Here is a 51,285-nt window from a genome sequence, read left to right as displayed (position 1 = left end):
TTAAACCAATCAATCAATGATAATATTTCGATCAATCAACCAGTAAAAATCCACACAAGTTGTTCTTCATAATCTCTTAATGATCTTCTTACTGCTTCGTCAGCAGCAAGCTAGGTCGGCTATGTTACGCTTTCTTTGTAGAAAGTCAACCAGTAAATCCAATTATTTTTAAACTCATTCAAGACACTTAAATTTAACACCTTGTGCTAAACCCTTGTTTCTTAACAAGTTTTAATCTTCATCACTGCCGATGGATGTGCATTCTACAGCATTTCAGGGAGCTTGCAACACTCTTTTTGAATTTTTCTTAAAATAACATCTCAACTGGTTGTTTATTCCACAAAAACCCCTTTTTTTTCTATTTCTTGATTAAAAAAGGCACAGGATTAGCCAGATTAGCTAATAGTTTTTCTGCCTTATCTTTTTCCTGAAAGCGTAAAGGTCGGCAATCCACATACTCTATATAGCCGCTATCGCCTTTTTCAGTCTGCTCATTTATTTTTACCTGATAATGAAAACTACCCACATAGCCCGCTGCCATGCCAAATTTAAAATCACCACGACTTTGGCCCTGCACCCAGATCTGGTTTCCCCGATCATCTTCATAGCACCACTCAAACTCTCGTGGCAAATACATCTTTTGCCCATTTGGCGTTTTGACACTCGGGTAGACACGATGCACTTTAAAATAAACCTTTTGGTCAAACAGCCAGGTTTGCATACGATTCAAATCACGTAGATAGATTCTCGACTGTACAATCTGATTCAGGCTATTACGGATCTGAGCCAGCAATAGCTGCCGATTATTACTTAGATTAATCATCTGATAGCTAAAAAAAGCCAGAGGAAGATAAGGAAAATTAAAACTGCGGGCGTATTCAAAACTTCCGAGACTTTCAATTGTATATTTCTGATCTTTATAGGTCACAGTACCCTGACAATGACACATTAATGACCAATGATCTGCCAGAGAGAATCGCATCTGGGTAAAGTGGGACACCAGATCAGTGGTATGAATGCTGAGATCAAAACTCAGTTCGGCATCAGAGCGTTGGAGTTGAAAGTGTGGAAAGTGTCCGGTCAACTTTTCCCGATCCAAAAATTGAAACATGCCGGATGAAAATTTACAGTCCTGTTGAATTGAATAGCTCTGTAACTGTCCCACCATGTGAGGACTTGAACTGCAAATGACTGTCGCAGTATCTAGCGCAGTGGTCTGGATCGCACTGGGATTCGCCAGCATCGGTGCATTGGGCTGTCCGATAATGCTGAGAAAATTGAGATAATGCAGGGGGGCGGGTAGCCCAGGAATTATCAATCCCTGATGAATGATTTTGTATCTTGAGGTTGGGCCATGATAAGCCAGATGCTTCGACGAAACAGTCGGAGTCTGATTCAGCTGTTTCGAACGATCTAAAAAATCTTGAAGAAACTGCATATCAGACTCCTTAATCTTTTTATAATACGTGCTGTCTTTTTGCCATGAAAGTGGTAACAAAGCCAGATAAGGCATAGATGATAGAAATCACTAAAATGCCAACCGGAATATTATAAGTCATCGCAGCAAAGATAAAGACGGCGATTGGTAACACAAAGAATGGGACACGTTTACGCTCTACAGTCTTAAATGAATAGTATTTGATATTGGAAATCATCAATAAACCGCTACCAATAATCACTATTGCATTTAATATTTGTATGGATAGCTCTCGGGTATCGAAGATTTCAGGAAAATCCAGCCCGACCCAAACCATTGAAACAATCATGATCGCTGCCAAAGGACTGGCCACACCAATAAAGTAACGTTTATCGACCACGCCAATCTGCACATTAAAACGCGCTAAACGAAAAGCCGCGCAGGCCGTATAAACAAAACAGGCTGCCAGACCGATGCGACCAAGATCACTCAGTCCCCAGCTATACATTAAAATGGCTGGTGCCACTCCAAAGGCCAGCATATCTGACAGTGAGTCAAACTGTTCACCAAACGGACTTTGCGCGCCGATTGCACGTGCAACACGCCCATCCAGACCATCAAATAAAGCGGCCAGAAAAATGGCATAAATGGCTTGCTGAAACTCACCATTCATACTGGCAATAATGGAATAAAAGCCTGATAACAACGCAGCGGTTGTAATCAGATTTGGCCACAGATAGATCCCTCGACGCTTAACTTTCTGCCCTTCCTGGGTATGCTCTTCTTCCTCTACCTCGAAGGTAATCCCATCAAAAGGCAAGTCTAATGAAGAATCGCTTTCCGGTTTGCTTGTATTTGTCATATTTGTCGATCCTAACTATGACCATTTTATGAAAAAATTATTCACCGACCAACCAGCGTACCGCAGCATGGCCGCCATTTTCCTGCATACGTAAATGCGGAAATAACCACTGTAATGCTTCATCTGCATCTTCAGAGAATTTCCAAGGCGGGTTAATGACCAAGAGACCACAACCATTCAGGCCAACTGGAGTATCGTCTGGCCAGACACAGAGTTCGCAAATTAACTGACGGCGAATACCGGTCTTAAACATTTTCTTTTCAAAACGTTCAATCATGGCACGGTCTTTAATTGGATACCAAACCGCCAACACACCTGTCGGCCATTTTTTATAAGCCGCTGCAATCAGTTCAACCAATTGCGGGAAATCTTTACGCTCTTGTTCATAAGGCGGGTCAATCATGACCAGACCGCGTTTTTCTTTCGGTGGAATGACCGCAAGTAACCCTTCATAGGCATCCCGTTCATGCAAGCCTGCGCGTTTGTCAAAAATATTCTGACGAAGCTGCTGAAATACATCACGCTGCATTTCAAAAATAGTGGCTTTATCAATTTCGCGCATGCCTTCCAGAGCAAACCACGGCGAACCCGGATACGCTCCTTTGCCAAAGTTTTCACGCATTTTTTCAACAACTTTTAAATATTGCTGAACCCCTTGCGGTGCATTACGCTTGATTGAATCGTCCAGCTTGACCAGACGATGAATACCGTTTAAGAACTCACCTGATTTTTGTGCCTCAGAGGTCGATAAATCATACTTACCCGCACCACCATGTGTATCTACATAGCGATATGGTTTATCTTTTGCATTCAGTCGAGCCAACAGCTGAAGCAGTAGTACGTGCTTCATGACATCGGCAAAGTTACCCGCGTGGTAATGGTGACGGTAATTCATGTTTCATTATTTCCTCATATCAACAACCATTTTAACATGAAAAATAGTTTCGTTCAGATCGGATTCTTCCCCTAGAATAACTGAACATTTTTTCCCCTTTTCACAGGTTTATTTTATGGATGCTGCTCATTTCCCAAAGTCCTGGTCTATTGACCAAATTCTTGATGATTTGAATCAACAGGGTTTTAGTCTGATCGATCATGCTTATGATGCAAGCTATATTAAACAGTTGATGGCTGAGTGTCGTAGCAATCTGGCTTATTTCCGTGATGCTGCCATTCAAAATGGGGTGGTCAGCAACATTCGTAGTGACCGGATTTTATGGCTGAATGAAAATCTTAGTATTTCTCACCAGCATGTACAAAACCTGCTGGCTTTGGGCCAGATTTTCAACCGGGTCTTTTATTTGGGAATCAAGGAAGTGGAAGCACATTTTTCCTGTTATGAAGCAGGAGAATTTTATGCCTTACATCGCGATAATCCAAAAGGCAAAAATAGCAGAATGATTTCCGCAGTGTATTATTTGCATGACCAATGGCAAGAGGATTGGGGCGGAGAATTACGCTTGCAGGATAAACACGAGGTATGGCATACCATTCGTCCTGAACCAAATCGTCTTGCCCTGTTTCAGAGTGATATTTTGCATGAGGTTTTAGAGGCCAAACATCAGCGTCTATCCATTACAGCCTGGCTACGTAGTGATGCGGCCGTGCTTTAAATTTTAAGTTCTGGCCTCATATCAGCATTATTGAGAATTAAGGATGGCATGCATGCGATTAAACAGCCAGCAGATTATTGAACGTCTAGGTGAAACTGACCAGTTGTATTTACAAGGCAATACGCCGGAATTAGCGCTTGAACGTGCCGATCTTCGCTTGCAACTGGTGAGCTTAAGCCAGTTCTATCAGGAACAGGTTCATTTTCTGCAAGAAGCGGTTGTACTGCTCGAACAAGGACGAGTTGAATTTGAGGAGATGCCGCTACGCCTGTATATCAATCTCTCTTTACATCTGGCCAAGGCGTATATGATTTTCTTTGAACTCACCAAAGAGCCCCGTTATGCCCTGATTACCCAGCAAATCCTAAAACCCATGACCCATTATGAGCATGGTGAGATTTATTTCTTCCTGGCTTATGCCTCTGTCAGTAAAAATGAGCCGGCATTAACCCGGCACTGGTTAAAAAAATACAGCACGAGCTCCGAATTTGATCTGGAATTATTACAGCAGCATCCCGCCTTTGAAGCGTACCGATCCCTAGAATGGTTCGAAAAATTGCTCAAAAGTAAAATGCACTAAACTCGCTTTAACCTGCCTTATAGAAAAAAGCGCCTGAGATCAGGCGCTTTTTCATTGAATCCTAAATGCTTTTAAAGCCTGTATCAGGCAAGTTGACGGCGATAAGCATCCATGTGCAACTGCTGGTTGAGCTCATCCACCCAAATCGCCCAGTCATCATCCTGCACCAGATGACTAATTAATAAAGAGCGCTGTGATTTATTCCAAAACGGCGCATCATGCAGAGAAATATGTGCAGGCAGTTGATGCGTACGTATATACAATTCGATAGCAGCCGGACTATTGGCCAGGCCGAGTTGTGAAAACAACAACTCTAAAGATGGGGTCCTTCCGAGCATCTCGTCCTCCTTATATTTATCAGAGAAACTGTCATTAATTATAGATCTAACTTATAAGACAATCGAAAAAAAACCTAGTCAATTGACTAGGTTTGTTGTGTCTTTTTGTACGTTATGGGGCTTATTCTGCTGCTTTGTCACTTTCCACATGAAGCAACTGATTTAACTTGTCAATAATGACAATCCATTCATCATCCTGATGCCAGTGTTCACGTAAAAAGGCACTCTGTCCTTCGCTCCAGAATTCGGCATCTGGCAAAGCCACTTTAGCATCTAACTGATGATCTTTAACAAATTGCTCAATTGAAGCTTCATCTGACGGTAAACCAAGTTGTTCAAAAAGTAGTTCCAGAGTAACCTGTTGTTCCATAAGCATAAACAAACTCCATTATTCAACTTATCAGTAAGTTAGATGATTAAAATATTAATATCAAAAACTTTAGTTTGATTTGCCACTGGGCAAGCTACAGGAGCCTGAGCCCACGGCTTCAGTATGTAACTGCTCATTTAGCACATCCACCCATATGGCCCAGTCATCATCTTTCTTCCAGTGACTGATTAAAAAGTCATGTTGTGACTTACTCCAAAATGGTGCTTTGTGTAGCGGTACATCCATACCAATTTGATGGGTATTAATAAATTCATCTATCGCTTCAGGACTGGAGTCCAGTCCCAATTGCTCAAAAAAAAGTTCGAAGGTTGAGCGTTGTTCTAACATCTGTATGACCTCCCCCTTTTGAATTATGATCTTGTATCTACCTTAGCCTGCCTATACAACAAACTCAGTTGTCTCTCCTTCACAGGATGTTATTTTTTGTTCAATAAAAAAGGCACCCTAACCAGAGTGCCTTTCTTTTAATTTAATTAAAAAATTAAATTATTTAAGCATGTCAGCCACTGCTGCGCGCTCTTCTTCAAGCTCGTTCAGTGTAACGTTGATACGCTCACGGCTGAACTCGTCGATTTCAAGACCTTGAACGATTTTGTATTCACCGTTTTCAGTGGTTACAGGGAAACCGAACATTACACCTTCAGGGATACCGTAAGAACCGTCAGAAGGGATACCCATAGTTACCCATTTGCCGTTAGTGCCAAGCGCCCAGTCACGCATATGGTCGATTGCAGCATTTGCAGCAGAAGCAGCAGAAGACAGACCACGTGCTTCGATGATCGCAGCACCACGTTTACCAACAGTTGGAAGGAATACGTCTTTGTTCCACTCAGCATCGTTGATTTTGTCTTTTAAGCTTTCACCGTTTACATTTGCAAAACGGTAGTCAGCATACATTGTTGGAGAGTGGTTACCCCAAACCGTCATGTTTTCGATGTCAGAAACTGCAACACCCGCTTTTTGAGCAAGTTGAGTCAAGGCACGGTTGTGATCAAGACGTAACATTGCTGTGAAGTTTTTCGCTGGAAGGTCTGGAGCAGATTTCATAGCGATATAAGCATTCGTGTTCGCAGGGTTACCTACAACCAGAACTTTAACGTCACGGCTTGCAACTTCGTTTAGTGCTTGACCTTGACCAATGAAGATTTCGCCGTTGACTTTAAGCAAGTCAGCACGTTCCATACCAGGACCACGTGGACGAGAACCTACCAACAATGCATAGTCAGCATCTTTGAATGCAACTTTAGGATCATCAGTACCGATCATGCCTGCCAATAATGGGAAAGCACAGTCATCAAGTTCCATCATTACGCCTTTCAGCGCTTGTTGAGCTTTCTCAACAGGAATTTCTAATAATTGAAGAATAACTGGTTGGTCTTTACCCAACATTTCACCGCTAGCGATACGGAATAAAAGGCTGTAACCAATTTGACCAGCAGCGCCAGTAACGGCAACGCGAACAGGTTGCTTCATGTAATTATCTCCAGTTGAGAGGATAGTTAATGCGATTAAATAGCTGTTCTATCTAATCTTAATAATCATAAACGGCAAAGATTGTACTCCAATCCTTGTCCAGATGCATGTAAAAGGGAATGGATTTCAACAAAAGTCTGATAGGAAATATAAATTAAATCGGCAGAAAAGCTCAGTATATACCTTTAATTGTCACCACAGCTGGGCATGTATTCAACAGATTGGCCGGACAAGCCTTATAACTGCCCCTGCTGTTATAACAGACTTTAAGTGAAGTCAGCATACTGTTAGGGCGCGTAGAAACACAGTGAAACCGGATAGCCGTCGACGGCAATTGTGGATTGATTTTCAGAAACTTTCTGCGCAGCGCATCCAGAGCAATTGTCTGGCTTTCCTGCTCAGTCAGCTCTTCAGGTACTTTCAGACGGTCAGCATAATTAATGATGGTCCGAAAGTACTGACTGGCATTCATCGGTACGCAGCCCCCAATACTGCGCCACAAGCCAGCCCGGGTACTTTCATCAGGCATAATTCGTGCTACCACCTTGGCCTGTAAGGGCGAAAGTGTGGCAGAACTGTTGGTATTACACGAGATACTGGTGGTTTGCGGATAAAGACCCGAAATATTCAACGAATAGCCTTCTAGGCATTTTCTTTTTTTTGAATACTCCGGATACAAATAACACATCGCCGGTACCATTTGCACTTCCATGATATAGCCGGTGGGCTCTGCAAGGGCAAGGGGACTCGTGGCTAAACCGAGTAGTACCACCCCTCCACCACAAATTCGGGCATCCATTTTTCCTTTTTTGAACACAATTACTTTATCCCTTCAGATATTTTGAATTATTGAGTACTTCGTAAAGGTATCGCCTGCATTCTTTTTCCGATCGACTGTGCACCCTGCCCTAATAGAATGCCGTAATACGTCGCATTCGTCATAACATGTTTCACATAATCTCGTGTTTCAAGCAAAGGAATAGACTCCGTATATTGATCTGCTGCAATACTCTGAAATTCCGGCTGCCAGCGGCGTGCACGGTTTGGACCGGCATTATAGCCTGCAGTTGCCAGCACTGGACTTTGGCTTAATTGACGCTGAATTGTTGATAAATAGAAGGTTCCATAACGGATATTGGTATTCATATCGGTTAACGCAGCCGGATTATATGCTTCTCCCATTTGGCGCGCGACCAGCTTGGCCGTATCTGGCATGATCTGCATTAAGCCGCCTGCCCCGACATGGGAACGTGCAACTGTATTGAAACGACTTTCCTGACGCATCAGGCCATAAGCCCAGGCTGGATCCAGACTCACTGTACGACTATGGCTCACCACATAGTTCTGGTACGGCATTGGATAGCGATAGGTATAATTATGCTTCTTGACAGTACGATCGGCGGCATAAATGGCACGATCATGCCACCCCATGTCATGCGCACGTTTTGCTGCGGCCAAAAGCAGGTCATCATCATGCTTGAGATAAGCCTGGCGCACTGCCCAGTTCCATTCACGGTTAATATAATTTGCTGGTGCATCAATATCGCGCAAGGCAAAAGCACGACGGAAATGCACATCCTGATTTAAGCGCTGCATGGCCTGATTCGACGGTTGGGTAGCGTTTGGCGCGCCTGCTACGACTTGCCCCAAACGATCCCGTGCCAGCAAATTATGATAGTCCTCACCATTGGCCAGTTTCCGGTAAATATTTTCTGCTGTCTTTTTCGATGCGCGGTCTGAACGCTGCTCGCTGGCACGCGCCAGCCAGTACTGCCAGCGGTCCTCCTGCTTCTGGTTCACGTTCATGGCGTCAATCGCACGAATCAGACTCTCCCAGGCGCCAAAACGAATCGACTGACGGGCATAGATTTCAGCTTCTTCCGAGCTAAATGGCAACCCATAACTGGCATCCAGCGCATTCAGCACTTCACGGTTATAGTTATTTTTCATGACAGTCGTGCCGCCGATATAACCTACTGTCCGAAACAGGGCTTTTTGTACTTCTGCTGGAGTTCCTTCAGCAGTCCGCTTGACTATTGATAAGGCCGAATTCAGATCAGTATCTGCCAAGCGACCTAAGGCATATACCAGATAAGCATGGTCAACAGTCGTGCTTTTTGGTGCCGACCATAAATAAGCGGTTGGATTGGCCTGAATGCTATTTAGCTGGGCCAGAGACAGATTCAGACCTAAATCTTGCGCCGTCGCGATGGCTTGTCCAGACTGACCGGCACGCAACTGCACCCACAGGCGCTGCTGACGGTCTTCCGTAGTCATAAGTGGACTGGATAACATCATGCGACCCAAGCCATTGCATGAATCTGGCTGGGAATTTGTTGTCAGCCAAACATCCTTAAATTCGGCATAGACCAAGGGATCACCACTTTTGGCACGCACTTGTGCGATTGCACAGGCTTCAGCCCGGTCAGCATTGGTCACATATTGTAAAACCGGTTGGGCTGCAGCAAAGTCAGCGATTTTAACTTTTTCTTCGACATAATCGGCTGCCAGCTTTTCAGCCATGGCGGAGTGTGGATAGCGCTGTACAAAGTTGATGATCTGGTTGGCCGGCTGCAAAGCAAGATTCTGGTTCAGAATCCAGTATTCCGGATAGTAGCCCAGCACGTCATTTTGCATAGCAAGTCGATATTGTTGTAAGAATTGAGTATTTCCTGCATTTGCAGCACGTAAGGCATCATTAAACTGTGCTTCGGCAGCCTGGGTATTTGCCGCACAGATACAGGCGAAACTTAAGGTCATTAACTTATAGTATTTGCGTATGTTTTGAGTACCTTTTAACATCCAGCTGCCTTCTATCATCAATTTTGTGCCGAGCATATGCTGCTTATCATAAGAGCTTGCTAGCAGATTATAACCAATTGTATTGTTCAGTTATGTAACCTAATAATTCAGCAATTTTAATCTTCAGATTATTTTTGTCTGTAAATGAATATTTTTCTACCCCTAATTTAGGCTATAAGTTTAAGCCACTTTCCTGCTAAAATATGCGCCATTTAAAGATTTCAATCTGTGAACTGAATCCTTCTTGAGCTGCGTGTTCATCAACTGCCAGTTCATTCACATTCGAGCTATTATTTTGTAGGAGCCTTCATGACGGTTCAAACCTTCATTCCGAATGGTGCCCCAGCTGCCTCAGAAAACACTGTTACCCAGCCAGCGCACACCCTAGCCAGCGATCCTTCAGTCAAAAAGCTGTATATCGAAACGCAAGGGTGTCAGATGAATGAGTATGACAGTCATCGTATGGCAGACCTGTTGGGCGACTCACATGGTTATGTCCTGACCAGCAATCCCAAAGAAGCCGATGTACTGCTTATGAACACCTGCTCAATCCGTGAAAAGGCACAGGAAAAAGTCTTTTCTGAACTGGGCCGCTGGCGCAAGCTCAAAGAACAGAATCCTGATCTGATTATCGGGGTCGGTGGTTGCGTGGCCTCTCAGGAAGGCGACAATATTCAAAAACGTGCCAATTATGTGGATATGATTTTTGGTCCACAAACCCTGCACCGTTTACCGCAAATGCTCGATCAGCATTTTGAACAGGTCGAAAAACCTAAAAAAGAAAAAATCAAATTGGTGGACATTTCCTTTCCAGATATTGAAAAATTCGACTTCCTGCCTGAACCGCGTGTGGAAGGCTATAAGGCCTTTGTGTCGATTATGGAAGGCTGTTCAAAATATTGCTCATTCTGTGTCGTACCTTATACGCGTGGTGAAGAAGTTTCTCGCCCGCTGGATGATGTGCTGGCAGAAATTGCAGGTCTGGCTGAAAAAGGCGTACGTGAGATTTCTCTGCTCGGTCAAAACGTCAATGGCTACCGTGGGGAAACTTTTGACGGCAACATCTGTACCTTTGCCGACTTGTTACGTTTAGTTGCAGAAATTCCGGGTATTGGCCGCATCCGTTATACCACTTCGCATCCACTGGAATTCAATGATGATCTGATCCAATGCTATCGCGATCTGCCACAGATGGTGTCACACCTGCATTTGCCGGTCCAAAGCGGCTCCAATGATGTTCTGCAAGCGATGAAGCGCAACCACACCATTGATGTCTATATCGAAAAGATTGCCAAGCTGCGTAAAGTCCGTCCCGATATGCACCTGTCGTCAGACTTTATCATTGGCTTCCCGGGTGAAACTGATGAAAACTTTGCAGAAACCTATCAGTTTATCCAAGACCTGGATTTTGATCACTCTTATAGCTTTATCTATTCAAAACGCCCTGGTACACCGGCGGCAGAGCTTGAAGACACCACACCTGAAGTCGTAAAAAAAGAACGCCTGGCTAAAGTTCAGCAATGGATCAAACATTCAAGTATTGAGAAAACTGATGCCATGCTCGGCAGCATTCAGCGTGTGCTGATTGAGAAAGTATCCGATAAAGATCCAAACCTGCTTATAGGCACGGCTGATAATACCCGTTTGGTCTCATTTATTGGCGATCCAGCTTGGGTTGGACGTTTTGCCGAAATTGAAATTACCGAAATTAAAACTTTAAATTTTGTTTACGGTGAACTCTTGAATCTTGAGCCTGACGTGGCGTAATGTAGGGGATATACCGACACTTGTATAAGGAACACTCTTGACTGCAACGATTCGACGTACAGTAGCTTTCCCTGGAATTTCAATTGACCGTTTACAAGCCGTTTTGGGCACTTATAACGGTCATTTGAAGCAAATTGAACAACGTTTAGATGTCAAAATTTCCCATCGAGGTGAAAGTTTCTTTATCGATGGTGGAATCGCTGCTGTGGAAAGAGCGGAAACGCTCTTACAGCGCCTGCACGAAGAATCTGAACATAGCCAGCAAATCAGTGCCGACACCCTGCATATGATGATTCAAGGCAGTCAGACTGACCTCGAGCTTCAGGAAGATATTGAAGATCAGGAACATACTGGTCTGGATGCCGTTTGGTTACAAACCCGTAAAGGACGCATTAATCCGCGTGGTGCCAACCAGAAGCGTTATGTTCAGCGCATTTTGCAAAGTGATATTTCGTTTGGTATTGGCCCTGCCGGTACGGGTAAAACCTATCTTGCAGTAGCAGCTGCTGTCGACATGCTGGAACGTAATGAAATCCAGCGTATTCTACTGGTGCGTCCCGCGGTTGAAGCCGGTGAAAAACTCGGCTTTTTGCCAGGTGACTTGAGCCAAAAAATTGATCCCTACCTGCGTCCTCTTTACGATGCCCTGTATGAAATGCTGGGCTTTGAAAAAGTGGCCAAGCTGATTGAACGTCAAATTATCGAAGTGGCACCGCTGGCTTATATGCGTGGTCGGACTTTAAACCACTCCTTTGTCATTTTAGATGAAGCACAAAACACCACACCAGAACAGATGAAGATGTTCCTGACCCGTTTAGGTTTTGGTTCGCGTGCGGTTATCACCGGTGACATCACACAGGTAGATTTACCGCGTGGTCAACAATCTGGGTTGGCGCATGCCTTACGTGTCATTGACAAGATCAAAGAAATTCATATTACTCGCTTCCACTCACGCGACGTGGTACGTCATCAATTGGTGCAGAAAATTGTTGAAGCCTATGAAGGCTGGGATAGCGAACAGCAACGTCTAACGGCAGAACAGCGTGCGGAACGCAAAGCCCGTCAAGAAGCTTTAGTTGCGGACAATGATGCAAAAGCGGATGAGCAACATCAAGACTAAATTATTTAAGGATTCATTTTGAAACTCAATCTTTCCTTGCAGCAAAACTTTCAGTCACCTGAGCTGGTGCTGAAACGTGCCTATATTAAAAAAGTCGCAGAAACTGTGTTACGCCATATCAGCACCCAAAGTGATTGCGAAATGGGGATTGCCTGTGTCGATCATGATGAAAGTCATAAGCTCAACCTGGAATATCGTGGCAAAGATAAACCGACCAATGTCTTGTCCTTTCCCAGTGATATTCCAGATGAAATGGCACAATTTCTGGATGCCTTTCCGATTGGCGATCTGGTGATTTGTATTCCAGTGGTCTTACAGGAAGCCACTGAGCAAGACAAAGCTCCTCTGACACATTTCACCCATATGCTGGTGCATGGCATATTACATTTAATGGGTTATGATCACGAAACTTCAGATGAAGATGCCGAAGAAATGGAAGGTATTGAAATCGACATTCTGGCTAAACTTGGTATTGACAATCCTTATCTGGAACAAAATTAAGATTTCACTATTAAGAATAGCGGGCTTAGGCTCGCTTTTTTATGCCTGTAAATAGCAATCAAGTCAATGCTACTTAATTCAACCAAAGCTATAAAATACAGCTCATAACAATAAAGCTGATTAGCTAAAGTTCAGGATAAAAGTGAAAAAGATTCTTCTGGTATTGCTACTCGTGGGTACTTCCCTTCTATCTTCAACGCTTTATGCAAGTTCAAAGACGGTATGTAAAGAAACCCCGTTTCAAAAAGCAGATGAAGTCTGGACAGGTCATTATTATTTAAATGGCGTCATGGAAACAGGCTCTGAAATGCTGTTATTGCCTGAAGGTAAATTTAAATGGTATCTGGCTTATGGAGCCCTAGAGCAATATGCTGAAGGTAGATGGTGGAAAAATGGCAACTGCATCGGTTTAAAACCTGAGCGTAAATATAAAAAGCATCTGAGGATTTTTCCAAAGCATCTAAAAATTGAAGGCAAATTTTTAAATGTGATTTGGAACAGTTCTGGAGAACACGATTATTATCATCGTGTGGAAGAATAATTTCAGCATTATGAAAGTTTAACTGAAGGAATAACTGAGGTTGCACTTTCCTACTGGAGCAGCCTGCAGGATATTCATGCCTGGCATCAGGACGCTGAACACCAGGCCGTGCAACAATTCGGTAAAGAGAACTGGTATTGCTATTTCAGCATGGATGTCTGCAAGACACTACGCCATTATGAAACAGCGCCGGATTAACGTACTTCAAATTCTGCCTCTGCCGGATCAAAGCGCCAGGTTCGGATAATACGCAGTTCAGAAATATCTTTCATCTTGCTGTCAAAAGCCCCAAAAGGTGCAGCCTTACGCACTGATGCTTTGGCTGCTTCATCCAGCAAATGATGTCCCGAACTGTCAATCAGGCGAATCGCCCGAATTCCACCGTTCTGGTTTAAAATGACCATCAGGCGCACTTCACCAGCCAGATTTTGCTGTCGGGCGGCATCCGGATAATAGCGGTTACCATAAAACTCCACTTTTTGACGGAATTTTTCCAAATAAGCCGCTGACACATCCTGCTTGGCCTGAATACCATCCACTGTTTTAATCTTTTGCTGACGACTAAAGTTTTGCTGTCGCTGTAAATATTGCGCTTCCAGACTTGCGACCATGGCGGCTTTGGCTTGGAACTGGCTATTGAGCTGTTCCTGCATTTTCTTCCGCTGATTTTCTTCCGCCTGTTTTTGCCAGCTTAAAGTCGTCATCAGGACTTTTTCTTCAAAGCTCAGCTCACGCTGCTGTTGCAGCATATCCGGGCTGTCCTGCTGCTCTTCCCCGGCCTTTTGTTCCGCAAAAGGCGATGGCTGATCGCTCGACATACGATGTACTTCGCGAAACTTGCCTGAACCCTGCTGATCGGTCTGCCCCAGAAAATCTGCCTGCTCAACTTTATTTTCACTTTGACGCAGGCTCACGGCAATTTCCTTGGTCGAGGTTTTCTCATCCTGCGGCATTGCAAATTCCAGAGTCAGCACCACCAGATGCAAGACCACTGCTGCCAGCACGGCACTGCTAAAAACTGGATCTTTCCACCAGACTTTAACCAGAGGCATTAATATCATGATTCATCACATTTGCCGAACTCAGGCCGAGTTCATTCCCCAAAAAAAATATTCACAGCGCCATTTAAGCAAAATGACATCACATTTTATTTTTAAAAATGCCAATTGCATCAAACCATTAACGCTACATAACCAAAACCCTAAAAATGGTGCAATTTATTTTGCTAAACTTCAAGCGTGAACTCTTGTATTTTTTATATAATTCGACAAGATAACTTCCGAATCAAAAAATATAACCGCCAGGATGCTTCAGTATGCAAACGCTTATTTCCAATATTTCTCAACGACTCCGTCAAGCCTATCAAAAGGCCGAGGGATTTATTGAGGATGAGCGTGAATTTCCATTATCACAAGTTTTCCTGAATGCCACCTTCCAGCGCTTTGTCACTGACAACGTTGCTGCTCTTAAAGATCTGCATGCCGATCTGCATGATGACTGGTTACGCCTGTATGCCACACTGGACTACAAGGGACTAGTAGTAACTTTATCAGTAGACCTGAAGCTGGTGCAGATGGAGCTAAATAAGGCAACCCAACTGATTGTATTTGAGCAGATCAGTGATACCCAACTGATTGATGCCAAATATCCAAATATTTTCTATAAATTGGGGGTTCGCTTTGCGCTGTTTTTCTATCAGCGTGTTTTAAACAAAGATCCGCTCGGCATGATTTTGGAAAAACTAGGCGTAATTAAAGTAATCGATGACTTATTGTATTTAGATCTGAATCGCTGGCTAGGCAAGAACCGCTCTGTAATCGACACGCTGGCCAAAGTTCATGTCAATCACGCCGTATTACGTGAAGCGGAGCTGGTGGTCATCGGCAACGTCAACCTCACAGCTCTGTTCAGCAAGCTTTCCCAAGCAAGAAGTAATGACATGGATAATGACGAGGTGGATGACGATAAAGTTACGCCCATCAGACAAAAAGATCCTGCTTAAAATAAAAAGCATGTTATTTTTTTATCCAAAATCGAAAAAGACTACATGAAATATACAGTTTTGAGGCGCGTCTCCCTTCAATTTCCATATTTCACCCAAATAATAAAGCGTAAACTTAACAATAGATGCGCTGTTTAAATAACACAGGAAACTTAGGTATGGCAAAAACGGTATTCAAGACTTTAGGAATAACTGCCGGTTTAAGCACTGTACTGTTATTCACTGGAATGAGCCAGGCTTTTGCTATTGCGCCCTTTCAGGCCAGTTATCAATTTAATTATAATGGCAAAAATCTGGGTTCTGCGACTCGTACCCTCAGCAAATCTGGCAACAACTGGACTTATGTCTTTGCCGCCAAAGCCGGAGGAATTGCGTCTGTTACAGAAACCAGCCGTTTTTCCTTTAATAATGGCAAGATTGGTTCAAGCAGTTTCAAGCGTAACAGTAAAATTCTAGTACATAACAACACCTTGACTATGAATTTCAACCCTTCCAGTAAAACAGTTCAGACTCAGAAAGACGAGGAAAAGCGCTCTTTTGCCTGGAAAGCAGATGTACTGGATGAACTGAATGCCGAGTTGCAGATTCGTGAGGATTTGAAAGGATCAGGTTTAAAATCCAACTATTATATTGCGGATGCTAAAGAAATCGAGCCTCGCAAATTTGTCAAACAGGGTACAGAAAATATTACGACTAAATACGGCACTTTTAATACTGTCAAGGTGGTGATGAAACACAGCAAGGCAGGTCGTGAAACTATTTTCTGGCTTGCCCCTAAACTTGACTATCTTCCAGTCAAAGTGACGCATGTTGACAAGAAAACCTCCTATGGTTTACTCCTCACCGACTATAAAGGGGCAAGCAACTAAGGTTTTTGTTGAATTTAGCTTGATTTTTTCCGGGTGCTTTTTACAATACGCTTTTGCTTGAAAAAGCACCTGCTTTTGAGGATTCTCCCCGTGCATGCACTAGAACAGAAAATCTTGGCTGAAGGTATCGTTCTGTCTGAAGAAGTTCTGAAAGTTGATTCTTTCTTAAATCACCAAATCGATCCTGTAATGATGCAACAAATTGGTCAAGAATTTGCGCGTCTGTTTAAAGATAGCGGTATTACCAAAATTATTACTATTGAAGCCTCGGGTATTGCCCCTGCTGTAATGGCAGGTTTGGAACTGGGTGTTCCCGTGATTTTTGCACGTAAATATCAGTCTTTAACACTAAAAGAGGATTTATACCGTTCTAAGGTATTCTCGTTTACCAAGCAGACTGAAAGTACGATTGCCATTTCTAACAAACACATCAGCTCAACCGATAAAGTTCTGGTCATTGATGACTTTCTGGCAAATGGTCAGGCTGCGCTAGGTCTGGCTGACCTGATTCATCAAGCGAAGGCTGAAGTTGTCGGTATTGGTATTGTGATTGAAAAATCCTTCCAGCCAGGCCGTGAACTGTTACTTGAAAAAGGCTATCGTGTTGAATCATTGGCACGTGTAAAGTCGCTGACCAATGGTACGGTTAATTTCGTACGTGACTAAGTCCTAGCATTTCATTTAAAAGCGCCAGATCTGGCGCTTTTTTTAAACATTTTTATAGTCTTAATATCCTCTGTTCTAAGATGCTTATTTCGTTTTATCCAACTTATACCCAATACATCTAACAGGAATTAAATCACATAATAAAAAAACTCTAAAAAAACAGGCGCTATTATTCTTTTTATTTTTAAAGATAAGATAAATTATGTTTCTATTTAAACATCTACTTAATAAGTATAAATATCACATTCTATTGAAAATATAGTTAATCAGTCACTATCCAGCTTATTTACAGCCAGATTAACGCAATATACACCTCAGGCTTTGCAGGTTTAGACTTAGATCAATATCTTCCATCTTGAGTCAATCCTTTAAGTCCGACATAAGGATCAGCAGCAATCATTTAAGCACTCTCAGCTTTCAGTCGGATGCTTCATCAAAATCAGTGTTGTGGTTTGATACCGTGTCACCCTTTATTTTTGATATGCAGGGGGGTTACTTGATTGAAATATGAGTTTATTTACAGCTAAGATACAGTGCCTTAGCCTGAATTCATCTAGAATCAAATCAATATAGCAGCTTTCCGATAGAGCATTTATCATGCTTCGCTATACCATTAGCTATAATGAATAATTGATTCATGTGCTTCATAACAGTCATCTACTCTAGATAAACCAATACCAATTGTTGATGGAAAAACCTATGCAATGTCCTAAATGTAGTTCGGCCGACATCGAAAAACGAGACCATGAGCAATTATTAAAAAAAACCGGTGGTGTATTATTAGCTTCAGCAGGAGCGACGGCGGGAACCGTAGGAGGTGCGGCATCCGGAGCTTCGATTGGAGCCGCCATCGGGACAGTTGCCGGGCCTTTGGGCGTGATTGTAGGCGGTACGGTAGGCACCTTTGTTGGAGCCATTAGCGTAGGCATTACTGGTGGAGTGGTAGGCAATTTCCTTGGTAAAAAAGCCGGTGTATCGGTAGACCGTAACCTCTTTTTAGACTACCAGTGCCTAAGCTGCAAACATAGATTTAGCCTAAAAGCTCAAAACACAGACTAAGCCAGTTGAGGAAATGATTTCCTCATTTCCTCTTGAATTTAAACGCTTAACCCTGATGCAGTTTTAAGGCAACTTCGGCCAGTCGTCTACCTTGTACCTCACAAAGAATCTTTTCATCCTGACTTAAGCCTTGATCATGGCGTGGCCCACTGACATGACTGACACCATAAGGCGTGCCACCCGTTTTGGTATTCGATAAGGCGGGCACCGCATTACTCAATCCTATAATCAACATGCCATGATGAAACAAAGGCGGCAGCATGGTCAGCAACGTGCTTTCCTGTCCGCCATGCATTGAGCCTGATGCGGTAAACACACAGGCCGGCTTGCCATGCAAGGCTCCATTCAACCATAGACTGGTGGTCTGATCCCAAAAATATTTCATTTCAGAGGCCATATTGCCAAAACGTGTCGGCGAACCTAAGGCCAGACCTGAACATTGCGCCAGTTCCTCAATCGTACAGTAAATATCCCCTTCTGCCGGAATACTGGGTTCCGCCTGAGTGACCACGGTGGCAAGATTTGGAACAGTCCGGATTTTTACTGCCATGCCTGCGGCTTCTACACCATTTGCAATCAAATGTGCCATTTCTTTGGTCGAGCCATATTTGCTGTAATATAAAACAAGGATATAAGGTTGCATGCTGACTCTTATTCATTACTAAAAAATAAAACTATACGGTATTTTGCATCTTTTTTGGTTAAGCTGGTCAGGGAAAATACATGATGACTAGAAAAATCGAGATTGAGTACAGATGATTTTGGATTATATAAAGAAGTTACCTTTTTATGAGAAACACTGGTTTCAATTTATTCTGTTTGTCCTTGGCCGCTTTGAACATGATCGTTGCCGGGAACAGGCGGGTTCATTAACCTATACCACCCTATTTGCGGTGGTGCCTATGCTGACAGTCTTTCTGGTCATTATCTCCTCCATTAAAGCCCTGGAGCCAGCCCGACAACAGTTACAACAGCTGATTTATAGTAACTTTTTACCCAAAACCACGATTGCTTTTGACAAGGCACTCAGTGCATTTACTGATAAATCCAGCAATTTAACCGTGATTGGTGTGCTGTTTTTATTTGTGACCACCATCCTGATGCTCAGCAGCATTGAAACTGCCTTTAACCGGATCTGGCGGGTCAATAAAACTCGTGGTGGACTCATAGGCTTTATGCGTTACTGGACCATTATCTCGCTTGGCCCCATTTTACTAGGCAGTGCCTTTGTCATTTCCTCAACTTTGGCTTCACTCAATGTCCTGAGCAATAATTTTACCGGATATGAATTGAATGGAACTTTTCTACTCTGGATCATTTCTTTTTCTTTAACGGTCTTGGGCTTTTTTATTTTAAACTGGACCATTCCCAACCGAAGTGTACCGATCAAATCCGCCCTGATTGCGGGCCTGTTTAGTGCAAGCGTATTTGAGCTGCTCAAGAACCTGTTTGGTTTTGTGATGACCAACTTTACCAGCTACGAAATTATCTATGGTGCTTTTGCAGCCATACCGATTTTTCTGCTGTGGATTTATCTGTCATGGAATATTATCCTGCTGGGCGTAGAGATTAGTTATGCCCTGACCGCTTTTGAATCTGGCCGTGACTGCAAACGCCATCCGATGATTATATTGCTGGATTTACTGGCACTATTTTATAAAAAACAAAAAACGGGTGAATGTGTCAGTGAAGCCGAAGCACTCGAGGTTTTGGGACAGGACGAAATTGGACGCTGGCCTAGCTATGTGGACATGTTTGAAAAACAGAATCTGATCAAATGCACCGAGGATAATCAATATGTGCTGGTACGTGACCTGGATCAGGTGAGTTTCTGGAATTTTTATTTACAGTTGCCTTATCCTCTGCCGCACAAGCAGCATCTGAATGATCCTGCCGCAGAGGAAATATGGATGCAGAAACTTTCTTCTAATATTTTGGCCACCGATCAATATCTGGAAGATAAGTTGAGTTTTCCATTATCTGACCTGTTCCGGAATAAATAAACAAGACAACCCCTCTCTCTGGAGAGGGGTTTTCCGATCTATGAGGTTAACTCTTTAGAGATTTTCAGCCAATTACAGCACCAGTGGGCAGAAATAGCTTATGTAGAAGCACATGTACGCCCCATAAAGTTAAGGCTGTGAGAAGGGAAAGAATCGGCACAGAACCTAAGGCGATCTATCAGAGGGCAGTAATATTGCTGGCCGCCGATTTAAGATCACCTGCTGTAATCCCTAGAAGCCACATAATAAAACATGAGGGCAAATGCTTTAACCTCTAAGGCCTGATAATGGTTGATTGATAACCTTGCTTTTCACTTGAAGGAAAATACGATCAAAGCAGCAACAATCCAATATAGACTTTAAAAATATTGAAGCGCTGACTCAAAGCATATAGCTTTGGCCACGATCGGCTTCTCCTGACTCCATGATGATCATAAAAAAAGGAGCCTTTTGGCTCCTTGATCTAAACATCAGGCCTTATTTCACAAAAGTTGACCATAGATAGTCTTTTTCTTTGCCTTTCAGGGTCATGTTCAGCCGGTCACCGAATTGCAGGGCAGCAACACCGGCTGGCGTACCGGTCATCACCACATCTCCGGCTTCCAGCGTAAATACCTGACTGATCTCGACCAGTAAGGTAGCAAGATCAAAAATCAATAAAGCCGTATCGCCTGTTTGACGCCGCTCGTTATTGATGTCAAGCGTATACTGCACATCTTTCCAGTCCGTGATCACATCCGCTACAGGTACCCAGTCCGCCAGCATACAGGAACCATCAAAGGCTTTGGCACGCTCCCAAGGCTGGCCTTTTTTCTTGAGCTCATCCTGAAGGTCACGCAGGGTCAAATCCAGGCCAAGCGTCACAGCGCCAATCGCCTCTAATACTTTGGCAGGATCGCTTTCCTGAGTTAAAGTGCGATCAATACGCAAACTCAACTCACACTCATAGTGGCAGTTGCCCCAAGCCGGATTCCATGTAATTCCCGCATCCAGCGACCTTAAGGCGCTCGGCGGCTTGATAAACAGGACAGGACGATCAGGTACTGCATTCCCCAATTCTTTGGCATGATCTGCATAGCTGCGACCCACACAGACAATTTTTGATGGACGGGTACTCATGATCTGGTTCCTTATCTTGATCTGTCTTATTGCTTGAAAGTATTTTCGAAAAGGCTTTGTTCAGTTGTATCTTTAAAAGCACGCTTAGGGATAATGATAACTGTACGGTTTTTCAGTTCCAGCATATAGGTCAGTTTACCCATCGCAAAAGTTTGTACTTCATTATAATGCACGATCTTGCTGCGTCCATTATTAAAGATTGCCGCATAGTCCTGAAACAGGTCAATCCCCTGCTCACTTTTGCCAAACTGATATTTAATAAACTGGCGTTTGAACATCATCGGTAAAAACCAGTAACGCATAATTGCCTGCAATATCAGGAAAAAGGCCCCAAGTGCCACATAATAGCGCCCGACCCCATCAAAACCCATGGAAAAACCCCAGATAATAATCCCGATACTGACCAAAGGGGTCAGAAAACGGCTGATCTGCTTTTTGCCAAAAGTGGCCAAGGCAAATCCATCCTGAGACTCCTCCAGAGTCAGAAAATAGCGGGTCGATAAGGTTGGTGCTGACTCAGTCATAGCGTCACATCAAAAAATATAATCCTGTTCCATACTATAACAAAATATGCTTAAAACTCATGGCTTATGCGCTTAATTACATAACTTTGCTTTGGAAATAACAGGATTTTAGTTTAGACAAATCCTCATTAAATCAAAAACACTTGCCTAGGCGATGGAATGAAAAGATTAACACCCTATTTAGTGATCAGTAGCGTATTCCCGATACCCCTATCTGCTTTTGCAAAAATTATCTTATGTACAGCCAATCTGCCCAATAAGCTTGATATATTTCAGCGTAATGCCCAGTAACTGGCTGAATTGACGGGCGCAGGCCGCCTGATTTATGCATAGCCAGCCCCTAGAATCCTTTTGTCGATCGTTAAGACCAGCACCAGTCTAAGGCTCAGCTTTATAGCGAAGCCATCGTCCGACATCTTGTCTTAATATCAATCAAAGTCATTGACCAGCAGGCGGCTATTCAGCAGAAATATCAGCTACCTCCCAATTCCGGTATTAAATTTTAAAGTAAATGGGCTAATGCAACGTCATTTAGGAGAGCCTCGCATCAGCATCCTGATGCTGGATGCGCCGATTTCTTATGGCGCTGACAAACTAGAATGGTTGGCTCTCAGTCCGAATAAAATGCTGGTGACCGTAAAGCAGTGGGGTGATCGGCATCAGCCGCAAGGTGTGCTACTCAATAAAATTAAAATCTTGATGTTTGTTGTTATTATTGATTTTTTGTATAAATATTAAAAAAAACATAGACCAAAAAAAACCGCATCAATGTGCGGTTTTTTCAAAATTCTTATCAAGATTGGTGCGCTCAGAGAGATTCGAACTCCCGACCCCTTAGTTCGTAGCCAAGTGCTCTATCCAGCTGAGCTATGAGCGCGACGTCTTGATGGGGTGCATTATATAGAGTTTTTATCAGTTGTTAAGTGTTTTTAATAAAATTAAAACTGAACGTACAGTAATTAAACGATACGAGCCTATTTAAGTTTTTTAAAGAATATTTCTGCAAATTTAGAGCTAAAAGCAATAACTCACATCTGGCAAAATCCAAGAATTGACCAAGTTAATATTTAATTCAATTAAAATCTATTTTTACTCAGATGCTGAATACATAATTGATCGATTCCACGATCAGGACATTTTGTCAGACCGAATGCTCCAGATTCATAGACAATATATTTATTGATTTTCTTACTTCCTGACCAGTACTCGACATGTTTGGGGACAGCAAGCTTTAAAACTTTGAACGGTATGTTTACCAACCAGAAGATCGCCGGCTGCCTGTATCACGCCATCTAGGCTTGGAAACGCCTGAGCATTATTTTTAGCATGAATTTTTTGGGATACGGTGAATTTTGGGCACAAAAAAACCGCTTTGCAAGCGGTTGATTGTTCAAGTTGGTGCGCTCAGAGAGATTCGAACTCCCGACCCCTTAGTTCGTAGCCAAGTGCTCTATCCAGCTGAGCTATGAGCGCGTAACTTGTTTGCCTGATTGGCGATACGTTATTCTTGCTGTACTTATTGGTGCGCTCAGAGAGATTCGAACTCCCGACCCCTTAGTTCGTAGCCAAGTGCTCTATCCAGCTGAGCTATGAGCGCGACATAAGTAAGCGTGGCGGTGAGAGAGGGATTCGAACCCTCGATACAGTTGCCCGTATGCGTCCTTAGCAGGGACGTGGTTTCAGCCACTCACCCATCTCACCGTAACGTGCGGCCATAATACAAATTTCAGCATGGCACTGCAAGCACAGCTTGAAAAAAAAATGCAGTTTTTTGATCGTTTACATACTTTTTAAACAATTTCACTGGTTTTCATCAATTTTTTGCTAGAAAATCCTTGGATATTTCCCATTATCTGTAATGCAGCACCAACCGAAAGCTTAAATAGATTATTGCAATCATTTACGTGCAGTCTGCGCGTACATGACTTATGCTAAACCTACCTCTTAGGACAAATTTAAAGACATGATGAAAAACTGGGTCGATCCTGAAGCAAAAGCTGAAGCCGAACGTTATGAGAACCCGATTCCGAGCCGTACGCTCATTCTCGAAACTATAGAAAAAAATAACGCCCAGTCCCATGCAGACCTGGTGGAATATTTTGAAATTGCTGATCAAAAAAGTATTGAGGCCCTCAGTCATCGCATGATCGCCATGGTGCGTGATGGGCAACTGATGAAAGACGGTTATAAATTCCAGATTGCCACAGAACAGCCCGAATACGAAGCTACGGTATATATCAACTCTAAAGGGATGGGAACGGCGAACATCTCAGGTCAGGACGACCTGCTTCTACCTGAGCGTGAACTGCGTCAGGTTTTTCATGGTGACCGCATCAAGGTGCGTCAGACTTCGATTGATCGTAAAGGCAAGGCCTGGGGCTTTATTACCGACATTATGCAGCACCGCGTAAAACAGGTCATCGGTAAAGTGGCAGAGTATGAAGGTGAATATTTTGTACAACCTGCGCCCCCGAATGCCCATCAACCGATTACTCTTGAAAAAGAGCTGATCGAGCATGCTCAGGTCAAAGTCGGTGATTCGATCCGGGTGGCGATTGACCATTATCCGACCAAGGAAGAATTTGCTACCGGACATATTGTCCAGTCGATGGCGGATCGGGCCGATACTGAAATCATTATTCCGCAAACCATTCTGGAATATGGCCTGCCCTATGAGTTTCCGGAAGAAGTCATCCATGAGGCTGAAAGCTTTAAAGAGCCGACAGCCAAAGACCGCGAAGGCCGGGTCGATTTACGTGATCTGGCGCTGGTGACCATTGATGGTGAAGATGCTCGTGACTTTGATGATGCGGTATATGCAGAAAAACGCCCGGGCGGTGGTTATCGGGTGGTCGTGGCCATTGCCGATGTTAGCCATTATGTCCGTCCAGGCAAGCCACTGGATGATGAAGCCAAAGAGCGTGGTACATCTGTGTATTTCCCGCATTTTGTCTTGCCGATGTTGCCAGAGGCATTATCCAATGGACTATGTTCTTTAAATCCGGATGTTGACCGTCTCTGCATGGTCTGTGACTTAAAGCTGTCACGTGCTGGCCGGGTAACTGGATATGAGTTCTATCCGTCAGTGATGCACTCCAAAGCACGTCTGACCTATGATCAGGTGGCTGCATACTTTGAAGGCGACAGCACAGCTATTACCGAAGACCGTAATGTACGTAAATCGCTCAACACGCTATTTCAGCTTTATCAAGTGCTTAAAGGCTTACGTGCCGAACGGCATGCGATGGAATTTGAAACCGTCGAAACCTATATGACTTTTGATGAGCTGGGCGGAATCAAGGAAATTTTGCCACGCACCCGTAATGATGCTCACAAGCTGATTGAAGAATGCATGCTGCTCGCCAATGTCGCGGCGGCTGAATATGCCCTCAAGCATGAAGTACCGATGCTGTATCGCGTCCATGAAGCGCCCGAGTTTTCACGCATCCAGAAAGTACGTGAGTTTGTCAAACTTCTGGGCCTGCAATTTCCAGAACAACCCACCCAAGCCGATTATCAGGCGGTGATTGAAGCCACCAAGGACCGGATTGATGCACCTAGTATTCATGCCGTGTTATTGCGCTCAATGATGCAGGCTTATTATGGTGCCAAGAATGCGGGGCATTATGGTCTGGCTTATGAAGCATATACGCATTTTACTTCGCCAATTCGCCGCTACCCTGACCTGCTTCTGCATCGTGCGATCAAGACCCATCTGGCACAAAAACCGTACCCGGTGTCAGGTGCCGCTTTAGATGATGCAGGCGAGCATTTCTCGGCCGCAGAACGCCGTGCCGACGAAGCTTCCCGCTCTGTGACGACCTGGCTGAAATGTCACTATATGCAGCAACATCTGGGTGATGAGTTTATCGGGGTGATCAGCGCCACTGCTGAATTCGGCCTGTTTGTCACGCTCAAAGACCTGTATGTTGATGGGATGATCCATGTTAGCCAGCTCGGTGATGACTTCTTTGTCTTCGATCAGGCCAGTCAGAATCTGATCGGACAAAACCGGGGACAGGTCTTTGGTCTGGGTGATGAGGTGAAAATCAAAGTAGCCGGTGTCAATTTGGCAGAACGTAAGATTGATTTTGAATTAGTCCAGCAACTGACCCATGCAGGTCGGGCGATTCGTGTCCGTGCACCACGTGTGGCCGACAAGAAACCGCTATCGCGCCCTGCAGCGACCGAAGAAGTCTTTGGCAAAAGTGAGCGTGAGTCGCGCTCCAGTCTGAACGCAGATGGGGAACAGCCCATACGACGCAAAAAAGCTAAAGGAAAACCCAGCTCTTACAGTCAAAAACCTGCTAAAAAATCTGCAGCAAAGTCTGAAGCAAAGGCTAAAGATAAAGTAAAGAAAAAAGCCAAGGCCAAAAAGAAAAAGTCCAATGCAAAATCCCAGGGTGAATAGTTTTCACCGAGGGTAATATAAAAAAGAGTGCTAAGGCGCTCTTTTTTATATCTATAATTAAAATATTAAAATAGGAGAAATTATAAAAATGGATACCCTAACTATTTTTACTTTGATCACTTCTTTAATGGCTCTACTCCTAACCTACGCAGTATTTAAGTCCAATCAGCAACCACAACTTATTATTTTTGCTACCCCTCATTCTGGGAAAGAGTCTGTAATTCAACTTCATGTTAAAAATATTGGAAAATCTATTGCTCATAATATAAAAATATCTAGTGATCGACCGATCCCGCGCGCGGCATTTGGAATTAAAAAATTAAATTCTGAAAAACAAGATTTTAAAGCTGGTATTTTTAAAAAATGGAGTCAAAGTATTTCCACCCAATCAAAGCTAGATATACGATTGGGGGCAATACGGCGGCCTTAGAGATGCTTTAGACAATAATCCTATTCTCATAAAAGCCACATATTGGTATCAACATCCTCTAAACGTATGGAAAACTCAAATCACTAATATTTCCATTATCGATATAAATGAGCTAGCAGCCTTACCCTCATCTGAGGGTGGGTTGATTGAACAACTGCAACATATTAATAAAGAATTGAAAATATTAAATACAAAGCTAGAGAAAAAACTTTAACCACCTTGATTTCCCCAATCAAAGGCCCTACATCTAGATTCAATACAGAAAATTAATTTGGCAGACCAACATGACTTTAGAAAAGGCAACTTTGCCTGTTCCACAATTTGATCAGATTACCCTAGAAGAACTCCAACAAAAGATTGAAAGCTGTATTGCTGAAGGTCAAAAATTCCTGAATGAACTCACTGAAACGCCGGAGTCAGCTCAGGCACAGCTTGCGATTTTGCAACATGTCGACACACTTGAAAATAATATGAGTGAATCTTGGGGGGTGTTGTCACATCTCAATGCGGTGATGAATAATTCCGAAACCCGTGAAGTCTACCAAGCTTTATTACCGGGTTTAAGTGAATACTATACTCAGCTCGGCCAACATACGGCCCTTTATCAGACCTATCAGCATGTGCATGATGCAGCTGAGTTCGCAAATCTGTCTGCCGCACAGCAAAGTGCAGTCAAGCTGGCTCTTCGTGACTTTAAGTTGTCCGGTGTCGCTCTGGAAGGTGAGGCCAAAAAACGTTATGCAGACATTTCCGCACGTTTATCCCAGCTTTCTTCGGACTTTTCCAATCATGTGCTGGATGCGACTCAAGCCTACTTCCGGCCATTAAATGAAGATGAGCTGGCAGGTTTATCGGCAAGCCATATTGAACTGCTTAAACAATATGGCAAACAGCATGAACTGGATCAGCCAGTGGCGACCTTAGATTTTCCGTCTTATCTGGCCATCATGACCCATGCTGAAAACCGCAGTCTGCGCGAGGAAATCTATAAAGCCTATACCACACGTGCTTCAGATCAGTCCGATAAGTCTGAGTTTGACAATACCCCTGTGATGGAAGAAATCTTAAGTCTGCGTCAGGAAATGGCTGCGCTCCTCGGCTTTAACAATTATGCTGAATATTCTCTGGCCAGTAAAATGGCGCCCAGTGTCGATGCTGTAGATGATTTTTTACGTGATCTGGCAGCGCATGCGCGTGCCCCGGCTGAAAAAGAAATTGCTGAACTGAAAGCGATTGCAGCGGAAGACGGCATTACTGACTTACAGCCTTGGGACAGTGGTTATTATTCAGAAAAGTTGAAAATGCAGCAGTTTAACCTGTCTCAGGAAGCACTAAAGCCGTATTTCCCTGCACCGAAAATCCTGCAAGGTCTGTTCAGTATTGTGAACCGTTTATACGGCATTCAGGTCATTGAACGTGAAGCACCCGTCTGGCATCCAGATGCGCGTTATTTTGAACTGGAAGATCAAGGTGAGGTGATTGGCGGTTTCTATTTCGACCTGTATGCCCGTCAGGGTAAACGCGGTGGTGCCTGGATGAGCGGCTTCCGTTCACGGATGCAAACTGCAAATGGCCTACAAAAACCGATTTGCTATATGGTGGGTAACTTTACCCCACCGGTAGGCAATCGCCCTGCCTTATTAACCCATGATGAAGTCATCACCCTGTTCCATGAGTTTGGCCATGGCCTGCACCACATGCTGACCGAAGTCGACAATATTGCGGTGGCAGGGACTCACGGCGTAGCTTGGGATGCTGTCGAATTGCCAAGCCAGTTTATGGAATTTTGGGCCTGGGATCAGGAAAGTCTGGACTTGCTCAGTGCACACATTGAAACCCAGGCATCCTTACCAGCAGAGCTGCTGAAATCCTTGCTGGATGCCCGTTTTTTCCAGTCAGGTATGCAGACATTGCGTCAGCTTGAATTTGCCTTATTTGATTTAAGCATCCACCGTGCCCATCCGGCCCTCAATGCCGAGCAGATTCAGAACTGCCTGAATGAGATCCGTCAAAAATATGCGGTCTTGCCTACCACTACCTATAACCGTTTTCAGCACAGCTTCAGTCATATTTTCGCAGGCGGCTATGCAGCTGGCTATTATTCATACAAATGGGCAGAGGTTTTGGCCAGTGATGCCTTTGAACGCTTCGAACATGAAGGCATTTTTAACACTGAAACCGGAAAGCAGTTTAGACAGAATATTCTAGCAGTTGGCGGAAAAGATCAGGCACTTGATGCATTTATCAATTTCCGCGGACGCGAGCCAAAAATAGATGCGTTACTACGTCATCAAGGTTGGACGAACGCGTCTAAAAACGCTTAAACTAGGTTTTTTAAGTTGATCACAAGGTGAGTATGATGACCATTAAACGTCGTTTCATTGCAGGCGCAAAATGTCCAAAATGCCAGGCACTGGACCGGGTTGTCATGCTGACCTCTGGTGAAAATGAGTGGATTGAATGTATCGAGTGTGGTTATGAAGAAAACCGCCCGACGCATATCGATCAACCTGAAACACCAGCTGCTCCGGATGAAGTCGGTGTGGTTCAGTTTAAACCTCGTTCAGCAAAATAAAATCGGGTTCAAGCGATGTCAGTAGAACAAAGGAATAATCCTAAACTTTTGATAGGAATCATTGGGGCTTTAAGTGCTGTGGCAATATTGGTCGTGGTTTATCAATGGCTAAATCATGCGCCCGCAGCCACCACTGAACAGGAACAGACTGTGATCACTCGTCCAGCGGCTCCACCTGTGGCTGAGCCACTTCAGGAATCTGCTGGCCGCCAGAACGAATCCGCAGCACCACAGGTTCTGGTGACGGACGATATTATGAACACAGCCGTTCCGACCACGCCTGCACTGGCCAAAGAAGAAGTAGCCAAACTGGAAGATCTGCAAGCCCAGCTCAACGACCAGAAAGCGACCTTAGAAGCTCAGCATAATGATGCCGACCAGCTGATTCAGTTAAAGGAAGAACAGATCAAGCTACTTGAAGCCCAACTGGCACACAGCCAATAAGCCTTTCATACTCCATTTCGGCTAGAATAGTTTCAATCTTCTAGCCCTCTGAGTTTCATGTCCACTCCTCCCACTTCGCATCTGCTTAAAGCGATTTTGTTGCTGACCTGCTCTGCTCTGCTGTTTTCAATGATGGGTGTGTGTATCCGCTATGCCTCACAAACTATAGACAATGCCACTGTGGTCTTTTTCCGCAATGTGGTTGGATTGTTTATTTTTCTCCCACTGATTTTAAATAAGGGAGTTGGTTTTTTCCGGACAGAAAAAATCTGGATGCATATCTGGCGCTCTGTGGTCGGATTGATGGCTATGTATGGCTTCTTTTATGCCATTGCCCATTTGAAACTTTCAAATGCCATGGTCTTTACCTATTCTTCTCCTATTTTTATTCCTTTAATTGCCTGGCTATTTTTAAAGGAGAAAGTCACAGCCAGTATGATCGTCGCTGCCAGTATTGGTCTGGTAGGTGTCATCTGTGTGGCCAAACCTGATACCGGACTGTTTAACCTGATGGCTGTCATTGGCTTGGGAGCAAGTTTTCTGGCCGCCATGGCGTTTGTGACGGTACGTGCTCTAACTCAGACCGAGCCTCCGGAACGCATTGTGTTTTATTTCTGTCTGATCGGCAGCTTAATTTCGGTCATTCCCATGTTTTGGTTCTGGCGCCCTTACAGCCTGACTGAATTGGGCTATTTGATTACCGCCGGACTTCTGGCCAATATCAGCCAGCTCTTTATGTCCACAGCCTATAAACTGGCCCCTGCGGGACAGATTGGTCCGGTCAATTATATTGCGATTGTCTTTGCGGGCCTCTGGGGCTACGTGTTCTGGCATGAAGTACCGGATTTTTCCAGCCTGCTGGGGTTGAGTCTGATTTTCTGCGCAGTCTTACTCTGTAGTCCGCTATTACAAAGCAAACTTAACCGGGCTAAACCCTCTTAGACCAAACCCATTTCTCTCAAATCTAAGACTGTATGCACTATACAGCTGCACTATATCCATGTCGGGTTTTATAGTGTCCGGTCACTCAAAAAATAGATCATCAGAGCTATTGTTTTGAAAAAAAATAAATTACATTTTTTGATAAAGAAACCTTATACCATACTGAACACCGCTGCTACTCACAACAGACCTGTATGCTGACAGGATACAAATCTGTGGCATCTTCCAACTGAAGACCTGTGCGAAAACCGGAATAAAAAAAATCGGCACCACCCGCCGCACTATAAAAATACTTTTATATTTGGCCTTGCTCTTCTTCTCCTTCAGCCAGCCATAGAGACAATTAAAGATAAAAAAACCACCCGAAGGTGGTTCTTAGTCTTACTCAGCCTTTCTTTAAAAAGAAGGGAGAGGGTTATGACAAGATTAGTGACCTGTCCCGTTAATAGCTTTGGTCATGTCTTCAACCACTTTTTTCGCATCACCAAAGATCATCATGGTTTTATCATTATAGAACAGGTCATTATCCAGACCGGCATAACCAGTGGCCATAGAGCGCTTGATCACCATGATGGTACGTGCCTTATGCGCTTCCAGAATTGGCATACCGTAAATTGGAGAACTTGGATCATCTTTTGCTGCCGGGTTCACAACGTCGTTTGCACCAATCACCAGTACGACATCAGTTGCCGGGAAGTCCGAGTTAATCTCGTCCATTTCCAGAATATCCTCATAAGGCACATCTGCCTCAGCAAGCAGTACGTTCATGTGACCTGGCATACGACCTGCAACCGGATGAATCGCGAAACGAACTGTTACGCCCTGCTCTTTCAGCAAGTTTGCCAGCTCTTTGACCGCATTTTGCGCACGGCCTTGTGCCATACCATAACCCGGTACAATGACTACGCTGTCCGCATTTGACATCAGGAAGCCGGCATCATCTGCTGAACCTGAACGGTGGTTACGCTGTACTTGCTCGCCCGCTGCTGCTGCCAGTGCAGCACCGCCACCCATCGCTCCACCAAACAGTACGTTGATAATGGAACGGTTCATGGCTTTACACATGATGTAAGACAGAATCGCACCAGAGGAACCGACCAATGAACCTGCAACAATCAGCATGTTGTTTTCTAGCGTGAAACCAATGCCTGCCGCTGCCCAGCCTGAGAATGAGTTCAACAGAGAAACCACAACCGGCATGTCACCCCCACCCACTGGGGCAATCCACACCCAGCCAAAGGCTAGCGCAAGAGCTGTCATGATCCAGAAAGCGTTCATATTACCGGTCAGGAAGAAGTAAACCCCTGCTGCCAGCATGGCAATAAAGATTAGTGCCTGAACCGGTTTGACCCAGCCACCTGAAATGGTTTTGGCCCATTTTTTTGCCGCCAGTTTACCGTAGGCAAATACAGATGCAGTAAAGGTAATCGCTCCGACGAAACAGCCTACAAACAGTTCAAATAAATGAACCTTGCTCATTTCATGGAAAGTCACACCATTGGCTGTCAACAGGTCTGGACCCAGTTCAGCCAGCTTGTTGTTATGGATAATCGCGGCGACAGCAATCAGTACCGCTGCCAGACCCACCAAAGAGTGCATCAAAGCTACTGTTTCCGGCATTTGGGTCATGGGCACAGTACGTGCACGCGCAATTCCTACAACCCCACCCAGCAGCATAGCTCCAACAATCATCCAGATCACAGGATTATCAGCCACAAAGAAAGTGGTGATCACTGCAATTGCCATGGCAATCATGCCGTAGCGGTTACCTGCAATCGCAGTTTTAGGGCCCGACAAACCTCGTAGCGTTAAGATGAAAAGTACGGCACCTACCAGGTAGAACCAATCCGCATAGTCTTTAATAAATTCCATGGATTAGCCCTCTTTCTTTTTTTGCTTCGGTTTGAACATTTCCAGCATCCGTGCAGTCACGGCAAAGCCACCAAAAATATTGATGCTGGCCAGAAATACCGCAATCGCACCCAGTACACTGACCACATTGATGGTCTGGAAATGTACGCTGCCTTCTACGCCCACCATTGGCAAGCCAACAGTTTGAATCATCGCTCCTACGATGATGATCGAAGACAAGGCATTGGTCACCGCCATCAAGGGGGTATGCAGTGCAGGAGTTACGCCCCAAACCACGTAGTAACCCACGAAGATGGCCAGGACAAAAATCGTAATTGTTTCAACCATGAGTCTGCTCCTTAACCACGTTTTAACAGCACTTGGCCGCCGTGAGTGACAAGTAGGGCTTTTTGAATTTCATCTTCCTGATTCAGAACAAAGTTCTTCTCAGCATCAAAAAGGGTTTCTACAAAGTTATAGACGTTACGTGCATAGAGCGCTGATGCTTCAGTCGATACCGTCGATGGAATATTGGGTACACCCAGAATCTTCACACCGTTTTCAGTGACAACAGTTTCGCCGCACTTTGAACCTTCAACGTTACCGCCGGATTCCACCGCCATATCCAGAATCACGGAACCCGGTTTCATCTTGGCTACAGTTTCAGCTCGGATTAAACGCGGTGCATCACGGCCTGGCAATAGCGCAGTGGTAATCACGATATCTGCATTCGATACCGCTTTATCGACAATAATGGCCTGATCCTGGATGTACTGTTCACCCGGCATCCACCCATAACCATTTTTGGCAGCATCTGCCGCTTTTTGTTGCTCTTCAGCAGACATCGGTACGTCTAACCATTTACCACCTAACGATTCAACCTGATCTTTGGCAGTTGGACGCAGGTCTGTGGCTTCAACGATGGCACCCAAACGCTTCGCGGTCGCAATCGCTTGCAGACCAGCCACCCCGACCCCCATGATCACCACACGGGCCGGTTTCACCGTACCCGCAGCAGTCATCAGCATTGGAAACATGCGCTGGTATTCAGCAGCCGCCAAAAGCACAGACTTATAGCCTGCCAGGTTGGCTTGCGATGACAATACGTCCATGTTTTGCGCACGGGACAAAGTCCGCGGCAAAAGCTCAAGTGCAAATGCAGACACATTCTGTGCCGCGAACTGGTCAAGCTCGGTATTGCGGTATGGATCAAACATTGCCACCACCGTGGTATTGGCGGACAGCTTCTGAATTTCCTCACCTTTCGGTGCACGAACTTTCAAAATCATCTGGCTACCGGTGTAGGCATCATCCGTAATTTTGGCGCCAACTTGCTCATAGGCACTGTCAATATAGGCAGCTTTTAGCCCTGCACCACGTTCGATCACCACACTATGACCAGCGCTGATCAATTTCTTTACTGTCTCAGGCGTCGCAGCGACGCGATTTTCACCGATGACAGTTTCGGCTGGAATTCCAATCTGCATGAGCGTTCCTCAAGCTAATTTTTCTTAAGTAAACATCGTGATTGACGATGTTTCCCCTCAGGATGTGTTTTTGTTGAATTTTTGGATTCTAAATAAACTTCTAGAAAATACTACCTATTATTTATTTAATAAATACCCATATTTTGAACTGATGATTCATAAAAATGATGGTTTCATATAATATTCTTCAGTTCGGCCTTATGTTTTGATTTGCCGAATTTATAAACGATATTTATTTTTTTGAAGAATAAACCAGCTTTCTTGTCTTTTAAGCACCTCCAGTATTCTGATTTATTTTGTTACATTGATTATTCTGACAAAAAAATTGATGTTTCTAGCTCGGTCGGGTATTTTCCCAAAGCTCTGCTAAAGCCCCTAATAGGGTACTTTTTCCGGCATGTGGGGTTGAGTTTTTGACTTTTTTGACAACTTTAGGCTGATCTTTCCAGCAAAGACGTTTGCATAAAAACCCTCTGTTTTCCTATAACTTTTTAGGCGTTTACTTATAAAAAATATGAATTAATTGTGATAAGTCCGGCTTATTTTTATGACTTGGACGCATGCGATGTAAGTCTAAAACTGAAGGCTGAACCCTTGAAAAAATATTCTGAACTATTTCCTGAATTAATACTCAATCCCCAGGTTAAATCTCTACTCCTGCTCTTTTGCACCAAAGTTGGGCGAAGAGTGATCCAGTTTTTGTTTTTTACTCTACAACAAGCCCGGCAGCTTTCTATAAGTTCAGTAGCATGGGAGCTATTTCCCCTGTTCCTGCCCAAAATATATGCGCTTAATTAACTCTCATCTGTCGAAATCCCGCGTAGAGACTCGTTTAAGCAGTTTAACAATCTCCATTTGCGTTACAGTTCTAGTTATATTTGCTACCTTTATCATCCAAATTTCTGGTCTATAGTATCTGCAATTTCTGTATTTTTTGCTGCAATTGCGGCTGCTTTCCCCCTCATATAAGGTACCTGTTATGCAACCCTCTCTCGATATCAGTCAAAATAAATCCCTCTTATGGCTGATGGCGATTGCATGCGGTTTATGTGCCGGGGCCAACTATTATGCTCAGCCCTTAATTTCTTCCATTCAGGAATACTATCAGGTACCTGAATCTCAGGTGGCTCTTACCGTGACTATTGCTCAGGTGTCCTATGCCCTAGGCCTGCTGTTTATTGTACCTTTGGGCGATATGCTGAATAAAACCAGATTAATCCCCTGGTTAATGTTTGGTGCAGCCCTGGGCTTGCTGATCTGTGCCATGGCCACCAACCTGCCTATGCTCTGGATCGGAACGATGCTTGCCGGATTATTTTCGGTGGCTGCGCAGATTTTAATTCCTTTGGCCACGATGGCGGTCAAACCGGAAAAAACTGGAGAAGTGGTGGGTTTTCTGATGAGTGGCCTACTGGTGGGTATTTTACTTTCCACCAGTATTTCGGGACTGCTTTCTGAACTGTTTCACTGGAAAACAATTTATGCCCTGAGCAGCATGTCATTGCTGGTTCTAGGTGTTTATCTGAAAGGTCAACTGCCGAATATGCCGCGTATGCGCCTGACTTATGGCGTTATTTTCAAGTCCATGGGACTTTTACTGCGTGAGGAACCACGCTTGCTACTTCGCTCGCTAATCGGGGCCTGTGCCTTTGCCGCGATGAGTATGCTATTTTCTACAATTGCCTTACTGTTAACCCAGCAACCGTTCTTCCTCTCGGATGTAACAGTCGGTCTGGTGACTATAGTGGGTGTCTTTGGTGCACTGTCGACACGGTTTATTGGCAGATGGGCTGATCTGGGGTATATCAAGCAGCTGAGTTGGATGGGCGGTTCGCTTCTGGCCGGAAGCTGGTTATTTTTATATTTTGGCGGCATGTTCTTAATCAGTTATATAATCGGCTATGCCCTGATTAACCTTGGCCTGGCGATTATCCATAGCTGCAATCAGAACGTGATTTTCCAGTTACGCCCAGATGCCAAATCACGCCTTAACTCTATTTATATGACCTTGTATTTTGTTGGTGGCGCCTGTGGTTCTGCACTTGGTGTATATGCCTGGCATCACGGTGGCTGGAAGATGACCTGTCTATTCGGTCTTGGCCTGGCCCTCGGCGCTATCCTGTTTATAATGCTTGATCAATGGCAACAATCTCGCATACGGACTCAACATTAACTCATTTGTACAGCCGGATAAAATGGCTTGCCCGAATCCAGTGCAGCCGAATTTTCTAGCAGGATATGGATAAAGACCGGCATTAAGGTGGCGAGAACCCGGCAGCCATCCTGTAACTGTTTTCGATTCAGCGCACTGTGACAGGTGGTGCCCCCCTGCAACATTTGTTGATGTAAGGTGGATAGACGCTTAAAAATTGCAAATAAAATTTTGCTTAAATTACGCTCTTGCAACGCTTGTTGCAGCTGGTGTTTTTGCTGGGCTAATGCTTCCTGACAACTTTGCAGGCTGATTTTATGATGGCGATAATCCCAGAAACCCTGATCAGTATAAGGGCTGTCCAAAAGGGATAAAATTGGCTGACTGTATTTCTCCCAGACAATATGGCTCAGCTTCTGGTCCACATCTTTTTGGCAAAGCTGTTCCAGAAATTGATGCAGGCAATGCTGCTCCGGATTGGCCGCGCCTTCATGGGCATGAATAGAATTAAAGCTGATCCATAGGCTGATAAACTTAAATTCCAGCTCCTGATCCAGCTCGATCGACTTCTTTAACCAGCTTAATCCTCGCTGAACTCGCAAATTAAAATGTTGGGAATACTGAGGTTTTTTGATTTTATAAATTTCCTCCAGTAATAACACCATTATTCTCCTTATTTGTCTCGTTTTCTTTATCTTAGCCTTAAAAATATAAAAATATACTGTTAATACGTGACTGCTAGTTTATTTTTACTCCTCCTGGTTGTTGCCCCCTTCGAGTTGCATCAAAAGATGAAGGTTAATCTGAAGTTACACCGTTTAGTCTGGAATCAGGCTGATTTACGGCGCTATCCGGTCGTTATTCAATCCAATTTTGGGCTAAATTTTCAGTTATAGATTGAACTGATTCTGTCTACCCAATGCTCTATACCGTATTTAATGATAATTGAAGGGAGGGCTGAACAGTTGAAGACAGAAAAGCCCAGCATAGGACGGCCTTGCAAACTCTAATCCAAGCCGAGAAAATTACATGCTTCAAGCTGCTCAACAGTCATCGGCTTACCCAGCAGATAGCCCTGCATCTGCTGACAACCAAGGCGGATCAGGATATTAGCCTGCTGTTTCGTTTCTACCCCTTCTGCTGTCACCTTTAAACCTAACTTGTTGGCCAACTGGATAATACTTTCCAGAATCATTTCTTCTTTTGAACCTTCAGTCAGCCCCTGAATAAACTCCTTATCAATTTTCAGCTCATCAACGGACAAATTTTTCAGATATAAAAAACTGGAATGTCCGGTACCAAAATCATCAATTGCCAACTGAATCCCCATATTGCGCAATTGCTCCAGGGTACGGATACTGGCATCAATATAATGCATCGCAGTGGTTTCAGTAATTTCGATCATCAGATGGCCAGGTTGAATAGCGTATTTTTTTAAGAGTTGCTCCAGTGTACTGCACAGGTGCTTATGCTCAAACTGGACTGCGGATAAATTCACCGCCAGCGGGAAAAAATCAGTTTTACTTTTTTCCCAGAGCTGAATCTGCTTGCAGGCCTGTTCCAAGACCCAATATCCTATCTGAATCACCAGGCCAGTTTTTTCAGCACCGCCAATAAACATACTCGGCTCCAGCAGGCCATGTAAGGGATGCTGCCAACGAATCAGGGCCTCTACCCCACAAATCTGATCATCGCAATTAAATTTTGGCTGATAAAATAGAATAAATTGCTGCTCTTCTACCGCTTTATATAAATCATTAATCAGTTTGGACTGGCTTTTATTTTCATGCTGTTCAGAAGAACAATTGAATAGCGAATAGGTGTTACGGCCCTGATATTTAGAATTCAGCATAGCGGTATCTGCATTGACCAGAAGATCTTGTAGATTGGTGCCATGTTGTGGATATAAGGCTATACCGATACTGGCTGAAATATTAATCGTTTTGCCATTGATCAGAAAACCATCCTGAATCTGCTCTAGTATTTGTTCCGCCATGTTTGAAGCCTGTTCAACAGCGGTATTTTCCATGACCAGCAGGAACTCATCACCGCCTATGCGCAGTAACTGCGTATGTTCATCGAGCAAAGAATCAATACGGTGACTGAACTGGATCAATAACTGATCTCCAGACAGGTGGCCAAAGACATCATTCACCGCTTTAAAGCGGTCCAGATCAATATATAAAAAGGCAAACTTCTGCTGAGGCTGCTGCGCAGAAAATAGTTGCTGCACATATTCAGTCAGATATAAACGGTTGGGTAATTGGGTCAAAGTATCCTGAATACCCCGATTCTCAATTTCTTTATTGACCCAAGCCAGTTGCAGGTTGCGATAGTTAAGGCAAGATTCCCATATTGCCACGCTTAGGGCGCCTAACAGTATCAGACTGCTGATCAAAGCGAGGGCCAGCAAAACCTCGACGCTGAAAGAATTAATCGGCTTAAGCTGCTCAGCCCCGCTAGAAAGACTGGCGCCGGCCATGCATCCATAATGCAGACCAATCAGGCTAAGGGTAAAAAAACTGGCAGCCATAGACCGGATCAGAATGGGAGAGTTGGAATACCTGTATTTATAGACGATCCAGAAGCTCAGCCCCGATCCCGCGATAGCCACCAGCACCGAACAAAGCATGACGAGCGGATCATAAGCACTATTGTAATGGTCGATGCTTAAACCTCTCATGCTAATATAATGCAAACCGGCAATACCGAGTCCCATCACGATGGCACTGAGGAGTAGACGGGCCAAGGGAAAAATCTGGCAACTGATCAACCAGACAGCAAGGCTTGAGCTGGTAAAGGCAATCAGACACGAAATAATATTCAGTTCAAAATTCATATTCAGCTGAACTGGCCACTGGCATGCAACAAGACCAATAAAGTGAACTGACCAGAGCGCCAGAGTAAACAAGGCACCTGCCCCGAGTATGAGCATTTTTTTAGATTCAAGCGGTTGGCTGCCCAGCAATTTCTGCTCAAATGAAACAGCAAAATAGCACATCACCAGAGCCATCAATGCTGATCCCAAGGCCAAGTTCACATCATAATGCATATCCATCATTTACAGTGTTCCATTTGACCTGTCATTTTTATTTTGCTCTGCACCTGTCTTGCCACATCCATCCAGCTCAATCTGCTCTATTTAAATAGAATTTCCCTCCCATCTAGAAGGCAATCACTACCCTATTTTTTTCATTTTAAATAAGCCTTGCCATTCTAAATATCCATATTTTTGCAAGGAAAAAAATATCCTGAATATATTAGGAGGCTTTTGGACTTTAGCAAATGCTTAAAACTAAAAAGTTCACTTGAATTATTCGACTAGAGTCACAGTTTTTTTCTTTTTCCCTATATAAATAGCATTTATCCTTCTAATTTTTATATAGATTTTTATATAGTTTCTACTATAAAAAAGCAGCCTGTATCCACAGGCTGCTTTTAGAAATTTTAACTTAGGATTTACCCTGCAATTTTGCATGATCATGCAAGACATTGGCAGCTTCGATCACAAACGCTTCTTCCTCAGGCAAGGCCGGACGGTCTTTGGCCTTCATTTTGGCACGTGTCTCAATTAAGGCATCCATAGAAGCCTGATAACTTTCCCAGTTTGGATAAGGCTTCAGACCAGTAGCGCTACGGCGTACATTTTCAGCATCCAAGGTTTGCTGCTCTATGGCCAGAAGCTCTGCCTTACGCTGTTTCAGGTCCAGCACTACACGCTTTTGCTCATCCGCTTTTTTCATAATCTGTTTACGTTGTTCCAGATATTTAAACTGCGGATTCTGGTATACACGTTGCTGTGAAAGCTTAGCCAGTTCCGGTACATATTTTTGCACCACACCTTCACGTTTGAACGGAGCTGTCGGAATGGTATCCCACTTCAGGGCATTCTTCGCTTTACGCTCACCAAACTCTTCATTATAAATATCCACCAGTTTAATATCCGGAATCACCCCCTTGTTCTGGGTACTTCCCCCGGTCACCCGGTAGAATTTACGCTGGGTCAAGGTCGCCTGACCATGAGCCAGGGAATCCAGTTGCACCTGTGCAGTTCCCTTACCTGTAGTGGTACTGCCAATCACAATCCCACGCTCATAATCCTGAATCGCCGCCGAGTAGATTTCGCTGGCAGATGCAGAGGCCAGATTTACCATGACCGCCAACGGACCAGCATAGGTCTGTGCGCCGCCGTCATCATCTTCAAAAATGCTAACATTACCGTTACCATCACGAATCTGGACGACCGGACCAGACTTGATCACCTGACCTAACATACGTGCCACTTCTTCCAGCGAACCGCCCGGATTGTTACGCAGGTCAACAATGATCCCGGCTACATTTTTTGCAGCCAGCTCTTTTAAGGCTTTATTGGTGTCTTCCGAGACAGAACGATAGTCCGTTCCTGCACGACGGGCACGATAATTCAGATAGAAAGACGGGATTTCAATCACACCATATTGATAGCGTTTACCATCCCGTTGAATGTCTACCGTACGGGTTCGCACACCAGCATCTTCTTCCTGAATGACATCACGTACCAGCGTCACATTACGCGCCTGTCCCATGGTTGCACCAGCCCCCAAAAGACGCAAGCTGACTTTGGTGCCGCGCTTACCACGAATCAGTCCCACGATCTCATTGCTTGGCCAGCCAATGACATCCACCATCTGTTCGCCATTTTGCGCCACACCAATAATACGGTCACCCGATTTAACCTGACCTGACTTGCTAGCAGGACCACCTTCGACAATGGTTTCAATCTTAGTGTAATCTTCATTGCCACGTTCAGGGCGAATTGACACCCCAATCCCTTCTAGTTGCAGGGTGGTCTGACGGTTCAGCTCCATCGCATCGACTGGCGGGAAATAGTTACTGTGCGGATCATACGTCAACATCATGGCATTAAGCGTTTTGTCGAGTACATCATCACTCTTGATCCGGCTCAAACGCTCTAACTGACGGGTATAACGTTTGGTCAGCGTCTGTGCTGGGGTCAAATCTTCCGGTCCAGTCAGATCCTGACCATTGGCCAGTTCAGGATTTTCCTTTAATGCCTTTTGCTTCGCCTGTTCTTCTTCTTTACTAATCGTCAGATTGATCAGCTGAGAAACCAGCATATTCGACCAGTGTGCGCGCTGTTCAGCCTCTGTTTTAAAGAACGGTGACTTCTCGCGGTCAGTTTCAATATAAACATTGGATTGATGCAGGTTTTGCGGTTTTTTCAGCTCTTCCAGCATGAACGTGTAGAACTGTCCCAAACGCTCACGGTATTTCTCATGAATTTCATAAGGGCCGGCCAGATTACCTGCTTTCAGACTGGCTCCAAAATTGGCTCCGAAGCGTTTTTTATAGTCTTCAACTTCAGAGGCCAGAAACAGGCTGTGATCTGCATCAAGACTATCAATATAAAAGTCCAAGATACGTTGAGAGGTCTGTGTATCCAGCCGCATATTCAAATAGTGTTGACGGTCTACCAGACTTGCCAGCTGACGAGATACCAAAGCCTGCTCTTGAGTCGGCTGGAGTACCTTGCTGACCACTTCGGTATTATTGGCAGCAATCGCATCATTTACGACATGGGTGAAAAATAATCCGCCTGTTGCAATCGCAACTGCACAAGCTAATGTTTGAAATTTCATAAATAATTCGTACTTCCTTGGCCTAAGGACCAATTTGACCGTGTTGCTTTTTGAGCAGAATCTAAAGTATTCAGCATCTTAAACAACTTAATATGTTTATGTCGTGTAGTTTTATCATATTCTGTGCTGACAAAGTGTAGCAAATCATTGCAAAATTCAGGTATTGTTTTTCTCTAAAAATTATCAAACGGATTCTTATATGATTGGCGCGTTGATGCTCGACATCGCAGGGACTACCCTCACTTCAGAAGATATTCAACTATTGACTGCACCGCAAGTCGGCGGCGTCATTTTGTTTGGTCGAAATATCGAGTCACCCGCTCAAGTCCGTGCCCTGACTGATCATATGCGCCAAGTTCGCCCGGATATTTTGATTGCCGTGGATCAGGAAGGCGGGCGGGTCCAACGCTTGAAACAGGGCTTTACCCTGCTACCCGCTATGGGAAAATTTGGTGAGCTTTATCAGTCAGACAGCGCCCGGGCCTTGGAACTGGCAGAAAAATGTGGCTGGCTGATGGCAACCGAAGTGCTGGCGGTCGGGATTGATTTCAGCTTCGCCCCGGTCCTGGATTTAAATGACATCAGCGATGTGATTGGTGATCGCAGTTTTGCCAAAAAGATTGAGGATATTGTTCCGCTTGCCAGCGCTTTTCTCAAAGGCATAAAACGTGCCGGGATGGCCTCAACTGGCAAGCATTTTCCGGGACATGGTTCAGTCAAGGCAGATTCACATATTGCTGCTGCCATCGATATGCGTAGCTATGAAGATATTCGCCAAAAAGATATGCAGACTTTTATCCAGTTACAGTCGCAACTGGATGCCCTCATGCCGGCTCATGTCATCTATAGTCAAGTTGACCCAAATCCGGCAGGCTTCTCCGAGTTCTGGATTCAACAGGTCTTACGTCAGGAACTTGGCTTTGACGGGGTCTTGTTCTCCGATGATTTAAGCATGCAGGCTGCCTGTGTCGCCGGAGGTGCCGATGCACGTATTCAGGCTGCATTAAAAGCTGGCTGTGATATGGGTCTGGTCTGTAATGACCGTGCTGCACAATATATTGCTCTTGAAGCCATTCAGGATTTACCTCTGCCAGATCAGCAGCGTTTAGAACGTATGCGCGGCAAAATTCCGGCTGTTCAGATTGGAGCAGAACTGGACTTAGGCGATGACTGGCGCATGATCCGGGATGAAATTTTAGTGTTTAAGCAGCAGATGCGCTAAGACTTTTGCTGCTGTTTTAAATTCTCCAATACGATAAAGGAACACGACAAAGTGTTCCTTTTTGATTATGATGCAAGAAAACCCGCTCAATTGAGCCTCAATTAAAAAAACAATAAGGTCAGAACCCCATGACAGATGCACTTTCACAACATCGCCATATTTCTTTTACTGCACATTATACCGGCTATATCTGGTACAAAATGGGCATCTCCCATCCGGTCTTTGCCACCTCTAAAGGCAAATTTCTGGCAAAAATGGTGCATCCGCTGGAGTCTTGGGCGGAACATTATGTGGGGGGCAGTATGCGTACTACGCTCAAGCAACGCCACCAGATGATTGATGAACATCTGTGTCAATTGATTCAGCAACATCCTGCTATACAGGTTCTGGAAATTGCCTCAGGTCTGTCGCCACGCAGCTGGAACTTTAGACAGAAATTCCCCCAGCTCAATTATCGCGAGCTGGATTTACCAGAGATGGCCAAAACCAAAACTGCTGCCTTGCGCCAGATTGATCAAACTGCTCCAGAAGTACTCAGCGCCGATATTTTTTCAGAAGAACTGGCTGAGGTTTTTCAGGTGTTTAACCCTGCACAGCCCTTGGTAGTCATTAGCGAAGGCCTGATCAATTATTTTGACCAGAACATGTTATTTACTCTACTTAAAGGCATAACTGACTACGGCCAAAACTTTAGTGAAGTGCATTACTTAAGTGATATTTACCCGGAACCCATCAAAAACCGACTGGCCAACTTTATCTGGGCTTCGAGTCGTCTACTGAAATTCATGTCACGCAGTGCATTTAGCTTTCACTTTAAATCTCCACAGGAGTTGCAACAGTTTTTCCAGCAGGCCGGATTTACTCAGGTCACAGTACAACAACCACAACGTTATTTTGTCGAGCCTCGTCCTGAAAATCAGGACATTCAGCAGGATGAACATTTAGGCGATCTGGTCTGGATGGTGCATGCGGTGAAAAAAAACAGCGTTTGATCACGCTGTTTTTTATATTTTCATTTTAGCTTTTAAATGGCAGTTTCAAATACTTCAGCTTGTGACAGCATTTTTTGCGTCTGGACAAAATGTAATAAACGTTCTGCGATTTCAAAACTGCCATGCTTAAATAAGGCACGCAACTGGGTGTCATCATGTTCAAAGACCAGACATTCAATCTTGAATTCACCCTCCTCATCTTCTAAATGCAAAGCCAAATCTCGTGGATAAGCTGCTGCCAGTGCGCTCTGCCCTGATTCGAGCTGTAGCAATATCCCAAAGAAACTCATATCCACAATCTCTGCCTTGAAGGTCAGCTCAGAATGACGATGGCTAAGATAACGCTGAGATGCCTGCACACAAATCCGCTCTTCCCCACGGCGTTCCAGTTGTTGCATCTGTTCACGGCTGAACGGAATAATTCCTTCCAGCTGATCCACAGGTTCATCGCGTAAGAAGGTTGCAAAAAGATTCATGGTTTCCTTACGGCGCTGTAACTGAGGCACATGATCTGCCCCCCTAATCTGTACATACTGCATATTTGGACATTGCAAGGCAAAATTGGCATTCTCATACGGCAAGGTAAAACTGTCATACTGTCCGCAAGCCACCAACACCTTGCACTGGGGAATAGGTACATTGGTCAGTCTTAACAAGCGATTGCAGTTAATATCATAGCGTTCCTGTTCGGTGGCCGTGAATTCAGACATTTGCTTAAAGAACAGGCGCTTCGCTGTAGGCGACATTCGGGTTTCATTTAAACGGGCATGATTGACCAGATATAAAATCACGGCCTGACCAAACTCCTCCATGCGCTGCTCTTTCATCAGTTGCAAAGACTCTTCCAGTAGCATACGCCAGCTTTTTCGGGTCTTTTGCATAACACCCATCAAGATCATGCGGTCTACCAGTTCAGGACGCTGATCTGCCAGACATGAAGCAACCACCGACCCCAATGACATGCCGAGAACTGCAACTTTCGGTAACTGCATCTGTTCCAGCCATTGCCCCAGCATTCCTGCCAGAGTTTCCAGCTCCAGCATTCCAGCCGATACACCGGTATCGACATTATTAATCTGCTGGTTAGCCCCCATAGAAGGCAGGTCGATCAGAATAATTGGACCTGCATCAAATAGTTGTTCCACACAATATTTATAGGAATTAAAGTTCTGAAAAGCGCCGCCAATAATCACCATGGGCCGCATATGTAGGGTGTCAGGCCGGGAAATGGCCATATATTCGATTTTCCAGCCCTCAATCCATGTAGTACGGGCGGGCTGTTTAAAACAGTGCTTATCATAAAGATCAAAAAAACCGTAATGGTTATGCTGGTCTAATGCTTGGGCATCCATCTGGATAATGGAATTCATATTCCTCTCCTTCATCCTTGCCTTATTTTTATTGTGCAAGTCATTATTTACAGTTCTTATGTCAGGTTCATTCCGCTGAGCCTGAACACGCATCCTGCTCTTTAGTAATTTTAGGACTTCAATGTCGTTCTTCAGCATTCTATACAGAGGTGCTTTTCACAAGCAACTGATTCAATCACCACTTATCTGCTTTTAAAGCCAAAACAATTTCAAAATGTTTAGAAACAGTGAAAAGCTTATGAATTTTAAGTGACGGGCTTCATTGTGCTGCAACAGGCTGTTAATATCGAAGTGAAATTTCTGAGTGATCAACCGCTATGCAAGAGTCTATTGAACAATATATGCAAACGGTAGGACAGCAGGCACGCCAGGCTTCTCGCATTTTGGCTCGCGCGTCTACCCAAACGAAAAACAACGCATTATCAGCAATCTATACTGCTTTAGAAAATAACCAGCCAGCTATTTTGACAGCCAATCAGCTGGATATGGCCAAAGCACATAAGAACAATCTGGATAGTGCCCTGCTGGATCGCTTGGAACTCAACCCCGCACGCTTTAAAGATATGTTACAAGGCCTTAAAGATGTGATCAGTCTGGTCGACCCGATCGGTGAAATTACCGATATGGCCTATCGCCCATCCGGTATCCAGCTGGGCAAAATGCGTGTTCCTCTGGGCGTAGTCGGCATGATTTATGAATCTCGCCCGAATGTCACCCTAGAAGCAGCATCCTTGGCGCTAAAATCAGGAAATGCCATTATTTTACGCGGCGGTTCGGAAGCACTGGAATCCAACCAGGCAATAGCAGCTGCAATTCAACATGGCTTGAATGTCGCCGGTCTGCCTGAAACTGCGGTACAAGTGATCAATACCACCGACCGTGCTGCCGTGGGCCATCTGATTACCATGACTGAATATGTGGATGTGATTGTGCCACGTGGAGGCAAAGGCTTGATTGAACGCATTACTGATGAAGCGCGTGTTCCGGTCATTAAACATCTGGATGGCAACTGCCATGTGTATGTTGAAGCACAAGCCGACCTGCAGAAAGCCCTCCCTATTGCGCTGAATGCCAAAACTCATCGCTATGGCGTCTGCAATGCCATGGAAACTTTACTAGTCGATGAGAAAGTCGCAGAAGAATTCCTGCCAAGAATTGCTGAGCTTTATCAAGAGAAACAGGTTGAACTGCGGGGCTGCCGTGAAACCCAGCGCATTCTGGGACAACAGGTGCATACCGCCACTGAAGAAGACTGGTATGCCGAATATCTGGGACCGATTCTGGCAATTAAAGTCGTGTCTGGCATTGAAGAAGCAATCGCGCACATCAACCAGTATGGTTCGCATCATACCGATTCAATTATTACTGAAAACTATAGTCTGGCACGTGAATTCCTAGCAGGTGTAGATTCAAGTTCTGTCATGGTGAATGCCTCTACCCGCTTTGCCGATGGGTTTGAATATGGTTTGGGTGCAGAAATCGGAATCTCAACCGATAAAATCCATGCCCGTGGCCCGGTCGGTCTGGAAGGCCTAACCTCACAAAAATGGATTGTCTTTGGTGATGGTCAGATTCGCCAATAAGGAAGGGTGGATTCAGCCTTGTTCCTAAGGCTGAATCTATATGATCTGCAACTCAAATATTAAAATAAAACCCGCAGGTCACAATAGACAGGAATTTTTTATAAAATTGTATTTTGTCATCTTAGAGCGCATTTTAAGCGCTACACTGGAAAACTATTCAGCCAAAATACGGTAATAAATAGATTAAAGTGTTTAAATCGTTCATATTTTCAACATCATTTTATTTATAAATGAAAACTATGAGCCGATAAATTTTAATTATTATTGTTCCTTGGGTCGATAATGCTTAAGTCTAATCTGCTAAAGTCTATCTAGGACAGTAAAAAAACTAATGTTAAAACATGTTCACAGATCTATATTGCCTCGCATTTGTCAGCAAACAGATCAACCAAATGGATGAGAATTTTAATTAGAAATCGGGTAATCAGTCGTGTCTAAATCAGTATTAGTTATTAATTGTGGTTCTTCTTCAATCAAGTTTGCCTTATTGCTTGAGGAGCAAGATTTCCGTATTCATGGTTTAGTTGAGAATTTAGGCACAGAAAATGCCCGCATTAAAGGCGTGACTGTTGGTAATGAGCCAGTCGATATTCATATTCCATTTGCAGATCATAAAAAAGCACTGGAAGTCGGTCTCGAGCGTTTGGCCAACTACAAGCCGGATGCGATTGGACACCGTGTTGTTCATGGGGGCAGCCTGACTAAAGCCGAGCTGCTTACCGATGAGATTATTGAAAAAATTCGTGAAGCGACTCCACTCGCCCCGCTCCACAACCCGGCACACTTAATCGGAATTGAAGCGACTCAACGCCTGTTCCCGGATTTGCCGCAAGTTGCAGTTTTTGATACGGCTTTTCATCAAACCATGCCAGCCCATGCTTACCGTTATGCGGTACCAAAATTCCTTTATACTGAGCACGGTGTACGCCGCTATGGTTTCCATGGCACGAGCCATGCCTATGTTTCAGATCGCGGTTCTGAACTGGCAGGCAGTTTTAAACAAGGCGGCTGGCTGACTGCACATCTGGGCAATGGCAGCTCGACCTGCGCAGTATGGAATGGGCAAAGTATTGATACGTCAATGGGCTTAACTCCGCTGGAAGGTCTGGTGATGGGCACGCGTAGCGGTGATGTGGATCCAAGCCTGCATAGCTACTTGGCTGCCAACCTGGGCTGGGATATCTATAAAATTGACAAAATGCTCAATAAAGAAAGCGGCTTGCTCGGCCTATCTGACAATCTGTCCAATGATATGCGCACCCTGATCGAAGCATCTGAAAATGGTAATGAAGATGCAACTTTGGCGATTGAAGTATTCTGCTACCGTTTAGCAAAATCTCTGGCCGCCCTAAGCTGTGGCCTACCTCGTCTGGATGGCTTGTTCTTTACCGGTGGCATTGGCGAAAACTCTGCCTATATCCGTGAAAAAACTATGGCTTACCTACCACACTTTGGCTTTAACTTAGATAAAGACAGCAACAATAACTTAAAGCGTGGCACTGAAGGTCGCATCGACAACGGAACAGGTCCACAAATCTGGGTAGTGCCAACGGATGAAGAAGCTCGCATCGCAAAAGAAACCGAAAATGTGGTTGAGCTTGAAGTAGAAAGTGCTTCTATAAAAAAGTATGAAGCTGAACCAGCGCTTGCTTAAGCAGGCGCAACCCCCTTTTATCTGATATTTACAATTGTTGATATACGTATGAAAACGATTTTACTGGTTCCGACTGGGGAAGGTGTAGGCCTAACATCTGCATGTCTGGGTTTGGTATATGCACTGGAATGTCAGGGTGTTAAGGCTGGATTTCTCAGACCTTTCACTCAGGAAGGAGCAGATACCGTAGACCGTACCACGGCGCTCTATCATCATATTTCTCAGAGTGAGACGGTTGAACCGATTAGCTATAACACGGTTCTGCAACGCTTGAGTCAGGGTGAACAGGATGAACTGCTTGAAGATGCAGTCCGTCTGCACCGCCAGATTGCCAAGCAGCATGACCTGATCATCGTGCAAGGTTTATTGCCAAATACCACTGACGGTTTTGCCGATGACCTGAATACCGCACTTGCTCAGGCTTTGGATGCCAAAGTCGTGATCGTAAGCAATGCGGATATTCAGCAGCCTTTACAAACCGCCGACAAGTTAGAACAGCAGATCCGCAATTTCGGTGGCTTAAGTTCAACACGCCTGTCCGGAATTCTGCTGATGCGCACCAAAGGCCTGTCAGAAGAATCTGCCCAGATTCCGGTTACTCTCAACCCTGCTCTGCGCCTGACTGAAGATACAGAAAAATTTGTTGCTGCGATTCAGCAGACTCATCCGCATATTGGGTGTGAAAAGCTGCCAGTCATCGGTTTGGTGCCTTTTAGCAAAACCTTGAGTGTGCCACGTATCTCAGATCTGGCTGCCCACATTTCTGCTTACTGGATCAATGAAGGTGAAGCTAAACAGCGCCGCGTTCAGCACAGCAGCCTGATTTCTGCCAATATCGAACATGAACTGCATAAATTTGTTGCAGGTGAGCTGATCATCAGTGCCTCAGACCGTGTTGATGTTCTGCTGGCAAGTAGTTTGGCCAGCAGCAATGGCATTCCTTTGGCTGGACTGGTCCTGACCGAACACTACCAGCCGAATGATCTGGTACTGGAGTTCTGCCAGACTGCGATCAAACAAGGGCTGCCGATCCTGCATACAGAATTAAGTGCCTTTGAAACCGCACAAAAGCTGACCAATCTCAGCAATGAAATTCCAGTAGATGATATTGAGCGTGCTGAACAGGTGACGCGTTTCGTTTCCAGTCATATTAATCCGGATTGGTTGAACGCCACCCTTAATGGTTCTTACAAGCCGCGTCTTTCTCCGTCTGCCTTCCGTCACGAACTGGTACAAAAATCTATTGCAGCGAAAAAACGCATTGTATTACCAGAAGGTGATGAACCACGCACGATACAGGCAGCAGCCATTTGCCAGTCACGCCATATCGCTCAGTGTATTCTTCTGGCCAAGCCAGAGTCTGTGCTTGAAGTGGCTAAAGCTCGCGGTATTGAATTACCAGATGATCTGGAAATTATTGACCCTGACCTGATCCGTGAAAATTATGTTGCCCAGATGGTCGAGCTGCGTAAAGGCAAAATCAATGAGTTGCAGGCCCGTGAGCAGTTACAAGATAGCGTGGTGCTAGGTACCATGATGCTGGCACTGGATCAGGTCGATGGTCTGGTATCTGGTGCCGTGCATACGACTGCCAATACTGTTCGTCCTGCTTTCCAGCTCATCAAGACTGCTCCAGATTACTCCTTGGTATCTTCAGTTTTCTTTATGCTGTTACCGGATGAAGTGTATGTCTATGGTGACTGCGCAATTAACCCGGATCCAGATGCGGCACAACTGGCTGAAATTGCCATTCAGTCTGCCGACTCTGCCAAAGCATTTGGAATTGATCCGCGTATTGCGATGATTTCTTATTCTACAGGTACGTCAGGTGCAGGTGCAGAAGTTGAAAAAGTTGCTGAGGCGACCCGTATCGCTCAGGAACGCCGTCCAGATCTGCTGATTGATGGTCCATTGCAGTACGATGCTGCTTCTGTAGAAAGTGTAGGCCGTCAAAAGGCTCCAGACTCGCAAGTGGCTGGCCGCGCCAATGTATTCATTTTCCCTGATCTGAATACCGGCAATACCACTTATAAAGCCGTACAGCGTGCTGCCAATGTAGTCAGTGTAGGTCCAATGCTGCAAGGCTTGAACAAGCCGGTCAATGACCTGTCACGTGGTGCATTAGTAGATGACATCGTGTTCACGATTGCCTTGACAGCCATTCAAGCGGATCAGCAAACCAGTCTAGCAGATTAAGTTCTACCCAGCTTTTCACACACTTTCAAGTTTTATAGAACCACCTGATTGAAAAATTGGGTGGTTTTTATTTTTCTTTTTCAATTGCATAAAAAAGTCTGCCAGTCATTGGACTGGCAGACTTGGACTTAAAAAATTAAATCGCATTCCTACTTTTAATTCTCATGCATTGAAAATTATTCACTTAACAAGTGAATAAATTCAACTTATAGCGTTTGCCATTCCTTACGCACATCTTCTGCTGTTTTATTTAGCATGATACTGTCCCCTTTAATTTCGCTTACCCAGCTCAAAGGAATCAGATGATGCTCGTTATTTTCATCATCACTTCTGGTGAGTTTAATTGAGTCCTGCCCTTCTAAATGATCTACTTTTCCGACTTGCGTACCGCATGACGCAATTACCGAGGCATGTTCTTTGATGTCATTTACATTCATATTATTCATTCCAGTTGCCCATTAGTAAAATTAAAGAATCTTTAGTCTAAGCGCTGAGAATCCGACTATGTGTAAGGGTATTCAGGCTTTCAGTATTGATCAGTTAAGAATGTAATAGGACAAAATAGCTGTGTTTCATCACGTAAAATAATAGGGTAATAGGATTTGAAGATTTGAAGATTTGAAGATTTGAAGATTTGAAGATTTGAAGATTTGAAGATTTGAAGATTTGAAGATTTGAAGATTTGAAGAT

Annotated in this window: 45 protein-coding genes and 4 tRNA genes; 24 read left to right on the top strand and 25 right to left on the bottom strand. The window is 44.4% G+C overall.

The features are described 5' to 3' along the window. Positions 1 to 358: 358 nt before the first annotated feature. Genes NI467_RS09930 through NI467_RS09920 form a run of 3 tightly spaced genes read right to left on the bottom strand, consistent with a single transcriptional unit; the run spans position 359 to position 3,174 of the window. Entirely contained in the window at positions 359 to 1,438 is a 1,080-nt protein-coding gene (locus NI467_RS09930; protein ID WP_253152690.1) for a DUF6670 family protein, read from the bottom strand. 19 nt (positions 1,439 to 1,457) lie between these two features. After that, positions 1,458 to 2,279 carry a CDP-diacylglycerol--serine O-phosphatidyltransferase gene (gene pssA, locus NI467_RS09925; RefSeq protein ID WP_151205352.1) on the bottom strand — a complete coding sequence of 274 codons (822 nt, stop codon included), beginning with the start codon at positions 2,277 to 2,279 and terminating at the stop codon, positions 1,458 to 1,460. A 37-nt stretch (positions 2,280 to 2,316) separates the two neighbouring features. Beyond that, positions 2,317 to 3,174, bottom strand: a complete 858-nt coding sequence (locus NI467_RS09920; protein ID WP_151205353.1) for a 23S rRNA (adenine(2030)-N(6))-methyltransferase RlmJ — start codon at positions 3,172 to 3,174, stop codon at positions 2,317 to 2,319. A gap of 115 nt (positions 3,175 to 3,289) precedes the next feature. Here NI467_RS09920 and NI467_RS09915 point away from each other — a divergent pair, with 115 nt between their 5' ends. Continuing rightward, a complete protein-coding gene (locus NI467_RS09915; RefSeq protein WP_174659299.1) occupies positions 3,290 to 3,892 on the top strand; it encodes a 2OG-Fe(II) oxygenase in 603 nt (200 codons plus the stop codon). Positions 3,893 to 3,944: 52 nt separating this feature from the next. Further along, positions 3,945 to 4,472 (top strand): hypothetical protein, encoded by a 528-nt coding sequence (locus tag NI467_RS09910; protein WP_174659298.1) that lies wholly within the window; start codon positions 3,945 to 3,947, stop codon positions 4,470 to 4,472. A gap of 83 nt (positions 4,473 to 4,555) precedes the next feature. Here NI467_RS09910 and NI467_RS09905 read toward each other — a convergent pair whose 3' ends face one another. The 6 genes from NI467_RS09905 to NI467_RS09880 form a co-directional block, all read right to left on the bottom strand. Next, entirely contained in the window at positions 4,556 to 4,810 is a 255-nt protein-coding gene (locus NI467_RS09905; protein WP_151205356.1) for a DUF2789 family protein, read from the bottom strand. 121 nt (positions 4,811 to 4,931) lie between these two features. Continuing rightward, positions 4,932 to 5,186, bottom strand: a complete 255-nt coding sequence (locus NI467_RS09900; protein WP_174659297.1) for a DUF2789 family protein — start codon at positions 5,184 to 5,186, stop codon at positions 4,932 to 4,934. A gap of 63 nt (positions 5,187 to 5,249) precedes the next feature. Then, the gene (locus NI467_RS09895; RefSeq protein ID WP_151205358.1) at positions 5,250 to 5,528 is read right to left on the bottom strand and encodes a DUF2789 family protein; all 279 of its coding nucleotides are present in this window, start codon (positions 5,526 to 5,528) and stop codon (positions 5,250 to 5,252) included. A gap of 159 nt (positions 5,529 to 5,687) precedes the next feature. After that, complete coding sequence (locus NI467_RS09890) at positions 5,688 to 6,674, bottom strand: malate dehydrogenase (protein ID WP_174659296.1); 987 nt, start codon at positions 6,672 to 6,674, stop codon at positions 5,688 to 5,690. 172 nt (positions 6,675 to 6,846) lie between these two features. After that, positions 6,847 to 7,473, bottom strand: a complete 627-nt coding sequence (locus NI467_RS09885; protein ID WP_174659295.1) for a ribonuclease I — start codon at positions 7,471 to 7,473, stop codon at positions 6,847 to 6,849. 47 nt (positions 7,474 to 7,520) lie between these two features. Then, positions 7,521 to 9,434, bottom strand: coding sequence for a transglycosylase SLT domain-containing protein (locus NI467_RS09880; protein WP_373688379.1), 1,914 nt, complete (start codon positions 9,432 to 9,434; stop codon positions 7,521 to 7,523). Between the two features lie 351 nt (positions 9,435 to 9,785). Here NI467_RS09880 and miaB point away from each other — a divergent pair, with 351 nt between their 5' ends. The 4 genes from miaB to NI467_RS09860 all read left to right on the top strand — a co-directional run bounded on the left by miaB (position 9,786) and on the right by NI467_RS09860 (position 13,405). Further along, on the top strand, positions 9,786 to 11,243 hold the full coding sequence (gene miaB / locus NI467_RS09875; RefSeq protein WP_174659294.1) for a tRNA (N6-isopentenyl adenosine(37)-C2)-methylthiotransferase MiaB: 1,458 nt from the start codon (positions 9,786 to 9,788) through the stop codon (positions 11,241 to 11,243). Between the two features lie 37 nt (positions 11,244 to 11,280). Then, positions 11,281 to 12,363 (top strand): PhoH family protein, encoded by a 1,083-nt coding sequence (locus NI467_RS09870; RefSeq protein ID WP_174659293.1) that lies wholly within the window; start codon positions 11,281 to 11,283, stop codon positions 12,361 to 12,363. Between the two features lie 18 nt (positions 12,364 to 12,381). Next, positions 12,382 to 12,864, top strand: coding sequence for an rRNA maturation RNase YbeY (ybeY, locus tag NI467_RS09865; protein ID WP_174659292.1), 483 nt, complete (start codon positions 12,382 to 12,384; stop codon positions 12,862 to 12,864). A gap of 142 nt (positions 12,865 to 13,006) precedes the next feature. After that, positions 13,007 to 13,405 (top strand): hypothetical protein, encoded by a 399-nt coding sequence (locus NI467_RS09860; RefSeq protein ID WP_253152688.1) that lies wholly within the window; start codon positions 13,007 to 13,009, stop codon positions 13,403 to 13,405. A gap of 194 nt (positions 13,406 to 13,599) precedes the next feature. Here the strand turns inward: NI467_RS09860 and NI467_RS09855 are convergent, their stop codons facing one another. Beyond that, positions 13,600 to 14,457 (bottom strand): energy transducer TonB, encoded by an 858-nt coding sequence (locus NI467_RS09855; protein ID WP_171478839.1) that lies wholly within the window; start codon positions 14,455 to 14,457, stop codon positions 13,600 to 13,602. Between the two features lie 263 nt (positions 14,458 to 14,720). On the opposite strand from NI467_RS09855, the gene NI467_RS09850 reads away from it, so the two are divergent. The 4 genes from NI467_RS09850 to NI467_RS09835 all read left to right on the top strand — a co-directional run bounded on the left by NI467_RS09850 (position 14,721) and on the right by NI467_RS09835 (position 18,001). After that, complete coding sequence (locus tag NI467_RS09850) at positions 14,721 to 15,407, top strand: hypothetical protein (RefSeq protein WP_253152686.1); 687 nt, start codon at positions 14,721 to 14,723, stop codon at positions 15,405 to 15,407. 158 nt (positions 15,408 to 15,565) lie between these two features. Next, complete coding sequence (locus tag NI467_RS09845) at positions 15,566 to 16,276, top strand: DUF3108 domain-containing protein (RefSeq protein WP_253152684.1); 711 nt, start codon at positions 15,566 to 15,568, stop codon at positions 16,274 to 16,276. A gap of 90 nt (positions 16,277 to 16,366) precedes the next feature. Then, a complete protein-coding gene (locus NI467_RS09840; protein ID WP_151204924.1) occupies positions 16,367 to 16,942 on the top strand; it encodes a xanthine phosphoribosyltransferase in 576 nt (191 codons plus the stop codon). 687 nt (positions 16,943 to 17,629) lie between these two features. Continuing rightward, positions 17,630 to 18,001 carry a hypothetical protein gene (locus NI467_RS09835; protein ID WP_174659288.1) on the top strand — a complete coding sequence of 124 codons (372 nt, stop codon included), beginning with the start codon at positions 17,630 to 17,632 and terminating at the stop codon, positions 17,999 to 18,001. 46 nt (positions 18,002 to 18,047) lie between these two features. Here the strand turns inward: NI467_RS09835 and wrbA are convergent, their stop codons facing one another. After that, positions 18,048 to 18,644: an NAD(P)H:quinone oxidoreductase gene (wrbA, locus tag NI467_RS09830; RefSeq protein ID WP_174659287.1), complete on the bottom strand. Its 597-nt coding sequence runs from the start codon at positions 18,642 to 18,644 to the stop codon at positions 18,048 to 18,050. Between the two features lie 112 nt (positions 18,645 to 18,756). Here wrbA and NI467_RS09825 point away from each other — a divergent pair, with 112 nt between their 5' ends. Then, positions 18,757 to 20,004, top strand: a complete 1,248-nt coding sequence (locus NI467_RS09825; RefSeq protein WP_151204921.1) for a YihY family inner membrane protein — start codon at positions 18,757 to 18,759, stop codon at positions 20,002 to 20,004. Positions 20,005 to 20,481: 477 nt separating this feature from the next. Here the strand turns inward: NI467_RS09825 and NI467_RS09820 are convergent, their stop codons facing one another. Both NI467_RS09820 and NI467_RS09815 read right to left on the bottom strand, forming a co-directional pair. After that, the gene (locus tag NI467_RS09820; RefSeq protein ID WP_174659286.1) at positions 20,482 to 21,123 is read right to left on the bottom strand and encodes a fumarylacetoacetate hydrolase family protein; all 642 of its coding nucleotides are present in this window, start codon (positions 21,121 to 21,123) and stop codon (positions 20,482 to 20,484) included. A gap of 26 nt (positions 21,124 to 21,149) precedes the next feature. Beyond that, the gene (locus NI467_RS09815) at positions 21,150 to 21,647 is read right to left on the bottom strand and encodes a YcxB family protein (RefSeq protein WP_174659285.1); all 498 of its coding nucleotides are present in this window, start codon (positions 21,645 to 21,647) and stop codon (positions 21,150 to 21,152) included. 519 nt (positions 21,648 to 22,166) lie between these two features. Between NI467_RS09815 and NI467_RS09810 the strand changes: the two genes are divergently transcribed. Continuing rightward, entirely contained in the window at positions 22,167 to 22,385 is a 219-nt protein-coding gene (locus NI467_RS09810; protein ID WP_174659284.1) for a hypothetical protein, read from the top strand. 62 nt (positions 22,386 to 22,447) lie between these two features. Here NI467_RS09810 and NI467_RS09805 read toward each other — a convergent pair. The 4 genes from NI467_RS09805 to NI467_RS09790 form a co-directional block, all read right to left on the bottom strand. Continuing rightward, positions 22,448 to 22,524: transfer RNA gene (locus NI467_RS09805), tRNA-Arg, on the bottom strand. Between the two features lie 519 nt (positions 22,525 to 23,043). Continuing rightward, positions 23,044 to 23,120 (bottom strand) — tRNA-Arg (locus NI467_RS09800). A 47-nt stretch (positions 23,121 to 23,167) separates the two neighbouring features. Further along, positions 23,168 to 23,244 (bottom strand) — tRNA-Arg (locus NI467_RS09795). Positions 23,245 to 23,258: 14 nt separating this feature from the next. Beyond that, positions 23,259 to 23,348 (bottom strand) — tRNA-Ser (locus tag NI467_RS09790). Positions 23,349 to 23,610: 262 nt separating this feature from the next. Between NI467_RS09790 and rnr the strand changes: the two genes are divergently transcribed. The 6 genes from rnr (at position 23,611) to NI467_RS09760 (ending at position 30,449) form a co-directional block, all read left to right on the top strand. Then, positions 23,611 to 26,058 carry a ribonuclease R gene (gene rnr, locus NI467_RS09785; RefSeq protein WP_174659283.1) on the top strand — a complete coding sequence of 816 codons (2,448 nt, stop codon included), beginning with the start codon at positions 23,611 to 23,613 and terminating at the stop codon, positions 26,056 to 26,058. An 88-nt stretch (positions 26,059 to 26,146) separates the two neighbouring features. Beyond that, positions 26,147 to 26,488, top strand: a complete 342-nt coding sequence (locus tag NI467_RS09780; protein ID WP_253152682.1) for a hypothetical protein — start codon at positions 26,147 to 26,149, stop codon at positions 26,486 to 26,488. A gap of 269 nt (positions 26,489 to 26,757) precedes the next feature. After that, positions 26,758 to 28,812, top strand: coding sequence for a M3 family metallopeptidase (locus NI467_RS09775; RefSeq protein ID WP_253152692.1), 2,055 nt, complete (start codon positions 26,758 to 26,760; stop codon positions 28,810 to 28,812). A 41-nt stretch (positions 28,813 to 28,853) separates the two neighbouring features. After that, complete coding sequence (locus tag NI467_RS09770; protein WP_171478860.1) at positions 28,854 to 29,063, top strand: YheV family putative zinc ribbon protein; 210 nt, start codon at positions 28,854 to 28,856, stop codon at positions 29,061 to 29,063. 15 nt (positions 29,064 to 29,078) lie between these two features. Continuing rightward, positions 29,079 to 29,507: a hypothetical protein gene (locus tag NI467_RS09765; protein ID WP_253152680.1), complete on the top strand. Its 429-nt coding sequence runs from the start codon at positions 29,079 to 29,081 to the stop codon at positions 29,505 to 29,507. Positions 29,508 to 29,564: 57 nt separating this feature from the next. Then, the gene (locus NI467_RS09760) at positions 29,565 to 30,449 is read left to right on the top strand and encodes a DMT family transporter (RefSeq protein ID WP_253152678.1); all 885 of its coding nucleotides are present in this window, start codon (positions 29,565 to 29,567) and stop codon (positions 30,447 to 30,449) included. A 426-nt stretch (positions 30,450 to 30,875) separates the two neighbouring features. On the opposite strand, the gene NI467_RS09755 is transcribed toward NI467_RS09760, so the two are convergent. The 3 genes from NI467_RS09755 to NI467_RS09745 are packed head-to-tail and all read right to left on the bottom strand — an operon-like array spanning position 30,876 to position 33,787. Continuing rightward, complete coding sequence (locus NI467_RS09755; RefSeq protein WP_151205398.1) at positions 30,876 to 32,321, bottom strand: NAD(P)(+) transhydrogenase (Re/Si-specific) subunit beta; 1,446 nt, start codon at positions 32,319 to 32,321, stop codon at positions 30,876 to 30,878. Between the two features lie 3 nt (positions 32,322 to 32,324). Further along, complete coding sequence (locus NI467_RS09750; protein ID WP_151205399.1) at positions 32,325 to 32,648, bottom strand: proton-translocating transhydrogenase family protein; 324 nt, start codon at positions 32,646 to 32,648, stop codon at positions 32,325 to 32,327. 11 nt (positions 32,649 to 32,659) lie between these two features. Beyond that, positions 32,660 to 33,787: a Re/Si-specific NAD(P)(+) transhydrogenase subunit alpha gene (locus NI467_RS09745; protein WP_174659279.1), complete on the bottom strand. Its 1,128-nt coding sequence runs from the start codon at positions 33,785 to 33,787 to the stop codon at positions 32,660 to 32,662. Positions 33,788 to 34,766: 979 nt separating this feature from the next. Between NI467_RS09745 and NI467_RS09740 the strand changes: the two genes are divergently transcribed. Next, on the top strand, positions 34,767 to 35,960 hold the full coding sequence (locus NI467_RS09740; RefSeq protein ID WP_174659278.1) for an MFS transporter: 1,194 nt from the start codon (positions 34,767 to 34,769) through the stop codon (positions 35,958 to 35,960). Here NI467_RS09740 and NI467_RS09735 read toward each other — a convergent pair. The 3 genes from NI467_RS09735 to NI467_RS09725 all read right to left on the bottom strand — a co-directional run bounded on the left by NI467_RS09735 (position 35,957) and on the right by NI467_RS09725 (position 41,578). Then, entirely contained in the window at positions 35,957 to 36,601 is a 645-nt protein-coding gene (locus NI467_RS09735) for a hypothetical protein (protein ID WP_253152691.1), read from the bottom strand. The two genes, NI467_RS09740 and NI467_RS09735, sit on opposite strands and share 4 nt — an antisense overlap. 344 nt (positions 36,602 to 36,945) lie before the next feature. Next, on the bottom strand, positions 36,946 to 39,000 hold the full coding sequence (locus tag NI467_RS09730) for a bifunctional diguanylate cyclase/phosphodiesterase (RefSeq protein WP_253152676.1): 2,055 nt from the start codon (positions 38,998 to 39,000) through the stop codon (positions 36,946 to 36,948). Positions 39,001 to 39,391: 391 nt separating this feature from the next. Further along, positions 39,392 to 41,578, bottom strand: a complete 2,187-nt coding sequence (locus NI467_RS09725; RefSeq protein WP_174659277.1) for a carboxy terminal-processing peptidase — start codon at positions 41,576 to 41,578, stop codon at positions 39,392 to 39,394. Between the two features lie 199 nt (positions 41,579 to 41,777). Between NI467_RS09725 and nagZ the strand changes: the two genes are divergently transcribed. Next, complete coding sequence (gene nagZ, locus NI467_RS09720; RefSeq protein WP_174659276.1) at positions 41,778 to 42,800, top strand: beta-N-acetylhexosaminidase; 1,023 nt, start codon at positions 41,778 to 41,780, stop codon at positions 42,798 to 42,800. Between the two features lie 128 nt (positions 42,801 to 42,928). Then, a complete protein-coding gene (locus NI467_RS09715; RefSeq protein WP_174659275.1) occupies positions 42,929 to 43,792 on the top strand; it encodes a class I SAM-dependent methyltransferase in 864 nt (287 codons plus the stop codon). A 32-nt stretch (positions 43,793 to 43,824) separates the two neighbouring features. Here NI467_RS09715 and NI467_RS09710 read toward each other — a convergent pair whose 3' ends face one another. Then, positions 43,825 to 45,162: an alpha/beta fold hydrolase gene (locus tag NI467_RS09710; RefSeq protein ID WP_253152674.1), complete on the bottom strand. Its 1,338-nt coding sequence runs from the start codon at positions 45,160 to 45,162 to the stop codon at positions 43,825 to 43,827. Positions 45,163 to 45,479: 317 nt separating this feature from the next. Between NI467_RS09710 and NI467_RS09705 the strand changes: the two genes are divergently transcribed. The 3 genes from NI467_RS09705 to pta all read left to right on the top strand — a co-directional run bounded on the left by NI467_RS09705 (position 45,480) and on the right by pta (position 50,595). Continuing rightward, positions 45,480 to 46,745, top strand: coding sequence for a glutamate-5-semialdehyde dehydrogenase (locus tag NI467_RS09705; RefSeq protein ID WP_151203370.1), 1,266 nt, complete (start codon positions 45,480 to 45,482; stop codon positions 46,743 to 46,745). A gap of 430 nt (positions 46,746 to 47,175) precedes the next feature. Next, positions 47,176 to 48,399: an acetate/propionate family kinase gene (locus NI467_RS09700; protein WP_253152673.1), complete on the top strand. Its 1,224-nt coding sequence runs from the start codon at positions 47,176 to 47,178 to the stop codon at positions 48,397 to 48,399. Positions 48,400 to 48,447: 48 nt separating this feature from the next. Continuing rightward, complete coding sequence (pta, locus tag NI467_RS09695; protein WP_253152671.1) at positions 48,448 to 50,595, top strand: phosphate acetyltransferase; 2,148 nt, start codon at positions 48,448 to 48,450, stop codon at positions 50,593 to 50,595. 206 nt (positions 50,596 to 50,801) lie between these two features. On the opposite strand, the gene NI467_RS09690 is transcribed toward pta, so the two are convergent. Continuing rightward, positions 50,802 to 51,041 (bottom strand): DUF2171 domain-containing protein, encoded by a 240-nt coding sequence (locus tag NI467_RS09690; RefSeq protein ID WP_151203367.1) that lies wholly within the window; start codon positions 51,039 to 51,041, stop codon positions 50,802 to 50,804. Between the last annotated feature and the right edge of the window lie 244 nt (positions 51,042 to 51,285).

This window comes from Acinetobacter sp. S4397-1, from assembly GCF_024129285.1.
In the GTDB taxonomy this organism is placed as follows: domain Bacteria; phylum Pseudomonadota; class Gammaproteobacteria; order Pseudomonadales; family Moraxellaceae; genus Acinetobacter; species Acinetobacter lwoffii_C.
The sequence above is the reverse complement of the archived record's forward strand: the minus strand, read 5'-3'. Positions and strand labels throughout refer to the sequence as shown.

Coding starts and splice junctions, on each gene's coding strand:
- NI467_RS09915 (WP_174659299.1), top strand. CDS start 3,290: ATGGATGCTGCTCATTTCCCAAAGTCCTGGTCTATTGACCAAATTCTT.
- NI467_RS09740 (WP_174659278.1), top strand. CDS start 34,767: ATGCAACCCTCTCTCGATATCAGTCAAAATAAATCCCTCTTATGGCTG.
- NI467_RS09820 (WP_174659286.1), bottom strand. CDS start 21,123: ATGAGTACCCGTCCATCAAAAATTGTCTGTGTGGGTCGCAGCTATGCA.
- NI467_RS09725 (WP_174659277.1), bottom strand. CDS start 41,578: ATGAAATTTCAAACATTAGCTTGTGCAGTTGCGATTGCAACAGGCGGA.
- pssA (WP_151205352.1), bottom strand. CDS start 2,279: ATGACAAATACAAGCAAACCGGAAAGCGATTCTTCATTAGACTTGCCT.
- NI467_RS09910 (WP_174659298.1), top strand. CDS start 3,945: ATGCGATTAAACAGCCAGCAGATTATTGAACGTCTAGGTGAAACTGAC.
- NI467_RS09815 (WP_174659285.1), bottom strand. CDS start 21,647: ATGACTGAGTCAGCACCAACCTTATCGACCCGCTATTTTCTGACTCTG.
- NI467_RS09765 (WP_253152680.1), top strand. CDS start 29,079: ATGTCAGTAGAACAAAGGAATAATCCTAAACTTTTGATAGGAATCATT.
- NI467_RS09710 (WP_253152674.1), bottom strand. CDS start 45,162: ATGAATTCCATTATCCAGATGGATGCCCAAGCATTAGACCAGCATAAC.
- NI467_RS09715 (WP_174659275.1), top strand. CDS start 42,929: ATGACAGATGCACTTTCACAACATCGCCATATTTCTTTTACTGCACAT.
- NI467_RS09780 (WP_253152682.1), top strand. CDS start 26,147: ATGGATACCCTAACTATTTTTACTTTGATCACTTCTTTAATGGCTCTA.
- NI467_RS09905 (WP_151205356.1), bottom strand. CDS start 4,810: ATGCTCGGAAGGACCCCATCTTTAGAGTTGTTGTTTTCACAACTCGGC.
- NI467_RS09745 (WP_174659279.1), bottom strand. CDS start 33,787: ATGCAGATTGGAATTCCAGCCGAAACTGTCATCGGTGAAAATCGCGTC.
- NI467_RS09730 (WP_253152676.1), bottom strand. CDS start 39,000: ATGATGGATATGCATTATGATGTGAACTTGGCCTTGGGATCAGCATTG.
- NI467_RS09810 (WP_174659284.1), top strand. CDS start 22,167: ATGCAACGTCATTTAGGAGAGCCTCGCATCAGCATCCTGATGCTGGAT.
- NI467_RS09930 (WP_253152690.1), bottom strand. CDS start 1,438: ATGCAGTTTCTTCAAGATTTTTTAGATCGTTCGAAACAGCTGAATCAG.
- NI467_RS09825 (WP_151204921.1), top strand. CDS start 18,757: ATGATTTTGGATTATATAAAGAAGTTACCTTTTTATGAGAAACACTGG.
- NI467_RS09760 (WP_253152678.1), top strand. CDS start 29,565: ATGTCCACTCCTCCCACTTCGCATCTGCTTAAAGCGATTTTGTTGCTG.
- NI467_RS09880 (WP_373688379.1), bottom strand. CDS start 9,434: ATGACCTTAAGTTTCGCCTGTATCTGTGCGGCAAATACCCAGGCTGCC.
- NI467_RS09885 (WP_174659295.1), bottom strand. CDS start 7,473: ATGGATGCCCGAATTTGTGGTGGAGGGGTGGTACTACTCGGTTTAGCC.
- NI467_RS09690 (WP_151203367.1), bottom strand. CDS start 51,041: ATGAATAATATGAATGTAAATGACATCAAAGAACATGCCTCGGTAATT.
- NI467_RS09890 (WP_174659296.1), bottom strand. CDS start 6,674: ATGAAGCAACCTGTTCGCGTTGCCGTTACTGGCGCTGCTGGTCAAATT.
- NI467_RS09845 (WP_253152684.1), top strand. CDS start 15,566: ATGGCAAAAACGGTATTCAAGACTTTAGGAATAACTGCCGGTTTAAGC.
- NI467_RS09920 (WP_151205353.1), bottom strand. CDS start 3,174: ATGAATTACCGTCACCATTACCACGCGGGTAACTTTGCCGATGTCATG.
- pta (WP_253152671.1), top strand. CDS start 48,448: ATGAAAACGATTTTACTGGTTCCGACTGGGGAAGGTGTAGGCCTAACA.
- rnr (WP_174659283.1), top strand. CDS start 23,611: ATGATGAAAAACTGGGTCGATCCTGAAGCAAAAGCTGAAGCCGAACGT.
- NI467_RS09755 (WP_151205398.1), bottom strand. CDS start 32,321: ATGGAATTTATTAAAGACTATGCGGATTGGTTCTACCTGGTAGGTGCC.
- NI467_RS09705 (WP_151203370.1), top strand. CDS start 45,480: ATGCAAGAGTCTATTGAACAATATATGCAAACGGTAGGACAGCAGGCA.
- NI467_RS09750 (WP_151205399.1), bottom strand. CDS start 32,648: ATGGTTGAAACAATTACGATTTTTGTCCTGGCCATCTTCGTGGGTTAC.
- miaB (WP_174659294.1), top strand. CDS start 9,786: ATGACGGTTCAAACCTTCATTCCGAATGGTGCCCCAGCTGCCTCAGAA.
- NI467_RS09835 (WP_174659288.1), top strand. CDS start 17,630: ATGGAAAAACCTATGCAATGTCCTAAATGTAGTTCGGCCGACATCGAA.
- NI467_RS09855 (WP_171478839.1), bottom strand. CDS start 14,457: ATGCCTCTGGTTAAAGTCTGGTGGAAAGATCCAGTTTTTAGCAGTGCC.
- wrbA (WP_174659287.1), bottom strand. CDS start 18,644: ATGCAACCTTATATCCTTGTTTTATATTACAGCAAATATGGCTCGACC.
- NI467_RS09850 (WP_253152686.1), top strand. CDS start 14,721: ATGCAAACGCTTATTTCCAATATTTCTCAACGACTCCGTCAAGCCTAT.
- NI467_RS09900 (WP_174659297.1), bottom strand. CDS start 5,186: ATGCTTATGGAACAACAGGTTACTCTGGAACTACTTTTTGAACAACTT.
- nagZ (WP_174659276.1), top strand. CDS start 41,778: ATGATTGGCGCGTTGATGCTCGACATCGCAGGGACTACCCTCACTTCA.
- NI467_RS09895 (WP_151205358.1), bottom strand. CDS start 5,528: ATGTTAGAACAACGCTCAACCTTCGAACTTTTTTTTGAGCAATTGGGA.